General features: G+C 41.9%; 56 protein-coding genes and 3 tRNA genes (2 of these 59 cut by a window edge). 28 read left to right on the plus strand and 31 right to left on the minus strand.

All coding sequences use genetic code 11. The features are described 5' to 3' along the window. The 4 genes from AC57BQ_RS02610 to AC57BQ_RS02625 all read left to right on the plus strand — a co-directional run. A protein-coding gene (locus tag AC57BQ_RS02610; protein ID WP_496404793.1) for a Crp/Fnr family transcriptional regulator crosses the window boundary here: on the plus strand, window positions 1-457 show its 3' portion. It extends 116 nt beyond the left edge of the window; the window shows 457 of its 573 coding nt (coding positions 117-573); its start codon lies off the left edge, out of view; its stop codon occupies window positions 455-457. Between the two features lie 72 nt (window positions 458-529). Further along, window positions 530-1,285, plus strand: a complete 756-nt coding sequence (locus AC57BQ_RS02615; protein WP_496404794.1) for an SDR family oxidoreductase — start codon at window positions 530-532, stop codon at window positions 1,283-1,285. Between the two features lie 81 nt (window positions 1,286-1,366). Next, window positions 1,367-1,741, plus strand: coding sequence for a hypothetical protein (locus tag AC57BQ_RS02620; RefSeq protein WP_496404795.1), 375 nt, complete (start codon window positions 1,367-1,369; stop codon window positions 1,739-1,741). A gap of 240 nt (window positions 1,742-1,981) precedes the next feature. Further along, the gene (locus AC57BQ_RS02625) at window positions 1,982-3,031 is read left to right on the plus strand and encodes a HAMP domain-containing protein (RefSeq protein ID WP_496404796.1); all 1,050 of its coding nucleotides are present in this window, start codon (window positions 1,982-1,984) and stop codon (window positions 3,029-3,031) included. Window positions 3,032-3,114: 83 nt separating this feature from the next. On the opposite strand, the gene AC57BQ_RS02630 is transcribed toward AC57BQ_RS02625, so the two are convergent. The 6 genes from AC57BQ_RS02630 to AC57BQ_RS02655 form a co-directional block, all read right to left on the minus strand. After that, complete coding sequence (locus AC57BQ_RS02630) at window positions 3,115-3,816, minus strand: alpha/beta hydrolase (protein WP_496404797.1); 702 nt, start codon at window positions 3,814-3,816, stop codon at window positions 3,115-3,117. Between the two features lie 195 nt (window positions 3,817-4,011). Beyond that, a complete protein-coding gene (locus tag AC57BQ_RS02635; protein WP_496404798.1) occupies window positions 4,012-4,914 on the minus strand; it encodes a helix-turn-helix domain-containing protein in 903 nt (300 codons plus the stop codon). Between the two features lie 58 nt (window positions 4,915-4,972). Continuing rightward, complete coding sequence (locus tag AC57BQ_RS02640; RefSeq protein ID WP_496404799.1) at window positions 4,973-5,788, minus strand: SDR family oxidoreductase; 816 nt, start codon at window positions 5,786-5,788, stop codon at window positions 4,973-4,975. A 149-nt stretch (window positions 5,789-5,937) separates the two neighbouring features. Beyond that, the gene (locus tag AC57BQ_RS02645) at window positions 5,938-7,122 is read right to left on the minus strand and encodes an acetyltransferase domain-containing protein (protein WP_496404800.1); all 1,185 of its coding nucleotides are present in this window, start codon (window positions 7,120-7,122) and stop codon (window positions 5,938-5,940) included. Between the two features lie 271 nt (window positions 7,123-7,393). Then, the gene (locus tag AC57BQ_RS02650; RefSeq protein WP_496404801.1) at window positions 7,394-8,185 is read right to left on the minus strand and encodes an NIPSNAP family protein; all 792 of its coding nucleotides are present in this window, start codon (window positions 8,183-8,185) and stop codon (window positions 7,394-7,396) included. A 179-nt stretch (window positions 8,186-8,364) separates the two neighbouring features. Then, entirely contained in the window at window positions 8,365-8,718 is a 354-nt protein-coding gene (locus tag AC57BQ_RS02655; protein WP_496404802.1) for a winged helix-turn-helix transcriptional regulator, read from the minus strand. A 159-nt stretch (window positions 8,719-8,877) separates the two neighbouring features. Between AC57BQ_RS02655 and AC57BQ_RS02660 the strand changes: the two genes are divergently transcribed. The 4 genes from AC57BQ_RS02660 to AC57BQ_RS02675 all read left to right on the plus strand — a co-directional run bounded on the left by AC57BQ_RS02660 (window position 8,878) and on the right by AC57BQ_RS02675 (window position 12,481). Continuing rightward, window positions 8,878-9,873, plus strand: coding sequence for an aldo/keto reductase (locus tag AC57BQ_RS02660; protein ID WP_496404803.1), 996 nt, complete (start codon window positions 8,878-8,880; stop codon window positions 9,871-9,873). A gap of 122 nt (window positions 9,874-9,995) precedes the next feature. After that, window positions 9,996-11,264, plus strand: coding sequence for a PQQ-dependent sugar dehydrogenase (locus AC57BQ_RS02665; RefSeq protein ID WP_496404804.1), 1,269 nt, complete (start codon window positions 9,996-9,998; stop codon window positions 11,262-11,264). A gap of 3 nt (window positions 11,265-11,267) precedes the next feature. Next, window positions 11,268-11,714, plus strand: a complete 447-nt coding sequence (locus AC57BQ_RS02670; RefSeq protein ID WP_496404805.1) for a c-type cytochrome — start codon at window positions 11,268-11,270, stop codon at window positions 11,712-11,714. A 197-nt stretch (window positions 11,715-11,911) separates the two neighbouring features. Then, entirely contained in the window at window positions 11,912-12,481 is a 570-nt protein-coding gene (locus AC57BQ_RS02675; protein ID WP_496404806.1) for a dihydrofolate reductase family protein, read from the plus strand. A 767-nt stretch (window positions 12,482-13,248) separates the two neighbouring features. On the opposite strand, the gene AC57BQ_RS02680 is transcribed toward AC57BQ_RS02675, so the two are convergent. From AC57BQ_RS02680 to AC57BQ_RS02695, 4 genes are all read right to left on the minus strand, one after another. Then, entirely contained in the window at window positions 13,249-13,749 is a 501-nt protein-coding gene (locus tag AC57BQ_RS02680; RefSeq protein ID WP_496404807.1) for a hypothetical protein, read from the minus strand. Between the two features lie 240 nt (window positions 13,750-13,989). After that, window positions 13,990-14,074, minus strand: a tRNA-Leu gene (locus AC57BQ_RS02685). A gap of 86 nt (window positions 14,075-14,160) precedes the next feature. Next, a tRNA-Gly gene (locus AC57BQ_RS02690) sits at window positions 14,161-14,233 on the minus strand. A gap of 68 nt (window positions 14,234-14,301) precedes the next feature. Next, window positions 14,302-14,784 carry a regulatory protein RecX gene (locus AC57BQ_RS02695; protein ID WP_090464423.1) on the minus strand — a complete coding sequence of 161 codons (483 nt, stop codon included), beginning with the start codon at window positions 14,782-14,784 and terminating at the stop codon, window positions 14,302-14,304. Between the two features lie 59 nt (window positions 14,785-14,843). Between AC57BQ_RS02695 and AC57BQ_RS02700 the strand changes: the two genes are divergently transcribed. Continuing rightward, window positions 14,844-17,306, plus strand: coding sequence for a bifunctional UDP-N-acetylmuramoyl-tripeptide:D-alanyl-D-alanine ligase/alanine racemase (locus AC57BQ_RS02700; protein ID WP_496404808.1), 2,463 nt, complete (start codon window positions 14,844-14,846; stop codon window positions 17,304-17,306). Between the two features lie 111 nt (window positions 17,307-17,417). Then, complete coding sequence (locus tag AC57BQ_RS02705) at window positions 17,418-18,014, plus strand: DUF502 domain-containing protein (protein WP_090464429.1); 597 nt, start codon at window positions 17,418-17,420, stop codon at window positions 18,012-18,014. 87 nt (window positions 18,015-18,101) lie between these two features. Here AC57BQ_RS02705 and AC57BQ_RS02710 read toward each other — a convergent pair whose 3' ends face one another. Both AC57BQ_RS02710 and AC57BQ_RS02715 read right to left on the minus strand, forming a co-directional pair. Further along, entirely contained in the window at window positions 18,102-19,376 is a 1,275-nt protein-coding gene (locus tag AC57BQ_RS02710; RefSeq protein ID WP_496404809.1) for a TCR/Tet family MFS transporter, read from the minus strand. 92 nt (window positions 19,377-19,468) lie between these two features. Continuing rightward, on the minus strand, window positions 19,469-20,728 hold the full coding sequence (locus AC57BQ_RS02715) for a TCR/Tet family MFS transporter (protein WP_496404810.1): 1,260 nt from the start codon (window positions 20,726-20,728) through the stop codon (window positions 19,469-19,471). Window positions 20,729-21,048: 320 nt separating this feature from the next. On the opposite strand from AC57BQ_RS02715, the gene AC57BQ_RS02720 reads away from it, so the two are divergent. Further along, window positions 21,049-22,986, plus strand: a complete 1,938-nt coding sequence (locus AC57BQ_RS02720; RefSeq protein WP_496404811.1) for a TlpA family protein disulfide reductase — start codon at window positions 21,049-21,051, stop codon at window positions 22,984-22,986. 60 nt (window positions 22,987-23,046) lie between these two features. Here AC57BQ_RS02720 and AC57BQ_RS02725 read toward each other — a convergent pair whose 3' ends face one another. From AC57BQ_RS02725 to AC57BQ_RS02735, 3 genes are all read right to left on the minus strand, one after another. Further along, window positions 23,047-23,754 (minus strand): LOG family protein, encoded by a 708-nt coding sequence (locus AC57BQ_RS02725; RefSeq protein ID WP_496404812.1) that lies wholly within the window; start codon window positions 23,752-23,754, stop codon window positions 23,047-23,049. 127 nt (window positions 23,755-23,881) lie between these two features. Further along, window positions 23,882-25,384, minus strand: a complete 1,503-nt coding sequence (locus AC57BQ_RS02730; RefSeq protein WP_496404813.1) for a sodium:solute symporter — start codon at window positions 25,382-25,384, stop codon at window positions 23,882-23,884. Between the two features lie 183 nt (window positions 25,385-25,567). Further along, complete coding sequence (locus tag AC57BQ_RS02735; RefSeq protein ID WP_496404814.1) at window positions 25,568-26,881, minus strand: DUF2268 domain-containing putative Zn-dependent protease; 1,314 nt, start codon at window positions 26,879-26,881, stop codon at window positions 25,568-25,570. 197 nt (window positions 26,882-27,078) lie between these two features. On the opposite strand from AC57BQ_RS02735, the gene AC57BQ_RS02740 reads away from it, so the two are divergent. From AC57BQ_RS02740 to AC57BQ_RS02755, 4 genes are all read left to right on the plus strand, one after another. Beyond that, window positions 27,079-28,509 (plus strand): glycoside hydrolase family 76 protein, encoded by a 1,431-nt coding sequence (locus AC57BQ_RS02740; protein ID WP_496404815.1) that lies wholly within the window; start codon window positions 27,079-27,081, stop codon window positions 28,507-28,509. Between the two features lie 385 nt (window positions 28,510-28,894). Then, complete coding sequence (locus tag AC57BQ_RS02745) at window positions 28,895-29,440, plus strand: hypothetical protein (protein ID WP_496404816.1); 546 nt, start codon at window positions 28,895-28,897, stop codon at window positions 29,438-29,440. A gap of 3 nt (window positions 29,441-29,443) precedes the next feature. Further along, window positions 29,444-29,650: a helix-turn-helix domain-containing protein gene (locus tag AC57BQ_RS02750; RefSeq protein WP_370999338.1), complete on the plus strand. Its 207-nt coding sequence runs from the start codon at window positions 29,444-29,446 to the stop codon at window positions 29,648-29,650. 89 nt (window positions 29,651-29,739) lie between these two features. After that, window positions 29,740-30,165, plus strand: coding sequence for a hypothetical protein (locus AC57BQ_RS02755; RefSeq protein ID WP_496404817.1), 426 nt, complete (start codon window positions 29,740-29,742; stop codon window positions 30,163-30,165). Window positions 30,166-30,559: 394 nt separating this feature from the next. On the opposite strand, the gene AC57BQ_RS02760 is transcribed toward AC57BQ_RS02755, so the two are convergent. The 3 genes from AC57BQ_RS02760 to AC57BQ_RS02770 form a co-directional block, all read right to left on the minus strand. Continuing rightward, window positions 30,560-31,144: a hypothetical protein gene (locus tag AC57BQ_RS02760; RefSeq protein ID WP_496404818.1), complete on the minus strand. Its 585-nt coding sequence runs from the start codon at window positions 31,142-31,144 to the stop codon at window positions 30,560-30,562. A 423-nt stretch (window positions 31,145-31,567) separates the two neighbouring features. Next, window positions 31,568-31,882, minus strand: coding sequence for a GIY-YIG nuclease family protein (locus tag AC57BQ_RS02765; RefSeq protein ID WP_496404819.1), 315 nt, complete (start codon window positions 31,880-31,882; stop codon window positions 31,568-31,570). 401 nt (window positions 31,883-32,283) lie between these two features. Next, a complete protein-coding gene (locus AC57BQ_RS02770; protein ID WP_496404820.1) occupies window positions 32,284-33,330 on the minus strand; it encodes an HNH endonuclease in 1,047 nt (348 codons plus the stop codon). Window positions 33,331-33,886: 556 nt separating this feature from the next. On the opposite strand from AC57BQ_RS02770, the gene AC57BQ_RS02775 reads away from it, so the two are divergent. From AC57BQ_RS02775 to AC57BQ_RS02790, 4 genes are read left to right on the plus strand one after another with little or no spacing between them, the layout of a single operon-like run. After that, complete coding sequence (locus AC57BQ_RS02775; RefSeq protein WP_496404821.1) at window positions 33,887-34,924, plus strand: alpha/beta hydrolase family protein; 1,038 nt, start codon at window positions 33,887-33,889, stop codon at window positions 34,922-34,924. 49 nt (window positions 34,925-34,973) lie between these two features. Further along, on the plus strand, window positions 34,974-35,591 hold the full coding sequence (gene recR, locus AC57BQ_RS02780) for a recombination mediator RecR (RefSeq protein ID WP_496404822.1): 618 nt from the start codon (window positions 34,974-34,976) through the stop codon (window positions 35,589-35,591). A 3-nt stretch (window positions 35,592-35,594) separates the two neighbouring features. Further along, the gene (locus AC57BQ_RS02785) at window positions 35,595-36,428 is read left to right on the plus strand and encodes a glycosyltransferase family 2 protein (RefSeq protein ID WP_496404823.1); all 834 of its coding nucleotides are present in this window, start codon (window positions 35,595-35,597) and stop codon (window positions 36,426-36,428) included. Continuing rightward, window positions 36,415-37,230: an SDR family oxidoreductase gene (locus AC57BQ_RS02790; protein ID WP_496404824.1), complete on the plus strand. Its 816-nt coding sequence runs from the start codon at window positions 36,415-36,417 to the stop codon at window positions 37,228-37,230. The genes AC57BQ_RS02785 and AC57BQ_RS02790 overlap by 14 nt, the downstream gene beginning before the upstream one ends. Before the next feature lie 146 nt (window positions 37,231-37,376). Here AC57BQ_RS02790 and AC57BQ_RS02795 read toward each other — a convergent pair whose 3' ends face one another. Further along, window positions 37,377-37,772 (minus strand): hypothetical protein, encoded by a 396-nt coding sequence (locus AC57BQ_RS02795; RefSeq protein WP_496404825.1) that lies wholly within the window; start codon window positions 37,770-37,772, stop codon window positions 37,377-37,379. 43 nt (window positions 37,773-37,815) lie between these two features. Beyond that, window positions 37,816-38,763: an ion channel gene (locus AC57BQ_RS02800; RefSeq protein WP_496404826.1), complete on the minus strand. Its 948-nt coding sequence runs from the start codon at window positions 38,761-38,763 to the stop codon at window positions 37,816-37,818. Between the two features lie 278 nt (window positions 38,764-39,041). Between AC57BQ_RS02800 and trpD the strand changes: the two genes are divergently transcribed. From trpD to trpA, 4 genes are all read left to right on the plus strand, one after another. Next, window positions 39,042-40,031: an anthranilate phosphoribosyltransferase gene (trpD, locus tag AC57BQ_RS02805; protein ID WP_496404827.1), complete on the plus strand. Its 990-nt coding sequence runs from the start codon at window positions 39,042-39,044 to the stop codon at window positions 40,029-40,031. 2 nt (window positions 40,032-40,033) lie between these two features. Continuing rightward, on the plus strand, window positions 40,034-40,678 hold the full coding sequence (locus AC57BQ_RS02810) for a phosphoribosylanthranilate isomerase (RefSeq protein ID WP_496404828.1): 645 nt from the start codon (window positions 40,034-40,036) through the stop codon (window positions 40,676-40,678). Then, entirely contained in the window at window positions 40,662-41,843 is a 1,182-nt protein-coding gene (gene trpB, locus AC57BQ_RS02815; RefSeq protein WP_496404829.1) for a tryptophan synthase subunit beta, read from the plus strand. Before AC57BQ_RS02810 ends, trpB begins: the two co-directional genes overlap by 17 nt. A 108-nt stretch (window positions 41,844-41,951) precedes the next feature. Beyond that, complete coding sequence (gene trpA / locus AC57BQ_RS02820) at window positions 41,952-42,722, plus strand: tryptophan synthase subunit alpha (protein ID WP_496409452.1); 771 nt, start codon at window positions 41,952-41,954, stop codon at window positions 42,720-42,722. A gap of 120 nt (window positions 42,723-42,842) precedes the next feature. Here trpA and AC57BQ_RS02825 read toward each other — a convergent pair whose 3' ends face one another. From AC57BQ_RS02825 to AC57BQ_RS02835, 3 genes are all read right to left on the minus strand, one after another. Next, window positions 42,843-43,463 (minus strand): L-threonylcarbamoyladenylate synthase, encoded by a 621-nt coding sequence (locus AC57BQ_RS02825; RefSeq protein WP_076373558.1) that lies wholly within the window; start codon window positions 43,461-43,463, stop codon window positions 42,843-42,845. Between the two features lie 387 nt (window positions 43,464-43,850). Then, window positions 43,851-44,582: a hypothetical protein gene (locus AC57BQ_RS02830; protein WP_496404830.1), complete on the minus strand. Its 732-nt coding sequence runs from the start codon at window positions 44,580-44,582 to the stop codon at window positions 43,851-43,853. A gap of 275 nt (window positions 44,583-44,857) precedes the next feature. Then, window positions 44,858-45,400, minus strand: coding sequence for a YceI family protein (locus tag AC57BQ_RS02835; protein ID WP_496404831.1), 543 nt, complete (start codon window positions 45,398-45,400; stop codon window positions 44,858-44,860). Between the two features lie 164 nt (window positions 45,401-45,564). On the opposite strand from AC57BQ_RS02835, the gene AC57BQ_RS02840 reads away from it, so the two are divergent. Beyond that, window positions 45,565-47,205, plus strand: a complete 1,641-nt coding sequence (locus tag AC57BQ_RS02840) for an FMN-binding glutamate synthase family protein (protein WP_496404832.1) — start codon at window positions 45,565-45,567, stop codon at window positions 47,203-47,205. Window positions 47,206-47,423: 218 nt separating this feature from the next. On the opposite strand, the gene mgtE is transcribed toward AC57BQ_RS02840, so the two are convergent. Beyond that, complete coding sequence (gene mgtE / locus AC57BQ_RS02845; RefSeq protein ID WP_090464514.1) at window positions 47,424-48,794, minus strand: magnesium transporter; 1,371 nt, start codon at window positions 48,792-48,794, stop codon at window positions 47,424-47,426. A 202-nt stretch (window positions 48,795-48,996) separates the two neighbouring features. Here mgtE and ychF point away from each other — a divergent pair, with 202 nt between their 5' ends. Next, complete coding sequence (ychF, locus tag AC57BQ_RS02850) at window positions 48,997-50,100, plus strand: redox-regulated ATPase YchF (protein ID WP_090464516.1); 1,104 nt, start codon at window positions 48,997-48,999, stop codon at window positions 50,098-50,100. A 36-nt stretch (window positions 50,101-50,136) separates the two neighbouring features. Next, window positions 50,137-50,592: a nuclear transport factor 2 family protein gene (locus tag AC57BQ_RS02855; RefSeq protein ID WP_496404833.1), complete on the plus strand. Its 456-nt coding sequence runs from the start codon at window positions 50,137-50,139 to the stop codon at window positions 50,590-50,592. A 186-nt stretch (window positions 50,593-50,778) separates the two neighbouring features. Here the strand turns inward: AC57BQ_RS02855 and AC57BQ_RS02860 are convergent, their stop codons facing one another. Continuing rightward, on the minus strand, window positions 50,779-51,279 hold the full coding sequence (locus AC57BQ_RS02860; RefSeq protein WP_496404834.1) for an MATE family efflux transporter: 501 nt from the start codon (window positions 51,277-51,279) through the stop codon (window positions 50,779-50,781). A gap of 15 nt (window positions 51,280-51,294) precedes the next feature. Continuing rightward, complete coding sequence (locus AC57BQ_RS02865; RefSeq protein ID WP_496404835.1) at window positions 51,295-52,209, minus strand: MATE family efflux transporter; 915 nt, start codon at window positions 52,207-52,209, stop codon at window positions 51,295-51,297. Between the two features lie 356 nt (window positions 52,210-52,565). Here AC57BQ_RS02865 and AC57BQ_RS02870 point away from each other — a divergent pair, with 356 nt between their 5' ends. Next, window positions 52,566-52,784 carry a hypothetical protein gene (locus AC57BQ_RS02870; RefSeq protein ID WP_496404836.1) on the plus strand — a complete coding sequence of 73 codons (219 nt, stop codon included), beginning with the start codon at window positions 52,566-52,568 and terminating at the stop codon, window positions 52,782-52,784. Window positions 52,785-53,280: 496 nt separating this feature from the next. Here the strand turns inward: AC57BQ_RS02870 and AC57BQ_RS02875 are convergent. Continuing rightward, window positions 53,281-53,352, minus strand: a tRNA-Arg gene (locus AC57BQ_RS02875). Window positions 53,353-53,530: 178 nt separating this feature from the next. On the opposite strand from AC57BQ_RS02875, the gene AC57BQ_RS02880 reads away from it, so the two are divergent. Further along, on the plus strand, window positions 53,531-54,340 hold the full coding sequence (locus tag AC57BQ_RS02880; RefSeq protein ID WP_496404837.1) for a capsular polysaccharide synthesis protein: 810 nt from the start codon (window positions 53,531-53,533) through the stop codon (window positions 54,338-54,340). Here the strand turns inward: AC57BQ_RS02880 and AC57BQ_RS02885 are convergent. The 4 genes from AC57BQ_RS02885 to AC57BQ_RS02900 all read right to left on the minus strand — a co-directional run. Continuing rightward, entirely contained in the window at window positions 54,329-54,703 is a 375-nt protein-coding gene (locus tag AC57BQ_RS02885) for a DUF1801 domain-containing protein (protein ID WP_496404838.1), read from the minus strand. The genes AC57BQ_RS02880 and AC57BQ_RS02885 overlap by 12 nt on opposite strands. Then, window positions 54,703-55,098, minus strand: a complete 396-nt coding sequence (locus tag AC57BQ_RS02890; RefSeq protein WP_496404839.1) for a hypothetical protein — start codon at window positions 55,096-55,098, stop codon at window positions 54,703-54,705. Before AC57BQ_RS02890 ends, AC57BQ_RS02885 begins: the two co-directional genes overlap by 1 nt. A 59-nt stretch (window positions 55,099-55,157) precedes the next feature. Continuing rightward, window positions 55,158-55,802, minus strand: a complete 645-nt coding sequence (locus tag AC57BQ_RS02895; protein ID WP_496404840.1) for a hypothetical protein — start codon at window positions 55,800-55,802, stop codon at window positions 55,158-55,160. A gap of 91 nt (window positions 55,803-55,893) precedes the next feature. Next, a protein-coding gene (locus AC57BQ_RS02900) for a helix-turn-helix domain-containing protein (protein WP_496404841.1) crosses the window boundary here: on the minus strand, window positions 55,894-56,508 show its 3' portion. Its footprint extends 189 nt past the window's final position; the window shows 615 of its 804 coding nt (coding positions 190-804); its start codon lies beyond the right edge, outside the window; it ends in the stop codon at window positions 55,894-55,896.

Genomic DNA, 56,508 nt, shown 5'->3' on the forward strand with positions numbered 1-56,508 from the left:
GAAAGAAAAGGAAATTTGCGATACCATTTACTTTGTTAATAAAGGTTGCCTGTACTTGTTTTATGAAGATAATGAAGAAAAGCAGGTGATACATTTTGCATTGGAAAACTGGTGGATAACAGACTATAAAACTTTTCCGGATGGTAAACCTGCTGTTTATTCAATCTCGGCGATGGAAGATTCAGAAATTACCTATATGAGCAGGAAAAACTACGAAACACTGCTGTTACAATTTCCCTTAATGGCATTATATTTCAATAAAATTCATGAGCGCGCCTATGGTGCGGCCTTATTTAAACAAAAAACATTTGCTACGGTATCTAAAAAAGATTTCTATTCCCATTTCAGAAACACTTATCCCGAATTGATCCAAAGAATCCCAGACCCTATTTTTGCCAGTTACATGGGTGTTTCATTGGAAGATTTAAAGACTTACCAGGACCTGTATATTTCTTAAACCAGCTTAAGTTTTCCCGACGGGGCTATCTTCATCTTTGTATTATATAATTAACCTTAAATAATACAGACCATGAAAATAGTAGTTATCGGCGGTACCGGCCTTATTGGTAGTCAAACAGTAACTCAATTACAAAACAGTGGGCACGAGGTGATTGCCGCTTCGCCCAACAACGGTGTCAACACCCTTACTGGCGAAGGTTTAAAAGAAGTACTGCAAGGGGCGCAGGTAGTAGTGGATGTATCCAACTCACCATCCTTTGCAGATGATGCTGTGATGAACTTTTTTAAAACGGCTAACGAAAATCTGTTACCTGCAGAAAAGGCTGCAGGCGTGCAACATCATATCGCCTTATCGGTAGTAGGTACTCAAAAGCTACAAGCCAGCGGTTATTTCCGTGCCAAACAAGTGCAGGAAGACATGATCAAGGCATCGGGTATTCCCTATACTATCGTCCATGCAACACAATTTTTTGAGTTTGCTGGAGGGATTGTTCAAATGAGTATGGTCGATGGAAAAGTAATACTGCCGGCAGCCAACATTCAGCCTATCGCGAGCAAAGATGTGGCTGCCTTTATTGCTCAAACAGCATTACAACAGCCTGTTAATAAGACTCTGGAAATAGGCGGGCCTGAAAAATTTGACATGGCAGTTTGGGTGAAACAATATTTACTGGCAACCCATAAAAGCTACGAAGTAACATCTGATACCCATGCCCTGTATTCAGGAGCACCGTTAGATGCTGATACTATAGTGCCGGAAAATGCTGTTTCCCTAGGCAAAACTAAATACGCTGATTGGATCGCGATGCCTGAAAATCAGCGATAAGAGCAAAAAGCAAAAGCCCGATATGGTCATGTATCGGGCTTTTATACTTATACGATATGCCAATTTCTAAAAATTAAAAATATGAACAGCGAACAATTAATCGAATTAACTAAAGAGCTCATTTATGAGGCGACACATTTTAATGTACCGTACGTAAAGCAAATTTATGCGGATAATTTGCTTATAGTAAAAGTTGATGAAAATGGCGTAGTAGATACCATGAACAAAGAACAGCTTTTAGGATTTGTTCAGGGAAACAAGGATTCAAATGCAGCGCCGCTTTCCACCAAAGCCGAGTTCCATTACGCTGTTTGTGACGGAAACATGGGTATGGTGATCATCACCCGCGATCTGGAACAGGATGGGCCGTCAGGAAGAAAGTTCATTACACTGATCTGGGAATATTTATCAGGAAGGTGGCAGGTTGTCAAAGAATCATTCGTACCACGTAGCTAACAAAAAGCCCGATACTTCTCAGTATCGGGCTTTTTGTTAGCTGGCGCACCGGTATCGTAGGTGATCTTAATTTATATGAAGCTTGTTGATGAATGTATATGCGACACGCGTGCGCTAGCTGGGGTAACCAGGTTATAACTTCCAAAGGTTGAGCAACGAGGGCATATTTTAATTATCTTTACTATACAATCCTGCTCTAAATAAATTATGATACTGTTTTAACCAACTCATTGTAGAGTCATGAAAATCAAAAAAAAGCTTCTTTTAGGATTTGGCCTTTTGTTTATCGTTGTATTGATTTTTGGTACTATCTCTGTTTACTATATTAAAGTAATATCCGAAACTTCAAATATTACCCTAAAAAACAATTATAAAACATTAACATTTACCCGGGATATGCGCTCGGTTTTAGATGAAAATGATTTGCCATTAACGTCCAGCGTGTCAAGCATATTTGATCAGGCTCTTCAGAAACAGGAAAATAATATTACAGAACCTGGTGAAAAAACAGCAACCAGCAGCTTACGACACGCCTTTACTTTGTTAATTGATCCCTCATCAGATTTAAATCAAAAGCAACAAGCAGAACGAAATGCCCGTTTGCAGTTGAAAAAGATCGAGGAACTAAACATGCATGCAATTGAGCTTAAAAATGAATACACCCATTCAACAGTAAGCAAGGCAACCTTATATCTTGGGGGCATGGTATTTATTACCTTTATAATCCTTTTTATTTTAATTGTCAATTTTCCTGGGTTTATACTAAACCCACTTCGTGAACTAGCAGATGGCCTTGATCAGGTTGGTAAAAAAAATTATGATACCCGGCTTAAATTTAATACAAGCGATGAGTTTACCCAATTAGCCGAAGCATTTAATATCATGGCTGTGAATCTTGGCGAGCAGGAAAATGCTGATCTCACTAAAATAATCGCAGCAGACTTACGGATAAAAATGCTGATTGAGGAAATGCCGGACGCAGTGTTGGGAGTCAATGAAAAACAAGAAATCTTATTTATTAATCATGAAGCTAAGAAAATCCTAAACCTGGGCGAAAAGTCAGTTATTGGGCAATCTGTTTTGGAGTTAAGCAAAAGCAGCCATTTGCTGAAAATGATACTGGAGAATAATGATGATGAAAACCCTTTAAAAATCAATCAGGATGGCCATATGTTACATCTCCACCAAAAGAGCCTTGAAGTTGTTGTGCCAAATTTAAAAACTGACTTTGATACGTTGCAAGTCGCAGGCTATCCCGCTGGAGTGATCCGGATCTTAAAAAATAAGTAGGTAAGTCATAACAGTATCGATTAAACCAAAAACCGCATACCTTTATCGGCATGCGGTTTAAACAAAGGCAATATAAATGCCAATTAAACTTCTGATGCTTTTTCAGCAGCAGCTATAATAACTCCCGCAACAATCTCAGGCTGCGACATAAAGATCACGTGACTACCTTTAACTTCGGTTACTTTTGTATTAGACCGGCTATACATATTTCTTTGTATGTCGGGGTTAATGCTTTTATCTTCGGTAGCAATCAAACCGTAGGCTGGTTTGTGCCTCCAGGCAGCATCAGTAATGGGGCTTACAAATCCTTTAGCATAAAATGCTCCCTGTGAGGCATACATAAATGCTGCTTCATCCGCGTCGATATCAGCACAAAAACCTGCATGGTATTTGTCTTTGTCGTAGTATACAATACCTTTTTCATCGGGAGGTAATACGCCGTTTTCGGGTGCTGGCGGGGCGGTTTGCAACCATTGCAACGCTGATTCGCCATTGTCGGGCTGAAATGCAGCTATGTATATCAGGGCAGCAACATTTGGGTGGTTACCAGCTTCGGTGATCACCGCACCACCCCATGAATGACCGGCAAGAATTGCAGGGCCGCCGATCCTGTCCAGCGCCACATGTGTTGCCAAAACATCATCTTCCAATGAAGTTAAAGGGTTCTGTACAACTGATACGTTATACCCTTTTTTTGTTAATTCGTTATAAAGCGCTTTAAAGCCTGAACCGTCGGCGAATGCTCCGTGCACCAGCACTACATTCTTTACATTTGAGTTTTTCATTGTTTTGTGAGTTAATGTTGTTTGAATGATTTAACAATACAAAGATGCCGCTTAAGTCAGTGCTGGGGAATACAAGGATTTCCCGAAGAATTGTAATTATTTCCCTTGATGTTTTTTTGCGCTTATAAAAAACAAGATCCGCGAGCTGCAAGCTTGCGGATCTCTTAATTTTTATTCGCTTACAGACTTCGATGTTCAATTCAAATGCCGGTAATCGCTTGGCGCATAGCCGGTTTTGCTTTTGAATAGCCTGGTGAAATGCGAAGGATGATCAAAGCCCAGTGTATAGGCTATTTCGCTCACCGATTTTTGCGTACTCCATAACAGCGATTTGGCCTTATCTACCAACTGTAAATGGATGTACTCCTGTGTGGTTTTGCCGGTAAAGCGCTGCAGCAGATCAGATAAATAATTTGGCGAAAAGTTCATCTTCGAGGCAAAATAACCCACATTAGGTAAGCCGGTATCTATCAGTGTTTCCTGAGCAAAGTAATCTTTGATCAGTTTTTCAAATTGCTGTATAACATCAATATTCGCTTTTTCACGGGTATAAAACTGGCGGTCGTAAAAACGGCTACAATAGTTGAGCAACAATTCAATATTAGCCTGTATCAAACCATTAGTATGCTTATCAATATTCTGCAGGTATTCTTTACGGATGTTTTGGACACAGGTGTTCAAGATAATTTTTTCGTCTTCCGATACATGTAATGCCTCGTTTGCTTCATAATTAAAGAAGGAATACTCCATCATTTTGCGGCCTAATGCCCCCGTATTGATCAGATCCGGATGAAAGAATAATCCCCAACCTTCTTCTATGTTCATTTCGGGGCTTTTAGATATGACCTGCCCCGGCGCTGTGAACATCAACGACCCTTCCCTAAAATCGTAATAGGAGCGTCCATATCTAAGCGTACCGGTAAATTTTTTACAAAAGATGGTGTAAAAACCCAAACGGTAAGTAAAGGCTTCCTTTGGGCGATTGATCTGGCGGTCTGCCTTATCAATCACCGTAATTAAAGGATGTTTGGGTTTACCTACACTATAAAGCTCACACAGCTCACTGATGGATTCAATATCGATATAGGAATCGGGCATAACGTAAATTTAGCTATTAAGTGCATAACGATCAATTTCTCAAATTGAGATATAGATATTATTTAATGAAATATCCACGCATACGCCGTATGTAATCGGGGTCGCTGTTCTGGTATTTAATATCAATATAGAAGCGGGCATCGGCACCAACAGCATAACGCAGGCGGCCGGTATCATCTATTGCGGCCTCATAAATGGTTTGGGCCACTTCTTCAACTGTGGCTTTAGGTAAATGCCCCACAGCTTGCGCAAAATTATTAAAGAAACCTGCAAATATGGGATCGTAAGCTGCAATATCATTTTTAATCATATCAACCGCACCACGGAAATTGGTGGCTATACTACCCGGTTCAACAAGCTTAACAGCGATGCCTAAAGAATATAGTTCGTGTGCAAGTGATTCTGAGAGTCCTTCTACAGCGAACTTAGTGCTGTGATACAGGCCGCCAAAAGGAAAAGTTATTTGCCCTCCCATCGACGAGATATTGATGATGGTGCCGCTCCCCCGCGAACGCATGTGCGGTAATATAGCGCGGGTAACATCTATTAATCCAAAAACATTTACGTTAAATTGCCTGCGGATCTGTTCATCAGTGGCTGATTCGAAAACGCCGACCAGCGCGTAACCCGCATTGTTAAGGAGGGTATCTATTTGGCCGAAACGAGCAATGCCCTCTTCAATAGCGGCTGTGATAGACAATTGCTCCTCTACGTCAAGACGGGTAACTAGTACGTCGTTCAGTTTATTAAGTTCCTGTTCTTTTTCGGGCGAACGCATGGTAGCGATAACGTTCCAGCCTTTTTGTTGAAATAGTTTGGCGGCGTCCCGGCCAATGCCTGAGGATGCGCCAGTGATCAATATGGTCTTTTTCATGATTTGTATCTTTTTGTTGATACAAACTTCCGGATACTACACCTATATGGCTTGACAATATCTACGCAATACTTGACTATTTCACGGTAGGCGTATGTACTTTATGAGTTACTCTACCGTAAAACTCCCATGTCAAATCTCTTGCGCCTTTACAAATAACTCAGCCACCATTTTCCTTTGTTGGCTTGTTTATAAGCATCATATCGTTTGCATAAAGGATATAAAGCGATCACTAATGCTATCCAGACGAGGTAAGCAACAGGTAACGAAAATCCATAACCTTTCAGATCTGTGGTAAACCAGATGGGTTTTGTCAAGATCCATCTTTTCCAGTCCTGACCAGATGTGAATGTCGATGCAATGAGTGCCACTAAATGGATCACATAGATATGAATGAGATAATAGAACATGGGCACTCTGCCATATACAGAAACAACTTTTACAACCGCTCCTTTTAGTTTTTCAGTAAACGACAGGAATAAAAATGCCCCGCCCAATGTCAGTAAGACGTATAATAGAGATGGTGGGTATTTATTTACTTTAATAAAGGACAGGAACGTAAAAAAAGCATTTTTTTGAACACTCCATTTTACCGGGTCACCATATAGGTTGGTATAGCGCAGCATGATGAACGCGGCAATGGAAAAACAACCAAGCAGCAATAAATTTCTTTGTCTTTTTTGAACATGGTAATCTGCAGTATACCAGGAGCCAAGACAATATCCTAAAGGCATTATAGCCACCAGCGGAATAATGGGGTAGCCGACTAAAAGGATTTCCCTGTGCCAGGTAAAAAACTGCTGGTCATGAAGCACAGACCAGCCAAAGGCCGACAGTGAATTACCTGCCACATGAATGTTATCTAAAAGATTATGACCTGCAACTATTAGAATACAAATACCAAGGATCAGTTTTTTAGGCAGATGGATCAATGCGGCCAAAACTATCATACTTACACCCAGCGCCCATATGGTAATAAAGAAAAACATGGGGAATGTAATGTTGAAATTCCAGCCAAAATTAACCACGATCATTTCGAGAAAGATGAGCCACAACCCCCTTTTTACAAGGAATACAGATAATTCACTTTTAGTTTTCTTTTGCCCGATGAGGTATGCGGAAGTTCCCGCTAAGAGCATAAATATGGGCGCGCAAAAATGAGTGACCCATCTTGTGAAAAATAAAATGCCACTTGTTTTTGTCAGATCCAGTGGATCGTAAAAAAATGAGTCGGCATATAAATAATCCCTTACATGGTCAAGGGCCATAATGATCATAATGGCGCCGCGAAGAAAATCAATAGATGTTATCCGGTTCTTTATAATTGTGTTCATTCAGGTTTTAGTTGAATATAAAAGTAGCTTTTACAAATTGAATTTAATAATGTTCAATTTGGATTAAACCTTACAGCAACTTCATTATTTGCTGGTAATAGCTTGCGTTATTTAAATGCTTCCGAAAAGATGCTTATCACAATTTTAGCTTGTGGTTGGTGTTATCACCCTGTTACTAATTTATAAAAGTATAAACGTTTATAAAAGTATAAATGCAAAAAGCCTCAATCTTTCGATCTGAGGCTTTGAATTGTCTAAATGCTAAAGAGCGTTAAAAATCTGAATATTCAGCCGGATGCAGAAAAACAATATCAGCATGAGAAACATTATTTTTATATTCTTCTTTTGCTGTCAGCGTTTTCCATTGGGCGTCACTGCCAAAGGCCTCCCAATGTTTATCCCTGTCGGCTTTGCTGTTAAAGGTGGTCATATACATCAGATTGGGCATGCGAGTTCCGGCTATCACTTCCGAGTAAAAAACAGCGTTAAAACCCAATCTTTTAAAGAGACCTATCTCATCGCCAATGTTAAACATCCTGACCTTGTTAAAATTATATTTTTCAGTGGCACTCTCATAGCTGCGCAGTTCATAAACCCTGTCGGCTTTTGCAGCTGTAAGATTGGGAATTGCTGGCGTGGGCATACCTGGGAAAGCTTGTAACACAATGGTTTCTATGCGGCTGTATAAAGCGTCTTTAAAATCAGCATCAATATAATCTTTGCCATCGGTTAAATACTTTGCATCAGCTTGTAGTTGCTGCTCTATTCCAGCCAGCTTATCCAGTGAGGTAAATGGAGTAAAAACATAGATCCTCCTGTCGGTATCCTGCTGGGTAACAGGTTTAAATACGCCTACGTTTTTAATACCGCTGCGATGTAATGCCGGTATATAAGCTTGTTGTAAATATTGCTCTATCCTGGTTTCCTGACCCTGGTTTTTATAATGATATATTTTAAGCTGATAATAATTTCGGGCCGGTGCATTGGCCCATGCGTTCAGGGCTGTAATGGCAATGATTGAAACGAAAAAGCAAATAATCCTGAATGGATGGTGTAACTTCATGATGGTGTTTTATTTAATGGTTTTAACTTGCTGGCGAAAGTATTGCTCAGACATTTAGCCAAAAGTAAGTTAATGACACTTTACTAAATAAAATGAGGGCACTAATAAATCAGTTAGTGATTGGCCACACCTGGAATAATAGCAGTTAGGTTTCGAGTTGGACTATCCCGAAGAAATTATCAAAACTGCATTTTGCTTTCTGCAAAATCGCATAAGCCACCTAATATTTCACTCAATTCTTCCCCTTTGCTGGTTAAGGTATATTCTGTTCTTGGAGGATTAGCAGGTACATAGCTTTTATGGATCAGTTCGTGGTGTTCCAAAAACTTCAGCCGGTCGGCCAGGATATGGTCGCTGATATGTTCCAGATCTTCTTTCAGACTGTTAAAACGTGTGTTACCTTCCTCAATACTGAACAAGACCTCGGTCATCCATCTTTTACTTAATAAATAGAGGAGTTCATTAAGGGCGCATTTTTCTTCCAGGAACGACTGGTTGTAGAAGTTGGTGGAACTTAGTTTTCTTTCTGACATGCTAATTTATTAATGAGTTACTAACTACTGGTTAAGCTATTGGTCTCCATGACCATTTATTGTTCCTTTGTGGCTGTCGCTGCTTTTTAACAGGGGGGTAAACAGAGCTAAATCGATTTTAACATGCAATAAACGAAAAAAGTAATTAAAAATAAAAAAATGAAATACAGAAAATTAGAAAATACGGATTTAGTGCTTTCTGAAGTAACTTTTGGCGCCTGGGCGGCCGGAGGGTGGATGTGGGGCGGTACGGAAAGAAAAGAGGCTATTGACGCCATCAGGGCTTCTTACTCACTGGGTGTAACCTCCATTGATACAGCCCCTATTTATGGACAGGGTACAAGCGAGGAAATTGTTGGAGAAGCGATCCGGGACCTGGCGCGTGATGATTTCCAGATCCTGACCAAATACGGCATGCGCTGGGATCTTAAAAAAGGTGACTTTGGATTTAGTAGTAAAAATAACAGCGGGGAGGATATCGACATTTATAAATATGCAGGAAAAGAGAGCATTATCAAAGAATGTGAGGACAGTCTGAAACGTTTAAGAACTGATTATATCGACCTGTACCAGATCCACTGGCCCGATTCCACAACGCCGATAGAGGAGAGTATGGAAGCTGTTTCCCGCTTAATTGAGCAAGGAAAAATACGTTACGGGGGTGTTTGTAATTATGATGCGATGCAAATGGCCGAGGCTGAAAAATATATTACCCTTGCATCAAACCAGGTGCCATACAGTATGGTTAAACGTTCTATAGAAACCGAATTGATTCCTTATTGCCTGAAGAATAATAAATCGATCCTGGCATATAGTCCGTTAGAGCGGGGGCTTTTAACCGGTAAAATCAAACCCGGCCATGAGTTTGCTCCTGGCGACCATCGTAAAACAGTTTCATTTTTTCAAGAAAGAAATTTAAGAAGAACCAATGAGTTTCTGAATCTGCTGAAGCCAATAGCTGATGAAAAGTATTTAACACTTGGCCAATTGGTTATTCTGTGGACATTACAGCAGCCGGGAATTACTATAACCCTGGTGGGTGCCAGAAACAGCGAACAGGCCATTGAAAATGCCAAAGCTATTGATAGCCAGTTAAGCGATGAGGAAGTTGCAATTATATCAGGTTACCTTGAACAGTTGGAGCTGGTAGCTTAAATTCCCTATAAAAGCAGGATATAGATAATCAGTTGGAATGAAACTAACTTATTTATTAGTTAATACATGCTTTTTACCGAAAGGTATAATAGTTAATTTAGACATATCAAATTCAACGTATCATGAATAAAAAGACAATTCTTGCCTGTTGTCTGTCCGTTATTACGATAGGCGGGCTTTTATCATTCAAGTTAATAAAGAATGATAGTAGAGGGAAAAATACCGTGGAAATAGAAAATGCCGGCTTAAAATTACCGGGAAATTTTAAAGCAAATATAATTGCTGACAATTTGGGTAGTGCAAGGCATCTTGTCGCTACCCCTCAGGGTGATATTTATGTACATCTGGGTGGCCTTAAAAATGGAAAAGGCATTGTTGTATTACATGACAACGGAGAAAAGGCGGATATAAAAACCAGTTTTGGCTCCTTTAGCGGAACAGGAATCCGGATTAAGAACGGGTATTTGTATGCATCATCAGATCGTGACGTTTACCGTTTTAAATTAAACAATAATAATGAAGTAATTGATCCGGAGCATCCGGAAACTATAGTTAGCTACCTGGTTACCAAAAGAGCGCACAGGCCCAAAGCCATAGTGTTGGATAATAATGGATACTTATACGTAAATATAGGTGCCTATTCCAATATTTGCAGCGAGCTCGATCCTCAAAAAAAAGGCTGCCCGATTTTAGATTCAGCAGGAGGCATCTGGAGGTTTAAAGCCGATAAACTAAATCAAACGCAAGGTGATGGCATCCGTTACGCGACCGGCTTACGCAATGTTGTGGGGCTTGACTGGAATCAGCAGGATAATCAGTTGTTTGTAATGCAGCACGGTCGCGATGCCCTGCACAACCTTTTTCCTAAGCTTTATACTGTTCATCAATCGGCCATTTTACCCGCCGAATGTATGTACGCCCTTAAAGAAGGCGATAATGCCGGATGGCCATATCTATATTACGATGACGTAAAGCATAAAAAGATACAAGGCCCGGAATATGGCGGCGATGGCGAAAAAGAAGCTGATGCTAAGTATGCCGAACCAGTAGCGGCTTATCCCGGGCATCTTGCACCCGATGGCTTACTGTTTTACACCGGCAACCAGTTTCCGGAAAAATACAGGAACGGCGCTTTTATAGCATTCCACGGATCATGGAACAGGGCCCCTGAACCCCAGGCGGGATATTTTGTGGTCTTTCAACCTTTTAAAAATGGCAAGCCCGATGGCCAATGGGAAGTGTTTGCTGATGGCTTTGCCGGCACAAAGGAACAGGAAGCCTCGGGCCGTGCCGAGCACCGTCCCTGCGGTTTGGCCCAGGGCCCGGATGGATCACTTTATGTAAGTGATGACAGTAAAGGAACTATTTATAAGATCACCTATAAAAAATAAAAAATGAATATTAAAATAACCAGTGTATTGCTGGTATTATTCGCATTGTCGTCTACTGTTCTATATGCACAGGCTAAAAAACCGGCACCCCGGCGGGTAGTTGGTGGAACATCCTCCATTGCCCGCGGAAAAATTGTATATACAAGCATTTGTTTGCCCTGTCATATGGCAGATGGGGGAGGTGTACAAAACATGAATCCGCCTTTGGTTAAAACAACCTATGTGCTTGGCAATAAACCCGCTTTAATCAAGATTGTATTGAATGGTTTTAATGATGATGTTGAAATAAACGGGCAAACTTACTCCAATACAATGAGCGCTCATGATGATTTGAAGGATCAGCAAATTGCAGATGTGCTAACCTATGTAAGAAATAGTTTTGGAAATAAAGCCAGTACTGTTAAGGTTGCCGAGGTAACAAAGGTAAGGGCCACTCAAACAAAACATTAAAAGGAGAGCCCAAGTAATGTACCCAGCGCCGGAGTCGGACAGGTACATAAAAACAAAAGCCCTGATACGGACATGTATCAGGGCTTTTTATACAAACAGTGGTCGCAAAATGCCCCCTCAAATTGTCATGATTGCCCCTTGTGCGCGTACCTCGTCCGTTTTAACTTTATACTAACATTAAACTAAGAGTAAACAAAATGAGAAAGATCAGAATTTTCGAACATATCTCGCTGGACGGCGTGATAGAACATGACGGAGACTACACCTATGGCGCATGGACGACACCTTATAGAAGCCCTGCCGGGGCGGCAATGCTCTTAGAGGCATACGGGCCGAACTTTGACCTGCTGCTTGCCCGCCACACCTACGATATATTTAGTGGCTTTTGGCCTACTGCCGGAGATTTTCCAATGGCAAATGCTATAAACGCTGCAACTAAACACATCGCAACCCACAGGCCCGACAGTCTGGAATGGGGACCGGTGCAGCATCTGGACCAGGACATTATAAAGGCGATTCGCGATCTCAAATCAACAGACGGCCCCGACCTGATAGTCGTGGGAAGTTCGACGCTAACGTCCGTGTTGCTTGACCAGGGACTGGCTGACGAGATTGTGCTTATCACCTACCCAGTTTTGCTTGGTCGGGGTAAACGCTTATTATCAGACAGTATTGACGCCCGGGAACTTGTTTTTGTTGATTCGAAGAGCACACCCACCGGTATACTCGTCAACACTTATCGCCACGTTGGACCGCTGAAAAAGTAATTTTTCGCCAACGGAGGTGAATGAGTTACGGACTACCGGAATAAAAGTTGTAATAAAACAAAAGCCCTGATACGGATATGTATCAGGGCTTTTGTGCTTTTTGCTGGCGCACGCGTGCCGCGTTTGATCTCTATGCTATTGAATAATTTGGTTGATGAAAGCACACACGACACGCATGCGCTAGCGGAGGTAAGTATTTAATTTAACCGGCAGTCGGTGTTATCACCATAGGTGTTCGGAAGATAAAAATCAATCAAATAAGATTGTCATCCTGAGCGATAGCGAAGGATCTTCTGCTTCAGAAAAGCACCTGGTTATTGCATGTTGAAGAAGATTCTTCGCTATCGCTCAGAATGACAAAGTTCATTTTGACATCTTCCGAACACCTATGGTCTTATCACCGCACCATAACGTACCCAGCGCCTCAAAAAACAAAATCCCTGTTATCACCCGCTGTCCGAGGTCTCTGACTTCGGACACACTATGCCTGTAGTCTTCAGACTACCGAAATGATAAGAGACGTATAAAACAAAAACCCCGATACGCCAGTATCAGGGTTTTTGTACTCAAACCCGACGTCTCCACGAACCAATTTTTAGATGATCTTAAATGTTTAGCTACTCTATTTGATGATTGAGGCTGATTTAAATATCTAACCTGTTTTTGATTGAACCATATCATTTAATTGGTCAGTTTAGATATTAACGGATTAAGCGTTAAATTTATAACTGTAGAATTAAATTAGCCGGCTTAATGGATATAAATATTTATTCACGGTTCACGCCAACCATAGTGAATCTATTTATTTGATTTCTGTCAAATATTGAAGAATACGACAGGTAATCCATAACAAAACTTTGATGTGATTCAAGAGCAAATCCTAATTCTATCCGATAACTAAAACTATTTGGGAGATATTTTTCACTATAATACCTAATTATTTCCATCCCATCAAAATCAAAATAGCCCTCTCTTTCGTGATATTCATTCCCGAAAATTTGCTGGTGGAGAGATATGAGGACTTTAGTCGATTGGAGTATTAAACTTTCGACATGCTCTTTAAATTCCCTTACCACCAATTTTATAAACTCCCAATTTATCGTAGTCTCGCCACTCTTATAATCTCTGAATATTTCTTCACTGAAGGTAATTTGGTGTTTTGACTTGTCTAATTCGATTGACGTAAACCATTCATTCCGCGGATGATTGGTTTGATGATCAACAAATTGATTGAATTCTATTTCGATATTGTCAATTAGCAGTTTCATAAGGGATAGCGCTGTTTTTTGTAAAATATATAGATTTTATCAATAGTGAATGTGGCAAATTTGTTGATAATTTATACAAATAAAAAATTGACACTTTGGGTTACCCACGGCTTCCCCGTTGGGGTCAATCTGAAAAGTTGGGAACAAAAGATAAACAAGAAATCCCAATATCCATAATGTACCCAGCGCCGGAGTCGAACTAAAAAACAAAACCCCCGATACGCCAGTATCGAGGGTTTGTACTCAGAGCGGGAATCGAACCCGCACTCCGTTTACGGGAACAGGATTTTAAGTCCTGCGTGTCTACCAGTTCCACCATCTGAGCGGATGGGCCTTGCTGATGCACAATTGCATCTGAGCAGGCGTTAACCTTTTAAAAATAAAGCCCAACTTTTTGAAGGAAGGGCTTTGAGCGAAAGACGAGATTCGAACTCGCGACCCCGACCTTGGCAAGGTCGTGCTCTACCAACTGAGCTACTTTCGCGTTGGGAGTGCAAATATAGACAGAAAACCATATTCTGCAAATACAAAAATGAAATATTTCAAAGTTTTTTATAAGTCGCTGTTTTTCAAAACTTCAGCTATCAGGTCGGCCTCGTATCCGCGGCTCATGGCGTACTGCTGTAGTTTGTAACGACGTTTAAACTCATTTTTTTCAATTACGGATGCCGCTTTTTTCTCCAGCAGGCGGGTGAGCGCGGTCATATAGTCATCAAGATCAATGGTTAGCAGCGCTTTTTTGATCAGTACATCGGGTACGCGTTTTAGTTTCAGGCCCTGTTTTATTTTGATCTTACCCCAGGCTTTCTGGTTAAACTTACCTTTCACATAAGCTTTGGCAAAGCGGTCCTCATTCAAAAAATTCCCCTCTATCAGCCTGCTGATGGTTTGCTCCACGGCGTCGGGCCAAAGCCCCCAGTCATATAGCTTATCCCGAACTTCCTGCTGCGAACGTTCCTGGTAGGCGCAAAAATGTTCGGCCTTGGTCAATGCTACTTCCGGGTTGCTTATCTTGATTTTTTTAGGCTCGTCCATCAATGTCAAAATTCGTTAAAAATTCTTCTATTGTTAGATAATATACTCAAATTCGTGCCATGCATAACAATCAATACACCATCACCGAAGTTAAGCAGATCATTAATGCCGAAGGCAACATTGTGAACGACAGTATCGTGAGCACCCTGCTTACCGATAGCCGCAGGATCAGTAACGCGGCCGAAGGGTTGTTTTTTGCATTGAGTGCCCGCCGCAACGGGCATGAATTTGTGGCCGGGGCCTACGCCGCCGGTGTACGTAATTTTGTGGTGAAACACGGGCCTGAGTTTAACCTGCCCGGAGCCAATTTTTTACTGGTTGATGATCCCCTGGCTGCTTTACAGACACTGGCTGCAGCTCACAGGTGCCAGTTTAAGTTGCAGGTGATAGGCATAACGGGAAGCAACGGTAAAACCATTGTGAAAGAGTGGTTGTATCAATTGCTCGCCGCTGATAAAAATATTGTGCGTAACCCTAAAAGTTACAACTCACAAATTGGGGTGCCGCTGTCTGTATGGCAAATCAACAGTCGTAATGATTTGGGGATTTTTGAGGCCGGTATCTCTACTGTAAACGAAATGGAAAAGCTTTGGGCTATGATCAGGCCACAGATAGGGGTGTTGACACACATCGGCTCGGCCCATGATGAGGGTTTTACCAACAGGCGACAAAAGGTGCTGGAGAAGCTGTTGCTGTTTAAAAGGAGTAAAAAATTGATTTATCATTACGATGATCTGCTGGATTATCAGAAAGACATTCCGGTGAAAGAAACTTTTACCTGGAGCCGCAAGTTCAAGGTGGCCGATCTGTATGTTTTCAGCGAGACGGTGATCTCCAAAAAATATTACCTGCGGGCATATTATCAAAAAAAGGAAATAGAATGCCTGATCCCATTTTCCGACCAGGCCTCTGTCGAAAATGCTATTACCTGCTGGGCCGTTATGCTGGCTCTGGGCTATAGTCCGGCGGAAGCTGATAGGCGCATCGAACGCCTTAACCCGGTAAGCATGCGCCTGGAGCTGAAAAATGGTATCAACAATTGTTCGGTTATTGATGATACCTATAACTCGGATCTGCAATCGCTGGAGATAGCGCTCAACTTTTTGGGGCAGCAAAACCAGCACCAGAAAAAAACACTTATCCTGTCGGATATTTTGCAATCGGGCCTGCAACAGGATGTGCTGTACTGCCAGGTGGCTACGCTTATCGGCACACAAAAAATCGACAGGTTTATTGGGGTAGGTCCGGCTCTTATGAATAATCAAACCTGCTTTGCCCTGCCCGAGCAGCATTTTTTTGCTGATACTTCGGCATTGGTGCAGCAGCTTAAAGCACTTAATTTTAAAGAAGAAACCATCCTGATCAAAGGCTCGCGCAGTTTTGAGTTTGAACGCATCAGCAGCGCGCTTACACAAAAGGCCCATGAAACCATCATGGAGATCAACCTGAATACGCTCTTGGGTAACCTGAATTTTTATCGCTCCAAATTAAAACCGGGCGTAAAGGTGATGGCTATGGTTAAGGCTTTTTCGTACGGTAGCGGTACTTTTGAGGTAGCCAATATGCTGCAATATAATAAGGCCGACTATCTGGCCGTAGCCTATATTGATGAAGGGGTGGCCCTGCGCCAGGCCGGTATCAATTTGCCATTGGTGGTGCTTAACCCAGAGTCTTCGGCCTTTGATAAACTGGCCGAGTACAAGCTGCAGCCCGTAATTTATAGTTTTGGCCTGCTGGATGATTTTGTGACTTACAGTCGCGATCATGGCTTGTCGGGCTATCCGGTACACCTCAAGATCGATACGGGTATGCACCGCCTGGGTTTTGAAGGCTTTGAGATAGATATGCTTTGCGATATGCTGGAGCAAAACCGGTATATCCGTGTAGAATCGGTATTTTCGCACCTGGTAGCCAGCGAAGCTTCTCAGCACGATGAGTTTAGTAAAAAGCAGATCAAACGTTTTGAAAAGGCTTTCAAAGAGATAGAAAGAACGCTTGGTTATAAGGTGATCAAGCATATTTGTAATACGGCGGGCATCATCCGCTTCCCCGGCGCTCACTATGATATGGTGCGCTTGGGCATTGGTTTGTACGGTATTGATTCGTCGGTACCGGCCAGTGATCAGGCATTACAGCCCGTAGCTCGCTTAAAAACCAGCATAGCCCAGGTAAAAAAAATCGGGGCCGGCGATACCATTAGCTATGGCCGTAGCGGCAGCCTGTTAAAGGATGGCAAAATAGCCACCGTACGCATCGGTTATGCCGACGGTTATTTACGGGCATTTGGCAATGGCGTGGGTAAAATGCTGGTGAAAGGTACATTGGTACCCACCGTAGGCAATATTACTATGGATATGTGTATGCTGGATGTAAGCGGCCTGGATGTGAGTGAAGGCGATGAGGTGATCATTTTTGATGATAAGCACCGCATTGAGGAACTGGCCAAACAGATAGGCACTATTCCGTACGAAATATTAACTAATGTTTCACAACGGGTAAAAAGAGTGTACTTTTATGAATGATAATTTAGTATCAAGTAGTTAGTATCAAGTATCACGACAGCTTAAACGCGGTATTTAGTGTTACAAAATCTTGATACTTGATACTAACTACTTGATACTAAAAAAATAGTTATGAACAGGTTAGTGGGCGCTTTATTAAGGTATTTTGTAAAAGGGTTATTGGTTGTAGTACCCATTGGCGCGGCATTCTTTTTAATTTACTGGGCCGTATCAACTATTGATAAGGCGCTGAACTTAAGCGATGTACTTTGGGTTGATAAAGAAGGCAAGCACGTATACATTCCCGGTTTAGGCATCCTGAATGTACTGGTGGTTATCCTGATAGCGGGCATACTGGTTACCAATGTAGTTACCGACCCCATAAAACGCTGGTTTAACCGCTGGCTCAATCGCCTGCCGCTCATCAAATTCCTGTACTCCTCCATCAAAGATCTGACCGAAGCTATTGTAGGGGAGGAGAAGAAATTCAACGAACCTGTTATTGTAGAGGTAAATGAATTCGGGTTAAAGAAGATAGGGTTCATCGTACAAAAAGACCTGAGCTCGCTCGACCTACCGGGTGAAGTGGCAGTCTACTTTCCATATTCCTACTCCTTCGCCGGGCAAGTGGTGATCATATCCGCAACAAAAGTGAAACACCTGGACAAAAACGCTGCCGACATGATGAAGTTCGTCATATCTGGCGGGGTAAGTGGCCTGGATCATTAAGAGCTTAAAGCTCAATGCTGAAAGCAAAAAGCTTTGAATTGCAAGCAAATACTTCGTCAGTATAAAATGATTTTTTAGCTTTAGGCTTTAAGCTTTTTGCTTTCCGCTAAAGGTTTCACTTTCGGCTTTTTGCTTTAAGCTTTCGGCTCTTTTAAAGCTTCTAATGGCCAAAAACACACTGATCAGCATTAATACAGCTCCAAGAATATAGGGTGCTCCCGGGAAGTAGGCTGTAGTATTGCGGTGCGTGAACAGGTGAAAAATAGAACTCATTAACAATGGGCCGATGATAACAGTCACGCTGGTTAAACTGGTTAAAGATCCCTGCAATTCACCTTGTTCTTTGGGCGATACCGTGCCGGTTATCAATCCCTGCAATGCCGGTCCGGATATACCACCCAGGCAATAGGGTATCATATACAGGTACATGAGCCAGCCATGGTTTGCAAAAGCTATCAGCGTTAAACCAATAGTGTAAAAAAGCAGACCAGCCACTATATTTTTTTCCTGCCCGAATTTAGGGATGGTGTAACGGATAAGGCCGCCTTGTATGGCCACCAGTACCACGCCAATAAAAATACCCAGGGTGCCGATGCTGTTTAGCGTCCAGTTAAATTTTTCGATCAGGAAAAAGGATAAAACATATTCTACTGATTTTTGGGCCACATAAACCAGGGAAAATGAAGCTACCAGTCCGATCAGCGCAGGGTATTTGCCCAGGTTGCGTAAGGAACTGATGGGGTTTGATTTTTTCCATTCAAACCTGCGACGGTTTTTAAGCGCCAACGATTCGGGTAATACAAAATAGCCATAGGCCGCATTCACTAAAGCAAAAGCGGCAGCAGCCATAAATGGAAATTTAACATTAAGATCGCCAAGATAAGCGCCCAGGCCTATACCAATAATAAAACCCAGGCCTGATGCCGCGCCTACCAAACCGAAGTTGGCAGCCCGGTTTTTCCCGGTACTGATGTCGGCAATATAAGCGGTAGCGGTAGAATTGCTGGCCCCGGTGATACCGGCAATGGTGCGCCCAACAAAAAGCCAGCCTATGGTAGGAGCAAAAGCCATAAAAATATAATCGATGCCAAAACCAAGTAATGAGCTCAGCAATACCGGCCGGCGGCCATACCTGTCGCTCAAATTACCCAATACCGACGAAAACAGGAATTGCATAGAGGCATAGGTAAAGGTTAAATAGCCGCTGTATTGTGTAGCGGTACTTACATCAATATGTCCCAATGTTTCCAGCAATTTAGGCATTACCGGTATAATAACCCCCAGGCCAAGCACATCAACAAATAAGGTAACAAATATAAATCCCAGCGCTGCCGAGTGTTTCTTTTTAGGTTTGGAGGTCATTAAGGATATAAAGGCTTAAAGCGGGTAAAAGTTTTGGTGTGATACACTTTACACTTTTACCCTGCACACCATATTTTAAAAATAGATATTTTTTATGGTAACGATTCTACTTTTACTTCCTCTACAGGGTGTTGTTTCTTAACAGTTCTGAAACTTCGTATTACAAGTACTGTGCTCAGCAACATGAGTACGCCACCCATCATAAAAGGTGCTCCTGCAAATTGTACCGGCGCGCTTTTGCTGGTAAAGTATGCAAACAGGCTGGTCATGAGTGGCGGACCTATAATAGTAGTAGCACTCATCAAACTGGTTAAGCCGCCCTGCAATTCGCCCTGTTCATTAGGAGGCACTTCCTGGCTTATTAAACCCTGCAATGCCGGGCCGGCAATGCCACCCAGGCAATACGGAACAAGTATGGCAAACATCATCCAGCCTTTAGTGGCAAAGGCAAACAGGAAAAGGCCTGCACTATAAAATAGTAAACCAATCCAGATACTTTTTTGCTGGCCCAATTTGGGGATAGTTAAACGGATAAGCCAACCCTGTACCAATGCTGACATGATACCCACAAAACCCAGTGAATAACCTACCCAGGCTTCGTTCCAGCTAAATTTTTCCATGGTGAAAAAAGTCCAGGTGCTTTGTACCGCCTGCGCGGCTATATAGATCAGGATTAATGATACCACCAAACCGCTGATAGCCGGATATTTTTTTAATTGCATCAACGAACCCACCGGGTTTGCTCTTTTCCATTCAAACTTACGTCGGTGATCCATCGACAATGACTCCGGCAAAATGAAAAAGCCATATAATGCATTAATGAGCGCTAATACGGCTGCCGCGATAAAAGGCAACTTGGTGCTGTATTGCCCAAGTATACCGCCTAACACAGGTCCTATGATAAAACCCAGGCCAAAGGCCGCGCCAATAAGTCCGAAGTTCTGGGCGCGTTTTTCGGGTGTGCTGATATCAGCAATGTAAGCAGAAGCGGTAGTGAAGCTGGCCCCGGTAACACCTGCTATAAGCCTGCCCACAAACAACCAGCCTATAGATGGTGCAAAGGCAAGGAATGTATAATCGATACTAAAACCCAGTAATGATGCCAGCAGCACCGGGCGCCGACCATATTTATCGCTCAAGTTACCCAGCAGCGGGGCACATATAAACTGCATAAAGGCATAAGCAAAGGCAAGCCAGCCCCCATAACGCGAAGCATCGCTTAAATTACCATGAATAAGGTGTTGTATTAGCTTGGGTAATACAGGTATGATAATACCAAAGCCAATAATATCTATCAGCAGCGTAACAAAAATAAATCCTAAGGCGGCCTGGGGTTTAACTTTAGTGCTCATGAGTATAGGTTGTTTGCAAATTATTTACAGGTCAAATTTACCTCCGCATATTCAAACCTGAAAGGGGCTATTACGACACATTTAGGGGCGCATCGTGACATAATGCAGTCTTTCGGATGAAAAAAACAATATGAGGAGTGGCTTAAAGATAAAAAAGACTCACTAATGTACCATTTGTTACAAATGGTTTTAAGAATAAAATGTATCTGCCTGATATTTAAGGAGGTGTTTTTAATAAAAGCGTGGTTATTAACTATTTTTAACATAATTATGAATAATATTTATTTATAAATACAGTTATAGCAATAAACCTAAGTCATATGAAAAAACACAGCCTGTTCCTGGTATTGCCTGCCTTGTTGGTAAGCCAGATGTTATTTGCACAAAACAGTCATCTTACCTTATCAGACAATTACCCCGCTGCTGCCGAAAAAGTAAAAATTACCTATAATCCGGCCGGAACATCGCTTGACAGTAAAACGGATATTGGTGCCGAGGTATATTTTATTGGTGATAAAGATAATCCCGCTGCTGATGTGGAATTAAAAACAGATAATGGCACCTTGAGCGGCGACTTTACGATACCGGCTACCGCAAAAGCCTTTTTTGTTAAAGTATTTAGCGGTAATGATATTGATAATAATAACGATAAGGGTTATACTTTTTTAATTTATAAAGATAAAAAGCCAGTTGCAGGCGCTTATGAAAGCGAGGGTTTTATAATAGCAAGCGGCTTCGGTACCTATAAAGCCAAAATAAAAAAGGATAACGAAAGTGCCCTTGCTCTATTCAAAAAAGAATGGGAGCTGTACCCCACATCTGAAAAGAAATTCGAGCGTAATTATTATGAGCTTTTGACTCAAACAAAAGATCCGGGGGCATTGGCCCTGATTAATGCAAAGATCGCGTCACTTGAAAAAAGTGATAAAGAAAGTGATCTTATACTGGCATCAAATTTATTGTCACAGGTAAAGGGAAAGGCTGCCTCAGATTCATTAATAGCCGTTATAAAAAAGCGTTTTCCTGATGGCGAATTGAAAAGAGGAGACTTAAATTATGCTGTTTATATGGAAAAGGATGTAAGGAAAAAAGACTCTCTCTTCCATGTTTATGCGAGTAAATATCCCGAAAAATCTGATGATCAAGGATCATCTTATGATTTTATGAGGATACAATTGGCTTCACTGTATCTGGAACAAGGCAATATGACCGAAAGTGATAAATACATTGCCAAGGTAAAAAATAAATCAAGTTTGGCAGGAGCCCTCAATAACGTGGCCTGGCAATGGGCCCTGAAGGGTGAAAAGCTGGGTGAAGCTGAAAAACTGTCCAGGCAATCATTGGATATTATGCAGAATGCCATAAAAAATCCGGTTGCCAATGCCTATAGTTCGCCTAAAGCTCAGGTAAAGAATGATGAAGGGGCTTATGATATGTATGCCGATACCTATGCATTTATTTTATATAAGGAAGGTAAATATGCTGAGGCCTTAAAGTATCAGCAGCCGGTTTATGACCACAACACCGGTAATTATGCCGAAACAAATGAACACTATGTGCTGATATTAAACGCGCTTGGTAAATATGATGCAACCAAACAGGTGGTTGAAAAAGCCATGAAAGCAGGCAAAGGCTCGCAAATATTAACAGATGAACTGAAAAAGGCTTATGTAGGCGCAAGTGGCAACGAAACAGGTTATGATAAATACCTGGCAGGCTTGATGGATGCTTCACAAAAAATAAAACGTGCAGAGCTTTTTAAGGATATGATCAACAAGCCAGCCAATGCTTTTGCCTTAAAAGATCTGAACGGTAATACGGTTTCGCTGGCTTCTTTAAAAGGTAAAACCGTAATAGTTGATTTTTGGGCTACCTGGTGCGGCCCATGTAAGGCCTCATTCCCGGGTATGCAATTGGCTGTAAATAAATATAAGGATGACCCCAACGTAAAATTCCTGTTTGTGGATACCTGGGAGCATGAAGCGAACTACATTGATGAAGTTAAAAAATTCATAGCCGATAATAAGTATACTTTTAATGTGCTGCTTGACGAAAAAGATGCCAATGGGAAACAAGCAAAAGTGGTATCGCAATTTGAGGTTTCCGGTATCCCAACCAAGTTTATTATTGATAAAAACGGGATTATAAGATTTAAGAAGGTAGGCTTTGGTGGTTCGCCGGATGATTTGGTTAGTGAGATTACTACGATGATCGATCTGGCTAAAGAGCCGCAATTGGCCGCTACAACAGGTAAATAACTAATACCAATGCATAAAAAAGGCCGGATGTTTGTCCGGCCTTTTTTGTTTTGAATATGATTAAAAATTTGGTTTCAAAACGTACTTGTTGTAGAAACGGGTGATGTGCTCCACGGCTTCTTCGGCGGTATCAACCACGCGGTACAGGTTCAAATCGTCGGGGTTGATGTTGTGCTGCTCGGCCAGCATTTTTTCTTCTACCCATTGAAACAGCCCTTTCCAGTATTCTACACCCACAAAAATGATAGGGAAGCGGGCAATTTTACCGGTTTGTATCAGCGTGATCGCCTCGAAGGACTCATCCATAGTACCAAAACCACCGGGCAGGATGATAAAGCCCTGGGAGTATTTCATGAACATCACCTTGCGGATAAAGAAGTAGTCAAACTCCAGTATCTTATCCCTGTCGATGTATCGGTTATGAAATTGTTCAAACGGCAGCTCGATATTTAAACCTACCGATTTACCGCCGGCTTCATAAGCGCCCTTATTGGCAGCTTCCATAATACCAGGGCCACCGCCGGATATTACACCATAACCATGTTCTGTAAGCAGGCGCGCGGTATCTTCGGCCAATTGGTAATACTTATTATCGTTATGGGTACGTGCCGATCCGAATATGGATACGCAGGGCCCTATTTTAGCCAGTTTTTCAAAACCGTCAACAAATTCGGCCATTATTTTAAATATCTGCCAGGAGTCGGTAACCTTTATTTCCTGCCAGTTTTTGTTCTCAAACGCTTGTCTTATCTTTTCTTCGCCTGTCATTATTCTTTTTATTAGTCCGTCAGTCGGGAAGCCCGTCAGTCCGGAAGATTATTTGTTATTAGTCCGCAAGTCCGGAGATTAATAACGTAAAAATATAATTATGTTTTGCTTTGCAGGATAAATTGAGTTAAAAACTTTCGGGCTTCCAGTCTCCCCAAGTTCCGGGCTTCCGAAAAGAGGTGATCCAAAGACCCACAAAAGTAATTAAGCCGTTTACAATGATCAGTTCGTTACTGAAAACATAACCGCCGAAAATTTTGGCCGATTCGCTGCTTAAAAAGTAGCATACCGCAGGAGATATCAAACAAATAAAGGGTACCAGCTTGTCGCGCACCTGCCGGTTGCCCACAAACAAGCCAAAGGAGTACAAACCCAGCAATGGCCCGTATGTATAGGATGCTACCGCAAATATGGCGCTTACCACCGCGTCATTATTAATGGCATTAAATATGATAATGGTTAAAAACATCAGCCCCGAAAACGCGATATGCACGCCATGCCTGATGTTTACCATTTTTTTGCTGTTGAGATCGCCTTTTTTATTGAAGTTCAGGAAGTCAACACAGAAAGAAGTAGTGAGGGCCGTAAGAGCCGAATCGGTAGTGGCAAAAGTGGCCGCTGTTAAGCCCAGCATAAACACCATGGCTGGTACTATGCCCAGGTATTTGAGGGCGATGGTAGGATAAAGGTAGTCGGTTTTATCTACATGTATCCCGTATTTGGTTGCATAAATCCAAAGCAAAGCGCCCACGCTTAAAAAGAAGATATTGATCACCACAAATACCGCGGTGAAGCTGAACATGTTTTTCTGAGCCTCCTTGATGTTTTTAAGGCTCAGATTTTTTTGCATCAGGTCCTGGTCAAGCCCCGTCATGCCTACGGTGATAAACAAACCACCCAGGAAGGCCTTGCTAAAGTGGAGCTTACTGCTCAGGAAATCGTTAAAGAAAAATATCTTGGAATAGCTGCTGTCTTTAATGGCATTGGTGGCTTCAAAAATGTTCATGTGCAGGCTCTGGCAAATAAAATATATCGACAGGAATACCGACAGCACCAGGAAAAAGGTTTGCAAGCTATCGGTAATAATAATGGTTTTTAAGCCGCCCTTGAACGTGTACGACCAGATCAACAACAAACAAATGAGCACTGTTATCGCGAAAGGGATATGGTAACTATCGAAAATAAACTTCTGCAGTACGATAACCACCAGGTAAAGCCTGAACGCTGAGCCAATAACCCTGCTGATGAGGAATATACCCGCCGCGGTTTTATAACTCCAGGTACCCAGCGCGCCTTCAATATAACTATAGATGGAGGTAAGTTTAAGCCTGTAATACAAAGGCAGTAATACCGTAGCAATGATGATAAAGCCGGCGGCATTGCCCAGTACAAACTGAAAATAGGAGAACTGATCGCCGGAAGGGGCACCCACTTTGCCCGGTACCGAAATAAAGGTAACGCCGCTTAGTGCCGTACCGATCATCCCGAAAGCTACCAGGTACCATTTGGAATTGCGGTTGGCCACAAAAAACGTATCGTTATCTGATGATTTTTTGGAGGTTAGCCATGATATAACCAAGAGCACCAAAAAGTAACCGATAATAAAAGAAAGCAGTATTCCGGGCGACATATGTTTTAATTAGTCCGGGTACCGAGTCGGGCTTCCGGAAGTTCAATTCTTTGATTAATCCGAAAGTCGGAAACTTTTTTTACAAAAGGTAATTATTGGCCCGGGTTTGTGGATTTATTATTGGGGGGAAGAATGGTAAGTAGCAGACAGTATGTTTAAAGCTTTTGCTTTTTTAGTTGAATATTACTTACCCGCCGTACTAAAATCAATAAGATAAGGCTTCAGTGGGATACCATCCTTATTTCTAAATCCTGCACCAATCACGATCTGATAATGCTGACCGGGTTTTAATTCCACCATAAAGGTTATCGACCTGCCATCTTCTGAAAATCCTTTAAATTCTTTAATTTTTAGCAGATTGCTTTTGCCTAAGGGACCAAATTCAAAATTACTGTAGCGTTTGTTCATATCTTCAGAGAACAGAAGCGTTATTTGTGTATTTGTAGTATCAACATTTGTGGTGTTGTTTTTAAACTCTTTAATGCCTTTTACCGTCGGCCGGTGTTCTTCATATTCGCTTTTTAGCGTTAGTACCGGTTTGGCCAGATAGCCCGATTGGTCAACAAAGTGGCTCAATGCAGGTTCGTTGTTATAATCCAGCTCAATCATATCTTTGATAGCCTGCTTTTTATCTTTTGCCTTATTGTAATATTTTTCGCAGATGGCATAGCCTACATAGTAGCCCAGATCGCGTACGCCAAACTCATTCTGGGCATCGCTATATAACCAAAAGCTGTAGGCCGGGTTAAACAGTTGTTGGGAAAATACTTCTCTTATACGTTCATAATGATCTTTGGCATAGTATAGGGCAGGCAGGGTAGTGGCCTGTCCGGTTGCTTTTACAGCCACAAATTCCGCTACACCTTCCATTACACATTGCGCCAATAAATAATCCCCTTCGTTTGTTTTCTGTTGAGTATGTACATATTCGTGTACATTGGTAAAAACCACCAGGTCGATAGGGTAAGTTTTGGCAGAAGTTTTTGAGCTACTCTGGTTTTTAGAAAATTCCTGTTTTACCGTATTTTTATCGGTCAAGGCTATCTCGCTGCCGATGAGGATCATGTTACCCCGCGTTGTTCCGCCGGTTCTGAAGGCACCTATAGTAAAATAGATCTGCGCGGGTTTTAAATCGGGATAAAGCTTTTTGAGTTTTACCACATTGGCAGCTATTTCATTTGAAAAAACTCTTGCCTTCAACGTGTTGGCCCGAATAGAATTCCAGAACAGCGGATACTGATTAATGGCATCGATGTATGATTTGGGAGTATACTGCCGGGCCTGCATAATAGCCTTTAAGCCCGGTGTGCCTTTTTCAATAAAAAGCTGATTAAGGTAGGCATATTGCTGCGCGCTGTCTTTAGTGGTGACGATCTTATCATAAGCTTTCCAGAAGTTATCGATATCCGAAGTAATAAAATCGGGGTCGGTTTTCTGTGCAAAAGCTGTTTGGAGAACAAACAGGCAAAAAACAAGGGTAGTAATAAGGTGCTTCATATGTATAAAAGACGTCGAAAAAAACATTGTGTGACAGACAGATATGCTAATTTTTAATATCCTTAAATAAGGGGTTAATGCCCCGGTTAATAAAGGGGTTAACGATTTTTTTATGGGGCTTAACCTCAGTTTAAGTGTTGGTTCGCCTTATTATTGTTATAAATAATAACCAATTATTAAACCTTAATACTTCATCTATGAGCAAACAAAAAACTTTCGTTTTGGCACTTTTGGGTGCCTGTGTCGCCTTGTGGGGCTGCAGTAAAACCCGCGACACCTCTTTGAAGGCTGATAACGCCGCCGCTGTAAGTAAGCAGCAAACCAATGCGTTAAGTTCTTCCGTAACAAACGATGCCATTGCCGATCTGGCTTACTCGTCTTTTGATGCCGCCTGTTTTAACCCCAATACTAATTTATATTACAGTACCACCAACAAGGATGGCATAGCTGCCATTTGGACGCAGGCTATTTACTGGGACATGGCTATGGATGTGTATAACCGCACCCGGAAACCAGCTCAACTGGCACGTGTAAACGCGATGTACCAGGGGGGCTTTAACCAGTACGATGGCTACAACTGGAACAATACCACCACCTGGTTTATATATGATGATATGATGTGGTGGATCATGGCCCTGGCCCGGGCAAATCAGCTCACCGGTAACGCGGCCTACCTGCAAAAAGCACAGGCAGGTTTCGATCGCGTTTGGGCCGGCTCTTATGATCCGGTTGATGGCGGTATGTTTTGGGATTTTAACCATAGCGGTAAAAATTCCTGCATCAACTTCCCAACCGTAATAGGAGCTATGCGCCTGTATAATATAACCCATGATAAAGCCTATTTGACCAAGGCGCAGTCCATTTATGCCTGGTCAAAAACCAACCTTACGGATGCCAGCACAGGCGAGGTATATGATAATAAAATAGGGGCTAACCCTCCGGGAGGCCAGGCTTATACCTATAATGCCGGTACCGCTATTGGAGCGGCCTACGCGTTGTACAAGCAATCGCATAATGCCGCCTACCTGGCCGACGCCAAAAGATATGCCGATTATGTAAAAAATAACCTGTGTACCGATGGTATCCTACCCACCGAAGGCGACTTTAACGAGCAGGGCGTCATGAAAGCCATATTTGCCGATTACATGATGCAATTGGTTAACGAAGGTGGGCAAAGCCAGTACCTGGACTGGATCAAGGGTAATATCACCACCGGCTGGCTAAACCGCGACAGGGCCCGCAACCTTACTTATCGCAATTATGCTGTAACCTGCCCAACGGGCTACATCCAATCGTACGAGGCTAGCAGTCTGGTAACTTTTCTGCAACTGTTCCCCAAAAATGTTTGCCTGTTTCCGCCGGGAGTAACTTTTTATGCCAACACCATGTATGGTGGTACCGCCACCAAACCTATCCCTAAAGGGAATTATACATTGGCACAGTTACAGAAATATGGCTTTGTTGATAATTGGGCATCATCAGCAAGTATCCCGGATGGATGGACGGTAACCCTATACAGCGATGATAATTTCCAGGGGACTTCATGGCAGTTAAATGCCGATACCCCGCATTTCCCTAATCTATCGCCTACAGCAAATGATGTAGTGTCGTCGGTTAAAATACAGTAAGCTTTATTATTTCGATGAGCCCCCGCTGCACAGCGGGGGCTTTTTTGTTTTTAAATTCCGGCCTGTGGTACAGTGAGAACACCCACCACAGGCTAAAGAAAGATAGCCCATGAAAAGGTGGGTATCAAACTTGTAGCGTTAATTCAAGTCGCAGAATCGACTCACCCGGTCTACGCTTCGCTGGACCGCCCTCTCTTCGCCTGTGGCGGAAAGAGGGTAAAGAAAAAAGAAAGAAAATCCCTCTATGCGCGAAGCGGAGAGAGGGGCGACAAGCGCAGCGATATCGGGGTGAGTCGATAACTGTTTGATTTTTTTCAATAAAAATTTATTGTTTTTCGATAAATAGTGTTACGTTTGTACTATCATTCTTTAAAACTGGAACTTTATGGAAATTACTACCAAACGAACACTGAACGTATTGCTCATCCTTTCGTGGATAATATTTGTTGGCGTATGTGTTGAGGCCGGTGGCTTTATAGTAAATGCTTTTTTTGCATTGGTGAACCCGGCTGTTGTGAAGCATCTTTGGCATGAGGCCGATCTGTCGGCCCTTTTACAATACGATACCTGGTGCTTTTTTGCAGAAATGCTGTTGATGAGCGTTGTAGCCGTGCTGAAGGCCTGGTTATTTTACCTAATCATCAAAATTATGCACGATAAAAATTTCAATATGGTTCAGCCTTTCAACAAGGAGGTGCGGCGTTTTATTTTTAATATAGCCTGCATTACCTTCATGATCGGTTTGTTTTCCTGGTGGGGTGTTAAATATACCGGTTGGCTGGTTGGGCAGGGAGTAGCCATGCCCGATGTACAATATTTACGCCTGGGCGGCGCCGATGTATGGCTGTTTATGAGTGTTACCCTTTTTGTGATCGGGCAGATCTTTAAAAGAGGTGTCGAAATTCAGGCAGAAAACGAACTAACCATATAAGCCATGCCGATCATTGTAAATTTGGATGTGATGATGGCTAAACGAAAAATGTCATTAAATGAACTTTCGGAAAAGGTGGATCTCACATTGGCCAATCTTTCTATCCTCAAAACCGGCAAAGCAAAAGCCATCCGTTTCAGCACACTCGAAGCCATTTGCCAGGCGCTGGACTGTCAGCCGGGGGATTTGCTGGAGTATTCAAAGGATTAAATTCCAGCGTTTGCGATTTGGAAAAATCTGATAACTTTGTTTTAACCACTTAATATTCAGTGTAAACAAAGAGCCATTATCACAAAAGCATGGAAAACGCTATCAGTACAAAAACATTAAAAAACGCGGAACTGCTGTTGCGCATCACCATGAGCATTACCCTGCTGGTTGCCGGTATCAGCAAATTTTGCAGCCATGGAAATTTCCATAAATATTACCTCAAACAGTTCACCAACCCCGATTTGCGCATCAATCTGCCATCGGCCCTGTTTGATATTTACCTGGGCCTGATCCCTTTTATCGAAGTGGCGATAGGCATAGCGCTGCTCACGTCCATCAAACGCCGCTTTTTTATCGTGGTATGGATATTCTATTTTATTTCGTTGGAAGTAGGGCATTACGTTTTGGAAGAATTTACCTCTGTCGATCTACTCATTCCCATCATCCTGTTCGGCGTAGCAGCGTATATACTGCCCGGATATGAGTTTTTTGTCGGGAAGGAGAGAGTGCAGTAGCGGAGGATAAAAAATATAAGCCTGTCGCCCTCGCGGTTTCAGGCTTATTCCTAAAATTTACGTGTGATCTTAATTAGCCTCTAAACTGGAGAAGAAGAAATTAAAATAATAAGCACTGCAATATAAGGGATACCCGGTTTCGGGCAGGCAAAAACGGCAGAAAGGAGAATTTGTCCGTTGAATTAACCTTATGTATCGTTGAAATAACGCTAAGGGTCAATAATGTTGACTGGATTTGGCCGGTGGTGTTAATAAAACTCTCCCTCCTATAAGCGTGATGCTCGTGGCATTGGGTTATTTGTTTGTGCTGCCGCAGGGGTCCCCCTTGTGGCTATCATGCTAAGTTTATACCATTCATTCGTACCAGAAGCGGGACGCTTGCGGTAGCGGGGGCCTATTTCTTTGTACCATATATAATTACCTCCCGCCGTTCCCGCCTTTGGGGGTGACCACTATACGCATCATGGAACTTTTTGAAAAGGGCTAAAATATCTCCGGGTTCTTTGTCTAATCCTTGCACATTGTACCAAACCTGGGTTTCCCGTTCGTCGTTGAGTACAATACCGATGCTGTACATGGTTACGGCGTAAACACTCTCTTTATCATACCTTTTTTCTTCCCAATCGGCTAAGTGGAATTCAAGTATATTTTTCCACGATAGTATTTTGTCGGCCTCTTTCGAAAACCGTTGCATCAACACCGAACTTTTGAGAACGCTGCTGCGGCGGGGTGATAATGTAACACTGTCGTTTGATAAAGTGATGTCGGCTTTAAGCTCAATTTTGTAAGTAAGGAAACCGATAAGCGGAACCATCAATATCATAACCAGTAGCGACAGCAGCGTATAAAACACTACACTATCCTTAGTGGCGAAAAGGTAGTATAGCATAATAAGCGCCGGTATGGCCAATATCATGCAAAATATCAGGCAGGCATTAATTTGGTTGTCTTTTGACATTTTGATCACCACGGTTTCCATCGACGTAAAAGGTTATGGTTATTTTAAAAAAGATAACACATTTTATGGGTTATTGGTTTTTGGGGGATGGGGGATTCAGTTTATGTTTTTATATGATACATACGTACCATAAGCGGGACGCTTGCAGTAGCGGATTAAAAATATAAGCCTGTCGCCCTCGCGGTTTCAGGCTTATGTTTGACTAACGTAACTTGTGCAATCTTAATTAACCCCTAACTGGAGAAGAAGAAATTAAAATAATAAGCACTGCAATATAAGCGATACCCGGTTTCGGGCAGGCAAAAACGGCAGAAAGGAGAATCTGTCCGTTGAATTACCCTTATGTATCGTTGAAATAATGCTAACCGGTAATAATGTTGGCTGGATTTGGCTGGTGGGGTTATTGAAACTCTTGTACCCGCAAGTGACGGGCTTGTGATTTGATTAGCTGGAACTTTCCTCCAACAGCGAATCATAAAGATCTTGCCATTCCTGGTTTAAGGAATTAACAAGTTGCTTTTTATAATCCCGGTTATTGCCTTTAATTAATTTCTCCGCGGCGATAGCCTCCTCTATATGTGGGTAGAATAAATAATAAACCAACTTATCACAATTGTATCTGCTGGTAAAGCTATTAGGGTGTACTTTATTTCTATGCTCCCACACACGGCCAATAATATCAGAAGTTACCCCAACGTATAAAACCGTATGCAACTTATTAGTCATGATGTAAACGCAGCCTCCTCTTGCAAATACCATATTGCAAATTAAAAAATTAATTCCCTTTAGTCCTACACGTCATTGCGAGGTACGAAGCAATCTTTAAGCTATACAGGGCGAACTTTTCTGATTGACCTGTTTATGTAAGATGATGTTGAACTGATGCTAATAAATAAACACGCGTCATTGCGAGGTACGAAGCAATCTCTAAGCTATACAGAGCGAACTTTTCTGATTGACCTGCATAAGTAGAGATTAAGACTGGAGAGTAACAATAAATAAACACGCGTCATTGCGAGGTACGAAGCAATCTCTATGCTGTACAGAGCGAACTTTTCCGATTGACCTGCCTATGTAGAGATTGCTTCGTACCTCGCAATGACGTGTGGAGAGGTTTGTTATATGATGAGGACGCTTGCGGTAGCTGAGGTATCATAAAATTATGGTAGTTTTTTAGAATTTGGAGCAAAAACATAGCCTGTTAATTTTAATTCTGAAACATCTGCATTTGGATCGGAAGAAGGATGTTGGCGCCAAATTTCAAGTAATGATTCCATTGAAATATTTAATGAAATATCAGTTGTTTGACTAAATTTTTCTGGAAATGAAAGATCCTGAAATTCTTTTTTAAAAGAGTCTCCACCTGCAGGCGGAGAAAATAAAAGTGGGGGAGGCACCAAAACCTGCATAGGGTCATAACAACCAACTTTTATATCTAAAAGGTTATAAGGTAATGGAAAGCAAAAAATTATATTTTCATAATATAGGAAGAAGAAGTGCGCAGGGATTTTATCACGTAAATTGATTTTCTTAAAAAGAATACACATTGGGTTTGAAACTCTATGTGTTGAGTCTATGTCGTATCTTAAAACTTTAGCAAAATCTTTAAATCTGTCTAAGTCTTTGTTATCAAATAAAAAATTAATAGCTACGTTGTATAATTTAACTTCCTCCTCTCCCAATGTAGAAAGAGCAATTTTTAGTAGCGCTTTATAAACTTGTAATGGAATATAACTCAATTTAAATTGAGTTACGATTTTTTCATTTTCTTTATCAATAACAATATCAGAGCCCGAAACCCCATCTACTTGAATTCCCTGATTATCTATATCGTTATTCCATTTAATACTTTTTTCAGAATGTTCTATTTTAGGAAATCTTTTCTTTCCTTTTGTACCTGAAACAACACGTTCTATAGCTAAATAATCTGCCAAGTCCGTTTCATATTTGGCGAAGATTCCATTACATCGATCACATTCAAAATCATTAAGAAGATAGCGGTTGCCTAACAAATGTGGGATCAAATGAGCATCTTTTCCAAAAACATCTTTATCGTTTGAGACTCCACAAAAACGGCAAATACGAATTGATTTATCTTTCAAATCCTTAAGGGGACTATCAGGAACGGTTATGGTTTTTTGAAGAAAGTATGCTTTCATAAATGAATCAAGGGCTCCTTGTTCATTTTTAAATGTGTAAAAAGACATGTTTATTTTTAATTATACCTACATTGTACTTTAATATCATTCATTTTTGGTAATCTGTTGATCCGTCGGGTTTTAGATAAAAATAAGAAATAATTAATTGGATTACGGTTGTGTTACAGTAAGCCATTTATTTGCGATCGCCCCTAGACACCACCCCCTTTGCCCATCTCACAAAAATTCCGTATATTTATAAAACCACCAGCCCGGTTACCTTTTTGTAAGGTAACCGGGCTGTTTAGTTAAGAGAAAAATAAGGCAAAAACAGCCTGAAAAATAGTTAGTTATTTGACAATCAATTATTTAATACTTTTTAAAGTTTTTAAAACTGCTCAAAATCGTGTTAAAATTTGTTAAAAAGTGTTAAAATCGATGGTTTTGAATGAATTTTTGAACGTTTTTGCCCTGTTTTGGCTAAAAAAGTGTTAAAATTTGAGGTTTAAAAAGTCCCCAGGCACCAATTTTAACAAATTTCATTTATTGACTTTTGTCAAACGGATCACCAATCTGTCACCGGATATTTGGACAAGGAAAAATTAAAATTCTCCGCCACGGATCAATGAAGAATATACTACTTGTTTTATGCCTGCTGATAGGCGCCCAAATAACCCATGCACAAACAGCCGCGGTGAAACCCGCCAAAGTGGGCACCACCACCCGCGATTTTGCCGATAGCACCCGCAGCAACTGGCTGGGCACCGGTCCGCGGCCGCTCCGCACCATGATCTGGTACCCGGCGGGTAGTGGAGGAGTGGTGGAGCAAGTAGATGATCCACAGCAGTTTGCATCTCCGGTAGCAGTATACCGTAATGTTGCCATAGCGGGGAAGGGTAAATACCCACTCATCATGATCTCGCATGGCGCGCAGGGCAACCCGGTACAAATGCGCTGGCTGGGCTATTACCTGGCCGCCAGGGGCTTTATAGCGGTAGCAGTGGCCCATAACGGCACCAACCCCGAAGAACGTCGCACAACCGAAAACGACCGCAGCCTGTCTGATTTCTGCATGTGGGAACGTCCCCGGGATATATCGGTAGTGCTGGATAAAATACTGATCGACAGGGAGTTCAAAACAAGAATAGATACCGGCAGAATTGCTGTGGCAGGCTTTTCGCTGGGCGGCGCAACGGCCATATGGCTTGCCGGTCCTATATTTAACCTGGACAGCCTGGTCAAAAGCGAGCCCGAACCACCTGCCCAGATCCGCGAGGCCATCAACCGGCTCATAGCCCTGTCTAAAACCGATCCTGTGATGCTACAATCCACTAAGCACCAGGGAGATTCGTTTCGGGATGGGCGTATCAAAGCTGTTTTCGTGCTGGGTCCGGCTATCGGGCATGCCTTCAGTAAGGAGAGTTTGCATAGTATCACCGTGCCCGTTCAAATTGTAGTGGGTGACGCCGACCTGATAGCTCCAAAGGAACTAAATGCGGAATATTATGCCCAAAACATCCCAACAGCAAATAAACTCATTGTTCTGCCCGGTGAGCGCGGGCATTATACCAGGCCGCAATTGGCCCATGAGCGTCCGGCTGAATTACAGGAGGTTAGCGAAATTGCCTACCGGTTTTTCATGACTACTTTAAAGCCAAATTGAGGGTATGCCCGGTTTTTCTGAATTGCGGGTTATTCATTAACTTCGTGCTATGAATTTTTCGTCCAAATTGCTGGAGAATGCCGTAGCGGAGTTTGCCAAACTGCCGGGAGTAGGACAAAAAACCGCCTTGCGCCTGGTACTGCATTTATTGAATCAGGATAAGCAGGATGTGGAGCAGTTTAGTAAGACTATCAGTAAGTTACGTAACGAGATACAGTTTTGCAGCGTTTGTCATAACATCTCAGACCAATCGGTATGTGAGATCTGCTCCTCGCATAAACGCGACCATAGCCTGATATGCGTGGTAGAGGATACCCGCGACGTTATGGCTATTGAAAACACCAACCAATACAATGGCGTTTACCATGTACTGGGCGGCTTGATATCGCCTATGGACGGCATCGGGCCATCAGATCTGCAGGTGGATACTTTAGTGGAACGACTGAAGGCTAATGAGACCAAAGAGATCATTTTTGCCCTCAGCGCAACCATGGAAGGCGACACTACCTTGTTCTATCTTCATAAAAGAGTAAAAAACTTTAATATTACTATCTCAACCATTGCCCGTGGCATAGCTTTTGGAGGTGAGTTGGAGTACGTTGATGAGATTACCTTAGGGCGATCTATCGCTACACGTGTTCCGTATGAAAACTCACTGACAAAGTAAAAAATGAAACTATCGGTTATCATTGTTAATTATAATACCTGCAACATGCTCCGGCTGGCACTTAACTCTGTGGTAAGAGCCGCCCAGGACATCGCGAATGAGGTTTTTGTGGTTGATAATGGTTCAACTGACCGGTCGTTGGCTATGATCCAGGAAGAGTTTCCGGAGGTTAGTGTGATAGCTAATGCCAAAAACGAAGGTATAGCCAGGGCCTATAACCAGGCCTTGAAACTGGTTTCGGGAGAGTATGTTTTAATGGTCAGTGCGGATACTATTACAGGCAAAAAGACCATAGAGAAAACGCTGGAATTTATGGATATGCATACCGATTCCGGTGGACTTGGCGTACGCATGATCACACCTGAAGGTCGTTTCCTCAAAGAGTCGAAACATGGCTTTACCAGGCCCTGGGGCATATTTTTTAAACTGACCGGGCTGGCTAAATATTTTTCAAAGTCGCGCCTGACCGATGTGCAGCGTAAAGACTGGGTAGAAGAGTTTCAAACTTCCGAAACTGATGTGCTGAATGGCGCTTTTATGCTGTACCGTAAAGAGGCCCTTAACCTGGCCGGTTTGCTGGACGAACGTTTCCATATTTACGGGTACGATATCGACCTGTCGTACCGGGTAAGGCTTACCGGGTTCAAAAATTACTATTTTCCAAAAACATATATCATCAACTTTAATACAAGGGGTAAAGCTAAATTTAGCTATGCTTATATCAGGGAATTTTATGGTGCTATGATTATATTCGCCACGAAATACTTGTTTAAGGTGCCCGAAATAAAAGTGGAGGGCTTACCGCAGCTTTACCCTCCATCGTATGAAGTTGAATAATAAAATTGTTATCATCACCGGCGCCTCATCGGGCATTGGCAAATCACTGGCTATTGAATGTGCAAAACGCGGGGCAAATGTAGTATTGGCTGCCCGCCAGTATGTCACCCTTTGCGAAATAGCACAGGATCTGGAAAAGCAATACAACATTAAAGCCCTTGCCGTACAGTGCGATGTAGCCATTGAGGAGGATTGCGAACACCTGATCAAACAGGCATTAACCACTTTTGGTAAAATAGATGTACTGATCAACAATGCGGGTATTTCGATGCGAGCCTTGTTTCAGGATGCTGATCTGAAAGTATTAAAGAGCCTGATGGATGTTAATTTTTGGGGAACGGTATACTGTACCAAATATGCCTTACCCGAAATCTTAAAGACCAAAGGCAGCGTAGTGGGTATATCATCCATAGCCGGATATAAGGGCTTGCCTGGCCGTACAGGCTATTCGGCATCCAAATTCGCGATGAACGGCTTTTTGGATTCATTGCGGGTAGAGAATTTAAAAACCGGCGTTCATGTACTTACGGCTTGTCCAGGCTTTACTGCATCAAACATACGTAATACTGCTTTGGCCAAAGACGGTAGTCAGCAAGGCGAAAGCTCTATGGACGAGAATAAGATGATGAGCAGCGAAGAGGTGGCGAGGATCATTGCTGATGGTATCGAAAACCGTTCACGTACCCTCATCATGACCAGGCAGGGTAAACTAACGGTAGCCATTAGTAAGTTTCTGCCGGCATTTTTGGATAAGATGGTGTACAATGTTTTCGCGAAAGAGAAAAATCCATTGCTGAGATAGGAGTAAATTAATAGAGGGTGTCATTCTGAGCTTGTCGAAGCATGGTGGGAAAGCCTTTGCGTACGTGTCTTTTTGTCTGAACCGTGATTTACGTGATAAGAGATTATCAGGATTTTTCTTTTATAATTGAGATATATAGCCAGGTCTCAAGTTTTAGACATAGGTATTAGAGTGAGATTTTTAAAGTAGCCATTTGTTATAATAGCATTTTCTACGACAGTAAGATACCATTTGCCATCAATACAATCTAAAATAAAGCTTTCTTCATCTGTTACGCTTAACCAAATTATATTAAGAGATTCTTCAGTATAAAAGCTTTCAAACTCTTCTTCATTTAAGTAAAAACATTTAGTTTTCAAAAGAGTATATTTAATATACCAATATTCAGATTGAAATGGTAATGAAAAAATAGTAAACGGTTCAATTTCTAATTCCTTAATTAACTTAAGTTTTTTTACCTCAGATTTCAATATCTTCAGAAAAGTTAAATCATGAATTTTATTTGTGATCTTAAATCTGATAGAATTTATTTCTTGCTCCATTGTAATATACGTTTAATCAAGATTTAGGTAATCCCAGGGCACACTAACCACCCAACACCTCAAAATCATTGATCTTATCCAGGTGCAATACAACCCGTCCATCCGGGTCGCGGTCAAATGTGGGCCTAAATTTGGCATCCCACACCATATCTTTATAAGTATAGGTAGTACGGGAATGGATAGTTTGCGAAAAGGTATCGTCAAATATTCTTAATAATACCGAGAAAACTACCTGGGCTTTTTCAAAATCTTCCCGTGTGAAATCTTTCAGCGGACTATCATCATCAATAGGATGCACTACAGTCCAGTTAATTGATAATATACTTACTGCTTTACGCTCGAGTACCAGTGGATAAAATTTACGTTCTGTTTTGCCATTTATCTCTTCGTTATAAGAGAAATTTACTTCTATATGCAAATCAATCAATACGTTATGCCTGGAGTTGGCCAGCCTGAACATGAGCCCGGTTTTATCTCCTTTATAAGGGGCAACAAGAATATTTTCGCTGTATTTGATCTTGGCTGTAGGTTTTGAAAAACGCCCGTAAAGTAAACCCGTAGCTAAAGCAAAGGCCAGTAAGCCCATCATAGACTCTAACGCCGCCACGCTATTGGCAGCCATCCCCTGTGGACTAATATGTCCGTAACCAACTGTGGATATGGTTTGTGCCGAAAAAAAGAAGGCATCCATAAAATGGTCAAAAAGAGTGCTCCCGCTTTTACCGTCAAGGCTATCTGGCCCAAGGGCAACGTATATACAGGCAAAGGTGATGTTGGCTACCAAATAACCGCTTAAAACAACCAGCCAGAATTTTGTCCAGCTCATGTTGATGAGGGTTTGATAGCTGTTTAACCGGTTAAAAAAGGGGAGGCCTGTACGTTTTACGTTGATGGATCCGTCTTTATTAATTACCGGCTGGCTTTTTATAACCGGCTGTGTGCCAAAGCCAAGGTCATCTTCCGGATTTACTTTTCGCGCGTTATGGTTCATTTGGAGTGTAAGCTTTTCGGCTTTTGCGTAAATTTATCATTCTGTTTGCTTTTAGGAAAAACTATTTCCATATTTGTGGCACAAATGAAAATGATAGTATTAAACAATAACTGGTGGTGGCTTAACGATTAATCGTAAGGCAATTCCGTTTTTTGTTTTTTAACATAATATTCAGAAGGGTTGCCATAAGGTAACCCTTTTTTGTTGCCCTCAATTTTTGAGGGATAAGTTGGATAAAAATTAATCATAAAAATCTCCCCTTTAGGAGATATTGGCTTATGAAACAGATACTAAATCATCTTTTTGAACACAAAACCTTTACCCGGGAAGCTTCAAAAAATATTTTGACGAACATTGCGCAGGGGCAGTACAATAACTCGCAAATGGCAGCTTTTATGACGGCATATTGCATGCGCAGTATCACCGTTGAAGAATTGGAAGGCTTCCGTGACGCGATGTTGGAGCTTTGTTTACCTATTGATCTGGAAACTGGTCAACTGATAGATCTTTGCGGCACAGGTGGCGATGGTAAGGATACCTTCAATATATCAACCCTGGCGTCGTTTGTGGTAGCTGGTGCTGGCTATAAAGTAGCTAAGCATGGTAATTATGGGGTATCATCGGGTTGTGGTTCATCCAACGTGATAGAATACCTGGGTTATCAGTTTACTAATGATGCCGATAAATTGAAGACCAGTATCGATAAAGCAAACATCTGCTTTTTACACGCGCCCTTGTTTCACCCAGCCATGAAAATGGTGGCCCCTATACGCCGAGAATTGGGAGTAAAAACATTTTTTAATATGTTAGGTCCCCTGGTTAATCCGGCTAAGCCAGAGAATCAGCTGGTTGGGGTATTTAACCTCGAGCTTGCGAGGGTTTATGCCTATCTCTATCAAAAATCAACCACCAAATATACCATAGTAAATGCGTTGGAAGGCTATGACGAAATTTCACTCACCTGCGATTTCAAAACTTTTTCGGCCGAAGGCGAAAAGATCAATACGGTTGAAGGACTGGGTTTTGAAAAATTGGATCCCAAACAAATAACCGGAGGCGATACCGTAGCTGCATCAGCTAAGATATTTAGCGATGTACTTAACAATCAGGGCACATTTGCCCAAAATAACGTGGTGCTTTCAAACGCGGCGCTGGCTATCAAAACCATCGGTCCTGAAAAAAGCTTTGCCGATTGCTATTATGAAGCAGAGGAAGCCCTGTTAAAAGGAAAAGCATTGAATAGTTTTAATCTTTTATTACAGAACTAAGCATGAAGATCAAAGTTTGTGGCCTAAAGCAGCCCGAAAACATCAAAGCCGTAGCCGCCTTAAAACCGGATTACATGGGCTTTATTTGTTACGGACCGTCACCACGCTATATTGATACTTTGCCATCAGAGGTGCTACAGGCAATACCAGGAAATATCCATAAAACCGGGGTTTTTGTAAATGAAACCACCGAAGCCATTAGCTCATTGATCGATCAGTATGGTTTTGATACCATACAGCTGCATGGCGATGAAAGCCCGGAATTTGCGGCTGCTTTTAAAGGCAGGGTGACCGTTATAAAAGCCTTTGGTGTTGATAACGACTTTGACTTCAGTAAACTAACTGCTTATGCCGGTCATGTAGACTATTTTATGTTCGATACTAAAACCAAGATTTACGGTGGTTCTGGTAAAGCATTTAACTGGGACATTTTGAATAAATATACATTGGATACTCCTTTCTTTTTATCCGGCGGTATAAGCCTGGATAATATAGAAGAAGTTAAAAATATAACACATCCGCAATTTTACGCGGTTGACCTGAACAGCCGGTTTGAAGATGAACCGGGTTTGAAAAATATCCCCAAGTTGGAAAAAGCATTTGATATCATCAAAAAACACACTATTACAGATGAAATACGGAGTTAACGAACATGGTTACTATGGCGATTTTGGCGGTGCTTACATCCCCGAAATGCTATATCCAAACGTCGAAGAACTAAGACAGCAATATCTCAACATCATTAATGATCCCGATTTTAAGGCGGAGTTTGATGATCTGCTCAAAAATTATGTAGGCAGGCCATCGCCTTTGTATCATGCCAAAAGGTACTCTGAAAAATATGGCGCTAACATATTTTTTAAGCGTGAGGATCTGAACCATACAGGCTCTCACAAGATCAACAATGCCATCGGGCAAATATTGCTGGCCAAACGCCTGGGTAAAAAACGCATCATCGCCGAAACAGGTGCAGGTCAGCATGGTGTAGCAACCGCGACCGTATGTGCCCTTATGGGTATTGAATGCGTAGTGTACATGGGCGAAATTGACATGGCCCGCCAGGCTCCTAACGTATCCCGTATGAAAATGTTGGGCGCTACCGTAAGGCCGGCCTCATCGGGTAGTAAAACGCTTAAAGATGCTACTAACGAGGCCCTGCGCGACTGGATAGCCAATCCGGTTGACACGCACTACATTATCGGCTCGGTAGTTGGCCCGTACCCATATCCCGATATGGTGGCCCGTTTCCAATCGATCATATCCGAAGAAACTAAAAAACAACTCGTAGAGCATACTGGTAAAGAATTGCCCGAATATGTACTGGCCTGTGTAGGTGGTGGTAGTAATGCTATGGGAATGTTTTATCATTTTTTAGATGATGAACAGGTTAAACTGGTAGCTGTGGAAGCAGCCGGTAAAGGCGTTGATAGCGGTCATTCGGCAGCTACTACCTTTTTGGGCCACGAAGGTGTTCTGCATGGCAGCCGCACCATCCTGATGCAAACACCCGATGGACAGGTGGTTGAACCTTATTCCATTTCGGCAGGATTGGATTATCCGGGAATTGGTCCACAGCATGCGCACTTGTACAAAATAAACCGTGCCCTTTACGTAAGTGTTACCGATGATGAAGCAATGAAGGCTGGTTTACTTTGCTCGCAAATGGAAGGTATTATCCCGGCCATTGAGTCATCACATGCCCTGGCTCAGCTCGAAAAAATGAAATTTAATCCAACAGATAACGTCGTGATCTGCCTGTCAGGCCGTGGCGATAAAGATCTCGATACGTTTATCAAATATTTCGGTTATTAATTAGTTCATGGATAATAGTTCATGGATCATAGCAAAAACAATGTGCAACCGTCAACTATAAAACCAATCATTACCATGAACAATGAACCATCAACTATAAGCTACACCATGAACCGATTAAACCAGCTTTTTGCAGCTAAGAAAGATAACCTGTTATCCATATATTATACCGCGGGTTATCCTGCTTTGAACACTACGGTTGATATTGCCGAAGCTTTGGAAAAAGCCGGCGCCGATTTCCTGGAAGTGGGTTTCCCGTATTCCGACCCGGTAGCTGATGGGCCAACCATACAACATAGCTCAGAACAGGCGCTGGAAAACGGTATGACCCTTAACCACCTGTTTGAGGAGCTGACCGAGTTGCGTAAACGGGTTACCATTCCGATTTTGTTGATGGGTTATTTTAACCCTATCGCACAATACGGCGTTGAGCGTTTCTGCAAAAAAGCAGCTGAACTGGGTGTGGATGGCGTTATTGTACCCGACCTGCCCATGTATGAGTACGAAGCCTTGTACTCAACTCATTTTATCAACAATAACCTGAGCAATATATTCCTGGTTACGCCACAAACATCGCCTGATAGAATCCATAAAATTGATGAGCTGAGTAATAGCTTTATTTACCTGTTGTCGTCATCGTCTATAACTGGTGGTAGCCTGCAGCTTACTAATAGTATAGAAGATTACTACAAGCGTATTAAGGCCATGGAGCTTAAAAATCCAACCATCATCGGTTTTGGTATCTCGGACAATGCAACTTTCAAAAAAGCCTGCGAATATGCCAATGGCGCCATTGTGGGCAGTAAATTCGTTAAGCTGCTGGCCGAAGATGGTTATATGGAAAAGATACCAGCGTTTATACAGAGTATCAGACCATAGGCATTTATCCGCGTGTCATTGCGAGGAACGAAGCAATCCCTAATAGGCAGGTTCACTCTGTAGGTAGGGGATTGCCACGCTGCGCTCGCAATGACGCCATTTTTTGTTGTTTTATCCCCCTTATAAATACAATTCCAGATCCCCTTTACCTTCACGGATGATCTCGAAATCACCTTCGGTACAGTCAACTACGGTAGAGGCGATGTTATCCCCATAACCACCGTCGATCACGATGTCAACCAGGTCCTCATATTTCTCGTAGATCAGTTCCGGATCGGTGGAGTACTCTATAATATCATCATCATCCTTAATAGAAGTAGATAGGATAGGATTACCCAAAACCCGTACGATTTCACGGGCTATCTCATTATCCGGCACCCGGATACCTACCGTTTTTTTATTGGAGCTCAATAGCTTGGGCACCATGTGGCTGGCATTGAATATAAAGGTGAACGGTCCCGGTAAGGCCTTTTTAAGCACCCTGAAGGTAGTATTGTCAATTGGTTTGATATAATCAGATATGTGGCTCAGATCATAGCATATGAAGGAGAAATTAGCCTTTTCGGGTTTGATGTTCCTGATCTTGCAGATGGCTTCAATGGCTTTATGATTGGTGATATCACAACCCAGACCATAAACGGTATCAGTAGGGTATATGATGAGGCCACCTTTGCGTAATACTTCAACCACCTGCTCTATAGCTTTAGGGTTAGGATTTTCGGGATATATTTTAATAAGCATGATATACAGACAAATATACCTATAAGTTGGTTTAAAAATGGTGAGTGCTAAATGTCAGCAGACAGATTTTAACATTTGGGGATAAGGAAGACTTTTTAAACCTCTTATTTTAACACTTTTCTGCTCAAAAACGGCTCAAAACAGGTCAAAAATCACTCAAAAAACATCGATTTTAACACTTTTTAACAAATTTTAACACAGTTTTGAGCAGTTTTAAAAACTTTAAAAAGTATTAAATAATTGATTGTCAAATAACTAACTATTTTTCAGGCTGTTTTTGCCTTATTTTTCTCTTAACTAAACAGCCCGGTTCTCTGATAAAAAGAGAACCGGGCTGCTGTTTGTATAAAGATACGAAAATTTAAGGACATGGGAAAATGGCGGGGTTCAATAGTTAGAATATTCAAACTCCTGAGCCATTTTTAAATAAAAGTAATTGGTTATTAATTTATTAATCTCGCCTGTAGCCTCCGAAAGTTCTTTTTTTAATTCGAGTTTTTCTTTTTCCGGATAGTCAAAATCTACATTAAGTTCGTCATTGATTATTTGTCGTAAAGAGCTTATATATAATTCCTTTTGTTTGGTTATATCGTACTCCCGGGTGTAATAATCATGGTCTTTGCCTTTCCATATTGAATATTCTGCATACCCCAGGATTCTGGGGTATTGATGAATAAAGTAGGTACCGCCACCCTTAATTTTTTGATGAATAAAATTAATGTCATTATAAATTTTGATCAAGGTTTCTCTTTGCTGATGATACTTCTTTTCTCCATTTTTTAATTTCAAAAAGTAAGCATAAAGTACGTAATAATTGTCCCGACCAACCTCACTGCCATAATCACGCGTGCTTTCATTACTTCTTCCAGAATAAATAATATCCGGGTTTCGGGGAAATTCGTCATCGTTCAGTTCCGGATTTTCTTTCAATATTTTTCTCAACTCGCCTTTGGTCGCTTTATGATCATTGTCGTCCATCAAAACACTATCTTTATCGCCCGGCATAATCGTGTCTTTTTGAACAGTGTCTGTAGTTTTCGCAATGCTCTTTTCCTTTGTTGAGGGGTGTGTACAAGCAGAAAATAAGATGAACAGTAACAGATAAGGTAAGTTTTTCATGAGGCTTTTTGGGATAGCCTAATATAATGAATTATTGAAGCTTAGTTGCCAAAAGGCCGGTCAGACTTACGGAGTTTTTAAAGCTTCGTAAGTCTCTAAACAGAAGACCTATTATTCCTTAAATCAGGATCTAAAACAAAAAAGTCACTTGCCAAAGGCAAATGACTTTCATCATCATCAATTTTAACCTGTTGAGTGTTTCAATAAACCGGGTTGTTACCTGGGCAACAACGCCGGCTTTTAAATGTTAAAACACAGCAACAGTATTAAAACAATTAAGCTTGTTTGGTCAACTGTATGTTGATCAGTAATTTGATGTCTTCGCCAACTACAACTGAACCAGCTTCGGTTACGCCATCCCAGGTTAAACCAAATTCTTTGCGGTTTACTTTACCAGAAATTTCAAAACCTGCTTTGGTGTTACCGTAAAAATCGGCTGCAGAGCCACCAAATTCGGCGCTAAGCGTTACCGGTTTGGTTACGTCTTTTATAGTCAGGTTACCTTTTAATTCGTATTCCTCATCGTCAGTTTTGGTTAATGAGGTTGATTTAAAGATGATCTTAGGATATTTTTCCGCGTCAAAAAATTCGCCGCCTTTTAAGTGCTCATCGCGTTGGCTCTGGTTGGTGTCGATGCTGTTGATGTCCAGTGAAAAATCCACTTCGGCATTGTCAAAATCATCACCTTCAGTTATGATCTCGCCTTCAAAGCTTTTAAAAAAGCCGCTTACGGTTGATATAACTAAATGTTTTACTTTAAATTGTACTTCTGAATGCATTGGGTCGATAACCCATTTTGTTGCTGTTTCTGTTGCCATGATTTTTTTTATTTGTTTTGTTGAGTCAAAGATAATAACAAATTAGATGTTTAAACATCTAATTTTATTTCATTACAATTCACCGACAATCAAGTACAAGTTTAACCATACAATTGCGCTAATGTTTAACTTTAAGAGTTATTTTTATATTAAATAATCTATTTATGAAGAAGCTTTTCATCACCTCGTTCATTATCATATTTGCCGCGCTCATCGGGTGGACAATACTGTGGAAACCGGCTGCCTGGTCGTTCGTGATCATGGTGCCCATCTATGCGATAGGCTTTTATGACCTGGTCCAAAAAAAGCACAGCATTGTACGTAATTATCCCGTGTTTGGTCACCTGCGCTTTTTGATGGAGGATTTGCGCCCCAAAATATACCAGTATTTTATTGAGAGCGATACCAATGGCACGCCCTTCAACCGCCAAAACCGCAGTGTGATATATCAGCGTGCCAAAAAGGTTGATGATACCCGTCCCTTTGGTACCGAGCTGGATGTGTATGCAGATGGCTACGAGTGGCTTAATCACAGTATAGCGGCGATTGATCATCACAAACTTGATCTGTCGCCAAGGGTTAAGGTAGGTGGCCCCGATTGCAAGCAGCCTTATATGGCCAGCGTTTATAATATATCGGCCATGAGTTTTGGTTCGCTGAGCGAGAATGCTATACTGGCCCTGAACGGTGGCGCTAAGCTGGGCAACTTCGCGCATAATACCGGGGAAGGTGGCTTGAGCGATTATCACCTGAAACCCGGTGGCGATATTATATGGCAAATAGGCACAGGTTATTTCAGTTGTCGCCATACTGATGGTACTATTGATTATGATGCTTTTGCCCAGCGCGCTGTTTTGCCGCAGGTAAAAATGATTGAGATCAAGCTGTCGCAGGGAGCCAAGCCTGGTCACGGAGGGATATTGCCGGCTGCTAAGGTTACGCCAGAAATTGCGCGGATCAGGCTGGTAGAGATGGGGCAGGACGTGGTATCACCGCCATACCATACCGCGTTTAGTGATCCTATCGGCTTAACCCAGTTCATCAAAAAGCTGCGCGAGCTGTCGGGTGGTAAGCCCATTGGTTTTAAGCTTTGTGTAGGTCATAAGAGCGAGTTTCTGGCGATATGCAAGGCCATGGTTAAAACAGGTATTTATCCTGATTTTATTACCGTGGATGGGGGCGAGGGTGGTACCGGAGCCGCACCGCTGGAATTCTCGAACTCCGTAGGCATGCCCCTGCGCGAGGCCTTGGCCTTTATTTATGATGCGCTTACCGGTTTCGACATTAAAAAATATATCAAGATCATCGCATCGGGTAAGGTGGCTACCGGGTTCGACCTGGTAAAGAATTTTGCTCTTGGTGCCGATATGTGCAACAGCGCCCGCGGAATGATGTTTGCCCTGGGCTGTATACAAGCGCTGGAATGTAATATGAATACTTGTCCAACCGGTGTAGCCACGCAGGACAAAAGCCTGATGCGCGGCCTGGTGGTCGACGATAAAAAGGTACGTGTGGCCAATTTTCATAACCAAACGGTAAGTAGCGCCATACAAATGATAGGTGCCGCCGGCCTGGTAAAACCCTGCGATCTGCACCGCATGTTTATCTATCGCCGCATCAGCCACAGCCAGATCCAAACCTACGGAGAGCTATTCCCTTACATCCCTAAAGGCAGCTTGTTGAATACGCCATACCCATCAAGCTTTGAGTTGGATATGGCCATCAGCAATGAAGGTAGTTTTGTACCCGATTACAGCAACGTAACCAATATTGATTACAGTAATGTGAGTTCGTATATGAGTTGAGAGTGATGAGGCTTTAGAATTTCATGTCAGAAAAGCGCTGGCTTGTGCGATTCCTTCCCTCGGGAAGGGGAGGAAGGGGTTTATGCACTATTGCAGGTTTATGCCGGGCGTATAAACCCCTCCCTGCCACAGCACCATCCGCCGGCACCCCTCCCGTGGGGAGGGAACAGAAGAATAGCGAGCGACTGCGGTTAAAATCTGTAATAATTAATCAGCCATTACAACATCACACCCTTCATGATCATCACGGCGATGCTAAAGTAAATGATGAGTCCGGTAACGTCCACCAGGGTAGCTACAAACGGGGCAGATGATGTTGCAGGGTCGGCGCCTAATTTTTTCAGGATGAGTGGTAGCATGGAGCCTGCCAATGATCCCCACAATACAACACCAACCAGAGCGCAGCCTACGGTTAAGCCTACCAATATCCAATGCGGTCCGTAAATGGGCGAAAACATGGTCCAGATGTAAATACGCATAAACCCTATTAATCCAAGCGTTAGGCCCAACATTAAGCCCGATAATAGCTCACGGCGCATTACCCGCCACCAATCGGTAACCGTAACTTCGCCCAGGGCCATAGCCTGGATGATCAGAGTTGATGCTTGCGAACCGCTGTTACCACCACTGGATATGATGAGCGGGATAAACAAGGCCAGTACAACGGCTTTTTCAATTGATTTTTCAAAAAATCCCATGGCGGTGGCGGTCAACATTTCGCCCAGGAACAAAATAATAAGCCAGCCAACCCGCTTTTTAACCAGCCTGAAAAGGTTAATATCCAGGTAAGGTTCGTCCAAAGCTTCGGTACCACCAATTTTCTGGATATCCTCGGTATACTCTTCGTTGGCTATCCACAAGATATCGTCGACAGTAACAATACCCAGTAATATATGCTCATTGTCAACCACGGGCAGGGCCACGCGGTTATTCATCCTGAATATATTGATAGCTTCTTCCTGCGGATCGCTGGCGCTGAGGGATATCAGGCGCCCGTCCATCAGGTCGCTTACTTTGGTTTCGGGTTTAACCAATAAGATCTCCCGTATCCTGATGTCGTCAAGCAGTACGCCGTTTTCATCAATTACATAGATCACATCGATGGTTTCGGAGTTTTTACCGTAGCGGCGGATGTGGGATAATACGCGGGTAACGTCCCAGTTTTTTTTAACAGCAATATAGTCGGGGGTCATCAAACGCCCAACGCTTTCTTCTTCGTAACCTAATAATGATAAAGCCTCTTTGCGGTCATCGGGCGACAGGTGCAGGATCAGTGTTTTAACGGCATCACCATGCAATTCGCTAAAAAGGGCGGTACGGTCATCGGGAGGCAGCGCGTTGATCAGGTCGGCCACTTTTTGACCGGATAGTTTTTTGATGATACGCTCCTGGGTTGGCGAATCCAGGATCCGGAAAACGTTAACAGCGCGGTTGAGTGAAAGGGTTTCAATAAATCGGGGGCCATGTTCGGGTAGTTCACCTATCAGTTCTTCAACGTCTGATATGTTTAGGTTGTTCAAATATTCCTTTAATTGTTTATTGTTTTCCTGCTCCAGCAACAATTCTATTTGTTCAACCATTTCGTTCATAAAGTTCCCCCTGTTGTTTTACATCTTATTATTAATCTGTTTCGCCTTGTTTTGACGTTGGCAAAAGTCGTTTATTTTTTCAAATTATAGGCAAATTTTTGTGTTATCTTTGCGCGAATTTTATCGGTAGATAATAGTCGATGGTCGATAGTCCATTGACCATGGTCTATCGACCATCGACAAAAGAATTAATATCTAAAAAATGGGTTTACAATGTGGAATAGTGGGTTTACCAAACGTAGGTAAATCGACACTTTTTAATTGCTTATCAAATGCCAAAGCGCAGGCGGCTAACTTTCCGTTCTGTACTATTGAACCAAACGTAGGCGTAATTACGGTGCCGGATGAGCGCTTAACCAAACTTACCGAAATAGTACAGCCCAAAAGCATTGTACCCAACGTTATTGAAATTGTTGATATAGCAGGTTTGGTAAAAGGCGCCAGCAAAGGCGAGGGCCTGGGTAACCAGTTTTTGGGTAACATACGCGCCACCAATGCCATTATACATGTACTGCGCTGCTTTGATAATGACAATGTGATACATGTTGACGGTTCTGTTGACCCTATACGCGACAAAGAGATCATTGATACCGAATTACAACTGAAGGATCTGGAATCGATAGAAAAAAAGATCCAGAAAGTTGAAAAAATGGCTAAAACCGGTGGCGACAAAGAGGCGAAAAAGACCTTTGATGTTTTAACCGTTTACAAGGAGCACCTGCTAACAGGTAAATCGGCCCGTACCGCACCGGTTGCCGAAGAGGATAAAGAATATGTTGAGGACCTGTGGTTGCTCACCGCAAAGCCGGTAATGTATGTTTGTAATGTTGATGAAGGCTCGGTAAATACAGGTAATGCTTATGTAGATAGGGTAAAAGAGGCTGTTAAGGAAGAGAATGCAGAGGTGTTGGTGATATCTGCACAGATAGAATCGGAGATAGCGCAGCTGGAAACTTACGAAGAACGCCAGATGTTTCTGGATGATCTGGGATTGACAGAATCGGGCGTAAACAAACTGATCAAAGCGGCCTATAAATTGCTTAACTTGGCTACTTACTTTACCGCCGGCGTGCAGGAAGTACGTGCCTGGACAATTACACAAGGCTTTACAGCGCCGCAGGCTGCAGGCGTGATCCATACCGATTTTGAGAAGGGATTTATCCGTGCTGAGGTGATCAAGTATGATGAATTTGTTAAATTTAATGGTTCAGAGGCAGTGATAAAAGAAAACGGCAAGCTGGCCATCGAAGGGAAAACCTATATTGTACAAGACGGAGATATTATGCACTTCAGATTTAACGTTTAACATTATATTTGTTAAAAACCTAATTTGAAAATCCCTATGAAAAGATCTTTTTTATTAAAAGCCCTGCTATGTTTCGCAGTAACCTTTGTGCTTCATGTGGAAAAACCTTTTGCTCAAAGCTCAAAACAGATCACTGAGGTAACACAAGCCACCGAACAACTGCGTAAAGCAATGGTCGACGCGGATACCCTTACACTTAAAAAACTAGTATCAAGCGAAGTGAGTTATGGTCACTCAAGCGGTAAGCTGCAAACTAAAAAAGAATTTATAAGTGATCTCGCTACCGGCGCCTCTGATTTTGTATCTATTAATCTGACTGATCAAAACGTTAATGTGGTAGGTAACACGGCTATTGTAAGGCATATACTTACGGCAGCTACCAACGATAAAGGTAAAGGCCCGGGTATTACAAAGCTGGGTATACTGCTGGTATGGGTTAAAAATAAAGGGCAATGGCAATTGCTGGCCCGCCAGGCAGTAAAAGTGCCGTAATAAGTCGGGAAGTCCATAGTCGATGGTCCATAGACCATGAAGTCCGCAAGTAAAAAACTCCGCAAGTTTAGAGAGTGTAACCCTCCATGCTTTCGGACTTTTCTTTTGATCTTTATGTTTCTATCTTACAGACTTTACTGACTTCAGGTCTATGGACCATCGACTATGGACTATCGACTTCCTATCTTAAACCATAGTTTTTTTCCATTTGCCACGCTTAAACAAAATGTAAGCCCCTAAAGTAAGCCCGACCTCGGCAACGGGGATAGATATAAAAACGCCTGTTGGCCCCATTTCAAAATACTTGGCCAGTAAATAAGCAAAAGGGATCTGGAACACCCAGAAGGTAAAAACGTTGATCTTGGTAGGCGTCCAGGTATCGCCGGCACCATTGAAAGCGCTGGTTAAAACCATACCCACACCATAAATAATAAAGCCTCCGCTTAAAATTTGTAAAGAGCGGGTGGCTACTTTTATAACGGCCTTGTCCTCGGTAAAAAATGACGCGAATAAATGTCCGCAGGTTAAAAACAAGATGCTTACAATGCCCAGGAACACCATGGTGTATTTAATGGTTTGAAATACCGACTTTTCGGCCCTGTCTATATGGCCTGCACCCAGGTTTTGTCCTACCAGTGTTGCTGCAGCGTTACTTAATCCCCAGGCGGGTAACAGGAAGAACATCATTAAGCGCAGGGAGGTTTAATAACCCGCAGAGCCGGCTTCACCGCCGGTAGTAGCTACCAGTTCGGCCAGGAATATCCAGCTGCAACTGGCTACTACAAACTGTAAAATACCCGGTGCTGCAATTTTAATGATCGCCTTGATCTGCTGCCAGTCGGGCACAAAATAACTTAAGCGTATCTTCAGGATGTTTTTTCCGTTGAATAAATTGTAAACCTGGTAACTAACCCCCAGCCCTCTGCCAATAGTAGTGGCGATAGCAGCACCGGTTAAGCCAAAAGCCGGGATAGGGCCCAGCCCTCTGATAAAAAGAGGGCATAGGAAGCAGTTTGCTATATTGGCTATCAATAAACTCCGCATAGCTACGGCGGCATTGCCTGCCCCTCTGAAAATACCGTTGATCAAAAACAGCATCACAATAATGATACTACCACCCATCATAATCCGAACAAAGTTGGTTCCATGATCGGCAGTTTCGGCAGAGGCACCCATGATCAGCAGGATATCCCGGGCGTGTGTTAACCCTATAATGCTGATGGTAAGGTTAATAATTACCGCAATGATAATGGTTTGCATCCCGGCCTTTGAAGCCGCCTCGGGATTTTTTTCGCCGATACGACGGGCTACCACGGCTGTAGCTGCCATACTCAAACCAATAGCCAGGGAATATATAACAGTTAATACCGATTCTGTTAAACCAACCGTTTGAATGGCAAGGCTGCTGTTTTTCAAATGCCCCACAAAATACAGATCGACTAATGCGAATACGGATTCCATGGCCATTTCCAGCATCATGGGAATGGCTAATAGGATAATGGCTCTTTTAATGCTGATGGAGGTGAGGTCAACTTCGGCGCCTTTAAGTGATTGCTTTAAAACAGAGAAAAAAGAAGATACTTTACTTTGGGGTTTGGGTTGAACTGTCTCTAACATAGGTGTATTGGTTATATGGAACAAAAAGGAATAGATGTTTAACCATCAATATGAAACCTTTTGGTTACAAATATAAGGAAGGCTTTTGGTTAGGCAAGCATTATTAAAAAATTATAATAGCCCTTACGTTAAAAATGATCAAAACGATACTGTTTGGCTAATAAACAAGTAAATAGATTAGCAATAAATGGGGCTAAAAATATAAGCTTTGAGGCTGTAAAGGCGTTTTATTGTACAAAATGTTAAAAACGCTTTAATTGGTTAAGAAAGTAGAAAAAATAGCGAATACGCATCTAAAACCCGGCAAAAATCGTTAAATTAACAACACCAATTTATACCTTATTTGTCTTACTATTATGGATACATTAGTTACTTATATGTTCCAGATCACGGTAGCCTTTATGATCATACAGGTATGTATACCTATTGTGATCATCGTTAGAAGCAGGCACCAAAACAAAGCAAAGTACAGCGGCCTAACGCAGCTCGAGGTAGAAGAAATGGAACATCAGCATTTTCTCCAGGAGGTAGATGCGATTTTAAATATGAACCATATTTCACATTGTGAAGAGTGAACCTTACGAAAATAGAAAAGCCCAAACTTGATTAGTTAGGGCTTTTTAGAACGGTTCTTTTCACATTTAAATTGTAAATAGGTGCAATTTAGATGTGAAAGCTAATTAGCGACATATGCCTTGGTCTGGACTGCTCGGATTATTAGTAGATACGCACTTTGTTCCTGCAGCGCACTTTATATCCTGAAAATTACAATAGTTAGTCTTACCAGTCCCCCCTAATGTGTTTTTTAATTGATTTCTTGTCAACACAGTAACATTACCCAATTGTTGCAAATTTAATTCTAAATTTTTCATAAAATAATAAGTTAAATGGTGGTTAATAAGATGTTGTTTGATTTATTTAATAAGGCATTAAGATAATAATAATATTATGAAATTGCATTAAAATAAATATGCATTATATTGAAAATCTTTAATTTATGTATTTTATGTTTATTATTTAGCTGGGGGGAAATAAAAAAGGCCTCTTAAATTTATTTAAGAGGCCTTAAAGTGCTCCCGACGAGATTCGAACTCATATCGATGGTACCGGAAACCATAATTCTATCCGTTGAACTACGGGAGCATTTGCTGCAAAGATATACATTCAATTGTTTTTCCGGGTATGGAATATACAAAAATACATCTGCTTAAATTCTTGCTTTATCATTCCGTTTGTGTAACAAAACTGATCGTTACCTACAAGCCATAACGAATAATTTATATTTGGGCATAATAGCATTGTTATCATATATTTTGCCGTGATGTATAATTATCCTCCTAAAATAATTTGGTTTTTATGGCTGCAGGGTATGGATAGTGCCCCTTTGGTAGTAACCAAGTGCTATGAGTCATGGCTGAAACACAACCCCGGCTGGCAAATTATTTTTTTGGACGAAACTTCGGTTAAGGATTACTTTTCAGGAAAATATGAGCACATAACCAAACAGGCATTTTCAGATATCTTAAGGATCAACCTGCTTGCCCAATATGGGGGTGTATGGGTTGATGCCACCTGCTTTTGTACAAAACCATTAGATTCCTGGTTAACAGACTATATGAAATGTGGGTTTTTTGCATTCGAAAAACCAGGCCCCGACCGCATGATCTCGAGTTGGTTTATAGCATCGGCCGTTAATAATCATATAACAAATACCTTTCGGCAGTTAGTTTTGGATTATTGGCGCAACAGTAAAGGGATGACTTTGATCGAACATTCAAAGTGGAAGTTTTTGAATAAATATTTGCCGGGGTTCGGTAATCAGGTTTGGTTTCGGCCTTTGGTTACTAAAGGTTTAAAAATACACCCTTATTTCTGGTTCCATTATTTGTTTGAAAAAAACTACCTGGCCGATAATGAGGTAAAACAACTATGGAACGATACTCCCAAAATAAGCGCTGATATACCGCATAGCTTGCAATTTTCCGGCTTATTTAATCTATTAACAGATGGTATAAAAGCTGATATCGATAATATGATCTCGCCATGTTATAAACTGATGTGGAATTATCAGCCAGCAGATCTTAAATCAGGAACGGTGATGGATTACCTATTAAATATTTCAACTGTTTAACTTGATGAGCCCCGTTCTGTACAGATCGAGGGCCTGCCTTAAAATATCATTTATCGTTTCTACCGGCAGATCTTTATCCGCTTCAAAAAGCATGATCTTCATACGTGAGCGTTTTTCGATGATGAGCTTAGGGTGATCAAATCTTTGCCCTTCAACAATACCGATGTAGGGTTGATGATATTTTTTGTGTACCCATAGGTAGCAGAACATTTTGCCCTTGTAGCAGAAAAATGGCATCCCATATTTCCATTCGGCAGATATGTTCTCGTCTTGTTTTAGGATGATATCTTTAAGTGCCAGTAAACAACCCCTGATGGGTTCGTCCTTTTGCAGGTAAAAATTATCCAGCTGAGTTAAGGCCATTACTTTTTCTTAACCAATTTTGACGCGATAAACGCAAACAGGCCCTGCACCAGTCCCGAGGCTATACCAATTACAACACCTATAACAGCCAGGGCCACCTGGGGTGGAATGTGGTATGGATTGCCGTTATACATGGCGGCTTCCTGCGCGTGACCAACTTCATAGTTTTTATAAAAAATAGCATGTGCGGCGATGATCCATACACAGTTTACGAGGCTAAGACAAAAGCCATTGGTAAAATACATTTGTGTACAGTTTTTGGCGATAAGATAAGCGCAGATAATAAAAATAACCGGCCAGATAGCCCCCTCAATATTACTCGGAATAAAAAACGCTGTCGCCAGGCCCATGGCCAGGCCAAACATCGAGAGCTTTAGGATCAGGTTCCAGTTCATATAAAGGTTTTTAGGTTTGTTTTTATAAATCTATCTAAAACAAACAGAAAAACAAATAATTAGGGAAGCAGGAATGACATGCTCAGCATTAATACCGAAAGAAATATCATAAACAATACAAATGTCTTAATATGTTTTAAGGTACGGCCTTCTTTCAGTATCACATTCCGGACTGGTTCGGATATCAAAAGCGTGAGGGATAATAACAGCATAAAACATAATCCCAGGTTCATACCTATGAATGGAACTTTATTATTCTGAAATGTATGTACGAAATTGGGTAGAAACAACAAATTCCAGATCACCACAATGGCGATGGCTGCCGGAATTTTCATGGCAAAACCACCTTTTTCCTGTATCGCGGTAATGATGGTATCCTCATAAACAGGTAAGCGTTCTTTATTGTCTAAAAAGCCTGTTTGCTGTATCTGTCGCAGAATCGAATCTGCATTGGTGAATGACTTGAAAATAACGGTTGAATAGTATCCCTTTACTTTGTGTATAATACGGATACCGCTTGAAAATAAACTCATCCCGGAAGCGGTTATCGATACCACATCTTCTGGCCTGAAATGTAGGTTCCCCAATAAAGAAATATTAAGTTCGAGTTCATTTTTGTTAACCCGGAGGGTAGCAAACGGCCAGGTGGCATTCATCAGGCCATACGTGGCGCCACCAGTGAGTTCAAATTCGGTTAAGGTCATTTAGTAAATAGCTAATTAGGGTAAGCATGATAAAACTATCAAAACAAAATCAGTAAAAAGCAAAATTTGCAAGATAATTTTTAAGCCTGGCTTACACTCTTGATGGTACTATTCCAAATGCCTTTTTGAAAGTGTATGAAAAGTGCGACAGATTCTCAAAACCCACATCAAGATATACTTCTGATGGTTTTTGGCCCTTTTCCCTGATGAGGTAATAGGCCTCATTCAATCGCTTTTGTTGCAACCATTGTCCTGGTGCCATGCGAAATACTTTTTCAAAGTCGCGCTTAAAGCTGGCCAGGCTGCGACCTGTGAGTTTGGCAAACTGGGCAGCAGGTACATTGAACATATAATTTTGGTTCATGTAAGCTTCCAGATCTATCTTGTATGGTTCCGTGAAATCAAAAAGGAAATCGTAAAAATCCGGATTGAAATTCAGGAGCAGTTCAACCGCTTCTTTGGTTTTCAGCTCAGCCATGTTATCGGTGGCTCTTTCCGGATGATCAAAATAGGGCATCAAAGAGTCGAAATAACCTTTAATGAACGGATCCGGCTGCAGTATATGAATATGGCTTCCGGTGTATGGTTTGGCCGGCGTAAGTTTATGTTCGGCGCTATATCTGCGTAAAAATGGCTGGTCTAAAAATATATTGATCGATTTAAATTCGCCCGTAAGTCCCGGTACTTTTTCCGACTTCACCAACTG

Source organism: Mucilaginibacter sp. BGA-UO-ETr-C110 (assembly GCF_059567985.1).

Excerpts from the sequence above, each read along its gene's own strand:
- AC57BQ_RS02835 (WP_496404831.1), bottom strand. The coding sequence starts at position 45,400 with ATGGCAACAGAAACAGCAACAAAATGGGTTATCGACCCAATGCATTCA.
- AC57BQ_RS02745 (WP_496404816.1), top strand. The coding sequence starts at position 28,895 with ATGGAAATTACTACCAAACGAACACTGAACGTATTGCTCATCCTTTCG.
- AC57BQ_RS02705 (WP_090464429.1), top strand. The coding sequence starts at position 17,418 with ATGAACAGGTTAGTGGGCGCTTTATTAAGGTATTTTGTAAAAGGGTTA.
- AC57BQ_RS02675 (WP_496404806.1), top strand. The coding sequence starts at position 11,912 with ATGAGAAAGATCAGAATTTTCGAACATATCTCGCTGGACGGCGTGATA.
- AC57BQ_RS02695 (WP_090464423.1), bottom strand. The coding sequence starts at position 14,784 with ATGGACGAGCCTAAAAAAATCAAGATAAGCAACCCGGAAGTAGCATTG.
- AC57BQ_RS02890 (WP_496404839.1), bottom strand. The coding sequence starts at position 55,098 with ATGAACTGGAACCTGATCCTAAAGCTCTCGATGTTTGGCCTGGCCATG.
- AC57BQ_RS02735 (WP_496404814.1), bottom strand. The coding sequence starts at position 26,881 with ATGAAGCACCTTATTACTACCCTTGTTTTTTGCCTGTTTGTTCTCCAA.
- AC57BQ_RS02870 (WP_496404836.1), top strand. The coding sequence starts at position 52,566 with ATGGATACATTAGTTACTTATATGTTCCAGATCACGGTAGCCTTTATG.
- AC57BQ_RS02635 (WP_496404798.1), bottom strand. The coding sequence starts at position 4,914 with ATGCCCGATTCCTATATCGATATTGAATCCATCAGTGAGCTGTGTGAG.
- AC57BQ_RS02645 (WP_496404800.1), bottom strand. The coding sequence starts at position 7,122 with ATGAACACAATTATAAAGAACCGGATAACATCTATTGATTTTCTTCGC.
- AC57BQ_RS02800 (WP_496404826.1), bottom strand. The coding sequence starts at position 38,763 with ATGAACCATAACGCGCGAAAAGTAAATCCGGAAGATGACCTTGGCTTT.
- AC57BQ_RS02740 (WP_496404815.1), top strand. The coding sequence starts at position 27,079 with ATGAGCAAACAAAAAACTTTCGTTTTGGCACTTTTGGGTGCCTGTGTC.
- AC57BQ_RS02825 (WP_076373558.1), bottom strand. The coding sequence starts at position 43,463 with ATGCTTATTAAAATATATCCCGAAAATCCTAACCCTAAAGCTATAGAG.
- AC57BQ_RS02760 (WP_496404818.1), bottom strand. The coding sequence starts at position 31,144 with ATGGAAACCGTGGTGATCAAAATGTCAAAAGACAACCAAATTAATGCC.
- AC57BQ_RS02885 (WP_496404838.1), bottom strand. The coding sequence starts at position 54,703 with ATGGCCTTAACTCAGCTGGATAATTTTTACCTGCAAAAGGACGAACCC.
- AC57BQ_RS02730 (WP_496404813.1), bottom strand. The coding sequence starts at position 25,384 with ATGTCGCCCGGAATACTGCTTTCTTTTATTATCGGTTACTTTTTGGTG.
- AC57BQ_RS02775 (WP_496404821.1), top strand. The coding sequence starts at position 33,887 with ATGAAGAATATACTACTTGTTTTATGCCTGCTGATAGGCGCCCAAATA.
- trpA (WP_496409452.1), top strand. The coding sequence starts at position 41,952 with ATGAACCGATTAAACCAGCTTTTTGCAGCTAAGAAAGATAACCTGTTA.
- AC57BQ_RS02720 (WP_496404811.1), top strand. The coding sequence starts at position 21,049 with ATGAAAAAACACAGCCTGTTCCTGGTATTGCCTGCCTTGTTGGTAAGC.
- AC57BQ_RS02665 (WP_496404804.1), top strand. The coding sequence starts at position 9,996 with ATGAATAAAAAGACAATTCTTGCCTGTTGTCTGTCCGTTATTACGATA.
- AC57BQ_RS02855 (WP_496404833.1), top strand. The coding sequence starts at position 50,137 with ATGAAAAGATCTTTTTTATTAAAAGCCCTGCTATGTTTCGCAGTAACC.
- AC57BQ_RS02660 (WP_496404803.1), top strand. The coding sequence starts at position 8,878 with ATGAAATACAGAAAATTAGAAAATACGGATTTAGTGCTTTCTGAAGTA.
- AC57BQ_RS02620 (WP_496404795.1), top strand. The coding sequence starts at position 1,367 with ATGAACAGCGAACAATTAATCGAATTAACTAAAGAGCTCATTTATGAG.
- trpD (WP_496404827.1), top strand. The coding sequence starts at position 39,042 with ATGAAACAGATACTAAATCATCTTTTTGAACACAAAACCTTTACCCGG.
- AC57BQ_RS02750 (WP_370999338.1), top strand. The coding sequence starts at position 29,444 with ATGCCGATCATTGTAAATTTGGATGTGATGATGGCTAAACGAAAAATG.
- AC57BQ_RS02865 (WP_496404835.1), bottom strand. The coding sequence starts at position 52,209 with ATGTTAGAGACAGTTCAACCCAAACCCCAAAGTAAAGTATCTTCTTTT.
- AC57BQ_RS02640 (WP_496404799.1), bottom strand. The coding sequence starts at position 5,788 with ATGAAAAAGACCATATTGATCACTGGCGCATCCTCAGGCATTGGCCGG.
- AC57BQ_RS02765 (WP_496404819.1), bottom strand. The coding sequence starts at position 31,882 with ATGGTATTTGCAAGAGGAGGCTGCGTTTACATCATGACTAATAAGTTG.
- AC57BQ_RS02650 (WP_496404801.1), bottom strand. The coding sequence starts at position 8,185 with ATGAAGTTACACCATCCATTCAGGATTATTTGCTTTTTCGTTTCAATC.
- AC57BQ_RS02680 (WP_496404807.1), bottom strand. The coding sequence starts at position 13,749 with ATGAAACTGCTAATTGACAATATCGAAATAGAATTCAATCAATTTGTT.
- mgtE (WP_090464514.1), bottom strand. The coding sequence starts at position 48,794 with ATGAACGAAATGGTTGAACAAATAGAATTGTTGCTGGAGCAGGAAAAC.
- AC57BQ_RS02830 (WP_496404830.1), bottom strand. The coding sequence starts at position 44,582 with ATGAAAAACTTACCTTATCTGTTACTGTTCATCTTATTTTCTGCTTGT.
- AC57BQ_RS02755 (WP_496404817.1), top strand. The coding sequence starts at position 29,740 with ATGGAAAACGCTATCAGTACAAAAACATTAAAAAACGCGGAACTGCTG.
- AC57BQ_RS02860 (WP_496404834.1), bottom strand. The coding sequence starts at position 51,279 with ATGATGTTCTTCCTGTTACCCGCCTGGGGATTAAGTAACGCTGCAGCA.
- AC57BQ_RS02725 (WP_496404812.1), bottom strand. The coding sequence starts at position 23,754 with ATGACAGGCGAAGAAAAGATAAGACAAGCGTTTGAGAACAAAAACTGG.
- AC57BQ_RS02710 (WP_496404809.1), bottom strand. The coding sequence starts at position 19,376 with ATGACCTCCAAACCTAAAAAGAAACACTCGGCAGCGCTGGGATTTATA.
- AC57BQ_RS02770 (WP_496404820.1), bottom strand. The coding sequence starts at position 33,330 with ATGTCTTTTTACACATTTAAAAATGAACAAGGAGCCCTTGATTCATTT.
- AC57BQ_RS02795 (WP_496404825.1), bottom strand. The coding sequence starts at position 37,772 with ATGGAGCAAGAAATAAATTCTATCAGATTTAAGATCACAAATAAAATT.
- recR (WP_496404822.1), top strand. The coding sequence starts at position 34,974 with ATGAATTTTTCGTCCAAATTGCTGGAGAATGCCGTAGCGGAGTTTGCC.
- AC57BQ_RS02790 (WP_496404824.1), top strand. The coding sequence starts at position 36,415 with ATGAAGTTGAATAATAAAATTGTTATCATCACCGGCGCCTCATCGGGC.
- trpB (WP_496404829.1), top strand. The coding sequence starts at position 40,662 with ATGAAATACGGAGTTAACGAACATGGTTACTATGGCGATTTTGGCGGT.
- AC57BQ_RS02715 (WP_496404810.1), bottom strand. The coding sequence starts at position 20,728 with ATGAGCACTAAAGTTAAACCCCAGGCCGCCTTAGGATTTATTTTTGTT.
- AC57BQ_RS02670 (WP_496404805.1), top strand. The coding sequence starts at position 11,268 with ATGAATATTAAAATAACCAGTGTATTGCTGGTATTATTCGCATTGTCG.
- ychF (WP_090464516.1), top strand. The coding sequence starts at position 48,997 with ATGGGTTTACAATGTGGAATAGTGGGTTTACCAAACGTAGGTAAATCG.
- AC57BQ_RS02880 (WP_496404837.1), top strand. The coding sequence starts at position 53,531 with ATGTATAATTATCCTCCTAAAATAATTTGGTTTTTATGGCTGCAGGGT.
- AC57BQ_RS02625 (WP_496404796.1), top strand. The coding sequence starts at position 1,982 with ATGAAAATCAAAAAAAAGCTTCTTTTAGGATTTGGCCTTTTGTTTATC.
- AC57BQ_RS02655 (WP_496404802.1), bottom strand. The coding sequence starts at position 8,718 with ATGTCAGAAAGAAAACTAAGTTCCACCAACTTCTACAACCAGTCGTTC.
- AC57BQ_RS02615 (WP_496404794.1), top strand. The coding sequence starts at position 530 with ATGAAAATAGTAGTTATCGGCGGTACCGGCCTTATTGGTAGTCAAACA.
- AC57BQ_RS02630 (WP_496404797.1), bottom strand. The coding sequence starts at position 3,816 with ATGAAAAACTCAAATGTAAAGAATGTAGTGCTGGTGCACGGAGCATTC.
- AC57BQ_RS02895 (WP_496404840.1), bottom strand. The coding sequence starts at position 55,802 with ATGACCTTAACCGAATTTGAACTCACTGGTGGCGCCACGTATGGCCTG.
- AC57BQ_RS02810 (WP_496404828.1), top strand. The coding sequence starts at position 40,034 with ATGAAGATCAAAGTTTGTGGCCTAAAGCAGCCCGAAAACATCAAAGCC.
- AC57BQ_RS02785 (WP_496404823.1), top strand. The coding sequence starts at position 35,595 with ATGAAACTATCGGTTATCATTGTTAATTATAATACCTGCAACATGCTC.
- AC57BQ_RS02840 (WP_496404832.1), top strand. The coding sequence starts at position 45,565 with ATGAAGAAGCTTTTCATCACCTCGTTCATTATCATATTTGCCGCGCTC.
- AC57BQ_RS02700 (WP_496404808.1), top strand. The coding sequence starts at position 14,844 with ATGCATAACAATCAATACACCATCACCGAAGTTAAGCAGATCATTAAT.